Origin of the sequence: Acidovorax sp. LjRoot118, from assembly GCF_964253575.1 — a bacterium.
Lineage (GTDB): Bacteria > Pseudomonadota > Gammaproteobacteria > Burkholderiales > Burkholderiaceae_C > Acidovorax.
This window is the reverse complement of the sequence record NZ_CAXURB020000001.1, coordinates 4,596,502-4,651,834: the sequence shown is the minus strand read 5'-3', so window position 1 is coordinate 4,651,834 and position 55,333 is coordinate 4,596,502. Positions and strand designations below refer to the sequence as shown.

Annotated in this window: 49 protein-coding genes, 1 tRNA gene and 1 riboswitch (1 of these 51 cut by a window edge); of the genes, 23 read left to right on the top strand and 27 right to left on the bottom strand. The window is 66.1% G+C overall.

All coding sequences use genetic code 11. From position 1 onward, the window contains the following. Positions 1 to 1,165: 1,165 nt before the first annotated feature. Positions 1,166 to 1,537, bottom strand: coding sequence for a helix-turn-helix domain-containing protein (locus tag ACSQ9E_RS21895; RefSeq protein WP_082604086.1), 372 nt, complete (start codon positions 1,535 to 1,537; stop codon positions 1,166 to 1,168). On the opposite strand from ACSQ9E_RS21895, the gene ACSQ9E_RS21890 reads away from it, so the two are divergent. The 3 genes from ACSQ9E_RS21890 (at position 1,475) to ACSQ9E_RS21880 (ending at position 4,902) form a co-directional block, all read left to right on the top strand. Further along, the gene (locus tag ACSQ9E_RS21890; RefSeq protein ID WP_162261387.1) at positions 1,475 to 2,398 is read left to right on the top strand and encodes a hypothetical protein; all 924 of its coding nucleotides are present in this window, start codon (positions 1,475 to 1,477) and stop codon (positions 2,396 to 2,398) included. The genes ACSQ9E_RS21895 and ACSQ9E_RS21890 overlap by 63 nt on opposite strands. A gap of 196 nt (positions 2,399 to 2,594) precedes the next feature. Then, entirely contained in the window at positions 2,595 to 3,530 is a 936-nt protein-coding gene (locus ACSQ9E_RS21885; protein ID WP_436219185.1) for a class I SAM-dependent methyltransferase, read from the top strand. Between the two features lie 736 nt (positions 3,531 to 4,266). After that, on the top strand, positions 4,267 to 4,902 hold the full coding sequence (locus ACSQ9E_RS21880; RefSeq protein WP_157412421.1) for a hypothetical protein: 636 nt from the start codon (positions 4,267 to 4,269) through the stop codon (positions 4,900 to 4,902). A gap of 58 nt (positions 4,903 to 4,960) precedes the next feature. On the opposite strand, the gene ACSQ9E_RS21875 is transcribed toward ACSQ9E_RS21880, so the two are convergent. The 6 genes from ACSQ9E_RS21875 to ACSQ9E_RS21850 form a co-directional block, all read right to left on the bottom strand. After that, positions 4,961 to 5,278: a hypothetical protein gene (locus ACSQ9E_RS21875; protein WP_057201315.1), complete on the bottom strand. Its 318-nt coding sequence runs from the start codon at positions 5,276 to 5,278 to the stop codon at positions 4,961 to 4,963. 112 nt (positions 5,279 to 5,390) lie between these two features. Continuing rightward, positions 5,391 to 6,671, bottom strand: a complete 1,281-nt coding sequence (locus ACSQ9E_RS21870; protein ID WP_436219184.1) for a TRAP transporter large permease subunit — start codon at positions 6,669 to 6,671, stop codon at positions 5,391 to 5,393. Then, the gene (locus ACSQ9E_RS21865; RefSeq protein WP_057201313.1) at positions 6,668 to 7,252 is read right to left on the bottom strand and encodes a TRAP transporter small permease; all 585 of its coding nucleotides are present in this window, start codon (positions 7,250 to 7,252) and stop codon (positions 6,668 to 6,670) included. Before ACSQ9E_RS21865 ends, ACSQ9E_RS21870 begins: the two co-directional genes overlap by 4 nt. Positions 7,253 to 7,290: 38 nt before the next feature. After that, positions 7,291 to 8,505 carry a fumarylacetoacetate hydrolase family protein gene (locus ACSQ9E_RS21860; protein ID WP_436219183.1) on the bottom strand — a complete coding sequence of 405 codons (1,215 nt, stop codon included), beginning with the start codon at positions 8,503 to 8,505 and terminating at the stop codon, positions 7,291 to 7,293. 172 nt (positions 8,506 to 8,677) lie between these two features. Further along, positions 8,678 to 10,459 (bottom strand): IlvD/Edd family dehydratase, encoded by a 1,782-nt coding sequence (locus ACSQ9E_RS21855; protein WP_436219182.1) that lies wholly within the window; start codon positions 10,457 to 10,459, stop codon positions 8,678 to 8,680. 70 nt (positions 10,460 to 10,529) lie between these two features. Further along, on the bottom strand, positions 10,530 to 11,540 hold the full coding sequence (locus ACSQ9E_RS21850; RefSeq protein WP_057201310.1) for a TRAP transporter substrate-binding protein: 1,011 nt from the start codon (positions 11,538 to 11,540) through the stop codon (positions 10,530 to 10,532). A gap of 147 nt (positions 11,541 to 11,687) precedes the next feature. Between ACSQ9E_RS21850 and ACSQ9E_RS21845 the strand changes: the two genes are divergently transcribed. The 3 genes from ACSQ9E_RS21845 to ACSQ9E_RS21835 all read left to right on the top strand — a co-directional run bounded on the left by ACSQ9E_RS21845 (position 11,688) and on the right by ACSQ9E_RS21835 (position 14,282). Further along, positions 11,688 to 12,665: a LysR family transcriptional regulator gene (locus tag ACSQ9E_RS21845; protein ID WP_082604085.1), complete on the top strand. Its 978-nt coding sequence runs from the start codon at positions 11,688 to 11,690 to the stop codon at positions 12,663 to 12,665. A 153-nt stretch (positions 12,666 to 12,818) separates the two neighbouring features. Beyond that, the gene (locus ACSQ9E_RS21840) at positions 12,819 to 13,304 is read left to right on the top strand and encodes a hypothetical protein (protein ID WP_057201308.1); all 486 of its coding nucleotides are present in this window, start codon (positions 12,819 to 12,821) and stop codon (positions 13,302 to 13,304) included. Between the two features lie 84 nt (positions 13,305 to 13,388). Then, positions 13,389 to 13,587: riboswitch (FMN riboswitch) on the top strand. Positions 13,588 to 13,766: 179 nt separating this feature from the next. Continuing rightward, entirely contained in the window at positions 13,767 to 14,282 is a 516-nt protein-coding gene (locus ACSQ9E_RS21835; RefSeq protein ID WP_436219181.1) for a 6,7-dimethyl-8-ribityllumazine synthase, read from the top strand. Positions 14,283 to 14,329: 47 nt separating this feature from the next. Here ACSQ9E_RS21835 and ACSQ9E_RS21830 read toward each other — a convergent pair whose 3' ends face one another. The 3 genes from ACSQ9E_RS21830 to ACSQ9E_RS21820 all read right to left on the bottom strand — a co-directional run bounded on the left by ACSQ9E_RS21830 (position 14,330) and on the right by ACSQ9E_RS21820 (position 18,682). Further along, positions 14,330 to 15,931, bottom strand: a complete 1,602-nt coding sequence (locus tag ACSQ9E_RS21830) for a methyl-accepting chemotaxis protein (RefSeq protein ID WP_436219180.1) — start codon at positions 15,929 to 15,931, stop codon at positions 14,330 to 14,332. Positions 15,932 to 16,126: 195 nt separating this feature from the next. Continuing rightward, positions 16,127 to 17,380 (bottom strand): CaiB/BaiF CoA transferase family protein, encoded by a 1,254-nt coding sequence (locus ACSQ9E_RS21825; RefSeq protein ID WP_436219179.1) that lies wholly within the window; start codon positions 17,378 to 17,380, stop codon positions 16,127 to 16,129. A gap of 102 nt (positions 17,381 to 17,482) precedes the next feature. Further along, positions 17,483 to 18,682, bottom strand: coding sequence for an acyl-CoA dehydrogenase (locus ACSQ9E_RS21820; protein WP_436177028.1), 1,200 nt, complete (start codon positions 18,680 to 18,682; stop codon positions 17,483 to 17,485). 208 nt (positions 18,683 to 18,890) lie between these two features. On the opposite strand from ACSQ9E_RS21820, the gene ACSQ9E_RS21815 reads away from it, so the two are divergent. From ACSQ9E_RS21815 to ACSQ9E_RS21805, 3 genes are all read left to right on the top strand, one after another. Then, complete coding sequence (locus ACSQ9E_RS21815; protein ID WP_428002182.1) at positions 18,891 to 19,820, top strand: LysR family transcriptional regulator; 930 nt, start codon at positions 18,891 to 18,893, stop codon at positions 19,818 to 19,820. Positions 19,821 to 20,042: 222 nt separating this feature from the next. Continuing rightward, positions 20,043 to 20,276, top strand: coding sequence for a hypothetical protein (locus ACSQ9E_RS21810; RefSeq protein WP_179683890.1), 234 nt, complete (start codon positions 20,043 to 20,045; stop codon positions 20,274 to 20,276). Between the two features lie 104 nt (positions 20,277 to 20,380). Then, on the top strand, positions 20,381 to 20,587 hold the full coding sequence (locus tag ACSQ9E_RS21805) for a hypothetical protein (RefSeq protein WP_157412419.1): 207 nt from the start codon (positions 20,381 to 20,383) through the stop codon (positions 20,585 to 20,587). Between the two features lie 349 nt (positions 20,588 to 20,936). Here ACSQ9E_RS21805 and pcaC read toward each other — a convergent pair whose 3' ends face one another. Beyond that, positions 20,937 to 21,335, bottom strand: a complete 399-nt coding sequence (gene pcaC / locus ACSQ9E_RS21800) for a 4-carboxymuconolactone decarboxylase (protein WP_057201302.1) — start codon at positions 21,333 to 21,335, stop codon at positions 20,937 to 20,939. A 163-nt stretch (positions 21,336 to 21,498) separates the two neighbouring features. On the opposite strand from pcaC, the gene ACSQ9E_RS21795 reads away from it, so the two are divergent. Next, positions 21,499 to 22,170: a GntR family transcriptional regulator gene (locus ACSQ9E_RS21795; protein ID WP_428002181.1), complete on the top strand. Its 672-nt coding sequence runs from the start codon at positions 21,499 to 21,501 to the stop codon at positions 22,168 to 22,170. A gap of 16 nt (positions 22,171 to 22,186) precedes the next feature. Here the strand turns inward: ACSQ9E_RS21795 and ACSQ9E_RS21790 are convergent, their stop codons facing one another. From ACSQ9E_RS21790 to ACSQ9E_RS21775, 4 genes are all read right to left on the bottom strand, one after another. Next, on the bottom strand, positions 22,187 to 22,411 hold the full coding sequence (locus tag ACSQ9E_RS21790) for a hypothetical protein (protein WP_428002180.1): 225 nt from the start codon (positions 22,409 to 22,411) through the stop codon (positions 22,187 to 22,189). Positions 22,412 to 22,839: 428 nt separating this feature from the next. After that, the gene (locus ACSQ9E_RS21785) at positions 22,840 to 23,283 is read right to left on the bottom strand and encodes a hypothetical protein (RefSeq protein WP_428002179.1); all 444 of its coding nucleotides are present in this window, start codon (positions 23,281 to 23,283) and stop codon (positions 22,840 to 22,842) included. Beyond that, positions 23,280 to 23,714 carry a CC0125/CC1285 family lipoprotein gene (locus ACSQ9E_RS21780; RefSeq protein WP_428002178.1) on the bottom strand — a complete coding sequence of 145 codons (435 nt, stop codon included), beginning with the start codon at positions 23,712 to 23,714 and terminating at the stop codon, positions 23,280 to 23,282. Before ACSQ9E_RS21780 ends, ACSQ9E_RS21785 begins: the two co-directional genes overlap by 4 nt. 406 nt (positions 23,715 to 24,120) lie before the next feature. Then, positions 24,121 to 24,205: transfer RNA gene (locus ACSQ9E_RS21775), tRNA-Leu, on the bottom strand. 41 nt (positions 24,206 to 24,246) lie between these two features. On the opposite strand from ACSQ9E_RS21775, the gene cysM reads away from it, so the two are divergent. The 3 genes from cysM to ACSQ9E_RS21760 all read left to right on the top strand — a co-directional run bounded on the left by cysM (position 24,247) and on the right by ACSQ9E_RS21760 (position 26,085). Next, on the top strand, positions 24,247 to 25,149 hold the full coding sequence (gene cysM / locus ACSQ9E_RS21770; protein WP_436219178.1) for a cysteine synthase CysM: 903 nt from the start codon (positions 24,247 to 24,249) through the stop codon (positions 25,147 to 25,149). 124 nt (positions 25,150 to 25,273) lie between these two features. Further along, positions 25,274 to 25,840, top strand: coding sequence for an NUDIX hydrolase (locus ACSQ9E_RS21765; protein ID WP_057201294.1), 567 nt, complete (start codon positions 25,274 to 25,276; stop codon positions 25,838 to 25,840). 5 nt (positions 25,841 to 25,845) lie between these two features. After that, positions 25,846 to 26,085 (top strand): sulfurtransferase TusA family protein, encoded by a 240-nt coding sequence (locus tag ACSQ9E_RS21760; RefSeq protein ID WP_057201293.1) that lies wholly within the window; start codon positions 25,846 to 25,848, stop codon positions 26,083 to 26,085. A 123-nt stretch (positions 26,086 to 26,208) separates the two neighbouring features. Here the strand turns inward: ACSQ9E_RS21760 and galU are convergent, their stop codons facing one another. Together galU and ACSQ9E_RS21750 are read right to left on the bottom strand one after the other, a co-directional pair. After that, positions 26,209 to 27,096: a UTP--glucose-1-phosphate uridylyltransferase GalU gene (gene galU, locus ACSQ9E_RS21755; RefSeq protein ID WP_057264656.1), complete on the bottom strand. Its 888-nt coding sequence runs from the start codon at positions 27,094 to 27,096 to the stop codon at positions 26,209 to 26,211. 85 nt (positions 27,097 to 27,181) lie between these two features. After that, positions 27,182 to 30,079 carry a valine--tRNA ligase gene (locus ACSQ9E_RS21750; RefSeq protein WP_436220250.1) on the bottom strand — a complete coding sequence of 966 codons (2,898 nt, stop codon included), beginning with the start codon at positions 30,077 to 30,079 and terminating at the stop codon, positions 27,182 to 27,184. 280 nt (positions 30,080 to 30,359) lie between these two features. Here ACSQ9E_RS21750 and ACSQ9E_RS21745 point away from each other — a divergent pair, with 280 nt between their 5' ends. The 4 genes from ACSQ9E_RS21745 (at position 30,360) to ACSQ9E_RS21730 (ending at position 37,406) form a co-directional block, all read left to right on the top strand. Beyond that, complete coding sequence (locus ACSQ9E_RS21745) at positions 30,360 to 32,216, top strand: M48 family metalloprotease (protein WP_436219177.1); 1,857 nt, start codon at positions 30,360 to 30,362, stop codon at positions 32,214 to 32,216. A 292-nt stretch (positions 32,217 to 32,508) separates the two neighbouring features. Then, positions 32,509 to 34,431, top strand: coding sequence for a PrkA family serine protein kinase (locus ACSQ9E_RS21740; RefSeq protein WP_057201290.1), 1,923 nt, complete (start codon positions 32,509 to 32,511; stop codon positions 34,429 to 34,431). A gap of 75 nt (positions 34,432 to 34,506) precedes the next feature. After that, positions 34,507 to 35,778 (top strand): YeaH/YhbH family protein, encoded by a 1,272-nt coding sequence (locus ACSQ9E_RS21735; RefSeq protein ID WP_057201289.1) that lies wholly within the window; start codon positions 34,507 to 34,509, stop codon positions 35,776 to 35,778. A gap of 5 nt (positions 35,779 to 35,783) precedes the next feature. Continuing rightward, positions 35,784 to 37,406: a SpoVR family protein gene (locus ACSQ9E_RS21730; protein ID WP_369819446.1), complete on the top strand. Its 1,623-nt coding sequence runs from the start codon at positions 35,784 to 35,786 to the stop codon at positions 37,404 to 37,406. A gap of 6 nt (positions 37,407 to 37,412) precedes the next feature. Here the strand turns inward: ACSQ9E_RS21730 and ACSQ9E_RS21725 are convergent, their stop codons facing one another. From ACSQ9E_RS21725 to ACSQ9E_RS21715, 3 genes are all read right to left on the bottom strand, one after another. Beyond that, positions 37,413 to 38,849, bottom strand: a complete 1,437-nt coding sequence (locus ACSQ9E_RS21725; RefSeq protein ID WP_436219176.1) for an aldehyde dehydrogenase family protein — start codon at positions 38,847 to 38,849, stop codon at positions 37,413 to 37,415. Positions 38,850 to 38,859: 10 nt separating this feature from the next. Further along, entirely contained in the window at positions 38,860 to 40,185 is a 1,326-nt protein-coding gene (locus ACSQ9E_RS21720; protein WP_436219175.1) for an aspartate aminotransferase family protein, read from the bottom strand. A 239-nt stretch (positions 40,186 to 40,424) separates the two neighbouring features. Further along, the gene (locus ACSQ9E_RS21715) at positions 40,425 to 41,306 is read right to left on the bottom strand and encodes a GntR family transcriptional regulator (RefSeq protein WP_436219174.1); all 882 of its coding nucleotides are present in this window, start codon (positions 41,304 to 41,306) and stop codon (positions 40,425 to 40,427) included. An 81-nt stretch (positions 41,307 to 41,387) separates the two neighbouring features. Here ACSQ9E_RS21715 and ACSQ9E_RS21710 point away from each other — a divergent pair, with 81 nt between their 5' ends. The 5 genes from ACSQ9E_RS21710 to ACSQ9E_RS21690 are packed head-to-tail and all read left to right on the top strand — an operon-like array spanning position 41,388 to position 47,648. Then, positions 41,388 to 42,548: a C45 family autoproteolytic acyltransferase/hydolase gene (locus ACSQ9E_RS21710; protein ID WP_436219173.1), complete on the top strand. Its 1,161-nt coding sequence runs from the start codon at positions 41,388 to 41,390 to the stop codon at positions 42,546 to 42,548. Positions 42,549 to 42,584: 36 nt separating this feature from the next. Then, positions 42,585 to 44,162 (top strand): ABC transporter substrate-binding protein, encoded by a 1,578-nt coding sequence (locus tag ACSQ9E_RS21705; protein ID WP_436219172.1) that lies wholly within the window; start codon positions 42,585 to 42,587, stop codon positions 44,160 to 44,162. A gap of 32 nt (positions 44,163 to 44,194) precedes the next feature. Then, a complete protein-coding gene (locus ACSQ9E_RS21700; protein WP_436219171.1) occupies positions 44,195 to 45,151 on the top strand; it encodes an ABC transporter permease in 957 nt (318 codons plus the stop codon). 2 nt (positions 45,152 to 45,153) lie between these two features. Continuing rightward, on the top strand, positions 45,154 to 45,981 hold the full coding sequence (locus ACSQ9E_RS21695; protein WP_369819444.1) for an ABC transporter permease: 828 nt from the start codon (positions 45,154 to 45,156) through the stop codon (positions 45,979 to 45,981). Between the two features lie 38 nt (positions 45,982 to 46,019). Continuing rightward, positions 46,020 to 47,648, top strand: coding sequence for a dipeptide ABC transporter ATP-binding protein (locus tag ACSQ9E_RS21690; protein WP_436219170.1), 1,629 nt, complete (start codon positions 46,020 to 46,022; stop codon positions 47,646 to 47,648). 80 nt (positions 47,649 to 47,728) lie between these two features. On the opposite strand, the gene ACSQ9E_RS21685 is transcribed toward ACSQ9E_RS21690, so the two are convergent. Then, a complete protein-coding gene (locus ACSQ9E_RS21685; protein ID WP_057264636.1) occupies positions 47,729 to 48,349 on the bottom strand; it encodes a VOC family protein in 621 nt (206 codons plus the stop codon). A gap of 225 nt (positions 48,350 to 48,574) precedes the next feature. Here ACSQ9E_RS21685 and ACSQ9E_RS21680 point away from each other — a divergent pair, with 225 nt between their 5' ends. Then, the gene (locus ACSQ9E_RS21680) at positions 48,575 to 50,275 is read left to right on the top strand and encodes an ABC-F family ATP-binding cassette domain-containing protein (RefSeq protein WP_436219169.1); all 1,701 of its coding nucleotides are present in this window, start codon (positions 48,575 to 48,577) and stop codon (positions 50,273 to 50,275) included. Between the two features lie 60 nt (positions 50,276 to 50,335). On the opposite strand, the gene ACSQ9E_RS21675 is transcribed toward ACSQ9E_RS21680, so the two are convergent. From ACSQ9E_RS21675 to ACSQ9E_RS21650, 6 genes are all read right to left on the bottom strand, one after another. Then, positions 50,336 to 50,920, bottom strand: a complete 585-nt coding sequence (locus ACSQ9E_RS21675) for a YceI family protein (protein WP_057201279.1) — start codon at positions 50,918 to 50,920, stop codon at positions 50,336 to 50,338. Between the two features lie 74 nt (positions 50,921 to 50,994). Next, positions 50,995 to 51,567, bottom strand: a complete 573-nt coding sequence (locus ACSQ9E_RS21670) for a YceI family protein (RefSeq protein WP_057201278.1) — start codon at positions 51,565 to 51,567, stop codon at positions 50,995 to 50,997. Between the two features lie 62 nt (positions 51,568 to 51,629). After that, entirely contained in the window at positions 51,630 to 52,205 is a 576-nt protein-coding gene (locus ACSQ9E_RS21665; RefSeq protein ID WP_436177040.1) for a cytochrome b, read from the bottom strand. Between the two features lie 308 nt (positions 52,206 to 52,513). Then, complete coding sequence (locus tag ACSQ9E_RS21660; RefSeq protein WP_057201277.1) at positions 52,514 to 53,791, bottom strand: heme biosynthesis HemY N-terminal domain-containing protein; 1,278 nt, start codon at positions 53,789 to 53,791, stop codon at positions 52,514 to 52,516. 15 nt (positions 53,792 to 53,806) lie between these two features. Next, entirely contained in the window at positions 53,807 to 54,886 is a 1,080-nt protein-coding gene (locus ACSQ9E_RS21655) for a uroporphyrinogen-III C-methyltransferase (protein ID WP_057201276.1), read from the bottom strand. After that, on the bottom strand, positions 54,883 to 55,333 hold the 3' portion of the coding sequence (locus tag ACSQ9E_RS21650; RefSeq protein WP_057201275.1) for a uroporphyrinogen-III synthase. It continues 356 nt past the right edge of the window; only the last 451 of its 807 coding nucleotides appear in the window; the start codon falls outside the window, past its right edge; it ends in the stop codon at positions 54,883 to 54,885. The genes ACSQ9E_RS21655 and ACSQ9E_RS21650 overlap by 4 nt, the downstream gene beginning before the upstream one ends.

Sequence of the window (55,333 nt, the reverse complement as noted above, 5' to 3'; positions counted from 1 at the left end):
ATTGGGTGCCTGATGCCGAGTTTTTTTGCTAGTGCTTCGGTGCCTGGACATTCTGTATCTCTGGCCCGAACATCCCACCGGCAGAGCTCGAATTTCGCAGGTCTGATACTCAATGGAAACTGCTCGACTAGGTCGAGGAGATTCTTCAAGTGGCTAGCAAACGTCAGGCCTGACCATTCACCGTCGGAAAGCAGCTCGCGTTGGCGGCCTCGCCAATTGATCAAATGAGACCTCCCCATGCTGGCAGGATCGCTGCGGGAGACTCGGTGATGCGGGATGTATGACTGATATGTCCCAGTTCCTCGCCCCTCGCGAAGAAACCGATCTAGCACCTTGGGCGTGAAGCGTTTTTCGGTTCTCACTTCAACCTCCGGGCTGCTCTTTTTTGGGGTCGTGCACGCAGTCCAGTAAATGATGATTCTTCATAGACTCCGGCCACGGAACAAACCGTAGGAAACCCAGATCCTCCGAATACTTGAGCCAACTGAGTCAGAAGCAGTCGCTGTGGTGGCTGCCAACCTGGGGAGCTCCACTTTCTGCGGTTGCCTTCTGAACGACTTGTTCGTGGAGCAGCAGTGACGTTGCGCGACAGATAGGCGAATTCATGGAGCGCGGCGCGGCGCAAAGACTTGCGAAATTGGTGCGACGGCGCGTAAAGACGAGTGCCGTCTTTGCGGGTCGTGCTCGGCCACTGTAGTTCTGGCCATCCATAGATCGACATCTCCATCCACATTAGCCAAACTACCGCTGGCGAATGAAATTCTTCGAGCTTGCGGGGGGGGCAACCTTCGATTAAAGGCGCAGGAGACCAAGATGATGACCTGGCGAGATCGATCAAAATCCAACGCGATTGTTCGATCGTTATGTGGATGGCTTGCGTGCGGTGTTCGCTGGGTGAACCGCGATGCTTCGGGTGCCGGGTGAATCGCGCGTGATATGCGGCTTCGTTGCGAGTGCTTCCACGGAGACGTGATATAGCCTTCGCCCCCCACGGGGTGCGACGATTTGGTGTTTTCATAGATCTGACCCTGATGTGTGTTCGCCTGTGTGGCGCGAACGATCCACCACCGGCGCGTCAGATCTGATAGTCTCTGGGGTGCGAATCGCGAAGACTTAGGTCTGAGCTCCGGGCGGCGGGGCTTCCTATTGGGGGTCCTGCCGTTTCTTATTTCATAGATACCTCCTGGAGGTGCTGGCTTAGTGAGCGGGTCTGTGTCTGCGAAAGTTGATGACTAAGTGCTGCAATCTCCCTCAGCAGCTCGGCTACATGGCGGGGTGTAGCTCTTGCAACCTTCAGCCCAATTGCAGCCCGTTCGCGAAAGGCTGCTTCCAGCAGTTCTTCGGCATCGGCAGGCGTTGCCTCTAGTGCCTGCGCGATTGCGCGTACTGCCTCTTCACTTGGAGGCAGGCGCCTCGAATTCTCGAGGTCGCAAATAATTGAGTGAGGTTGGCGTACTCGAAGAGCCAGCCATCGTTGGCTTACATCGAGTCTCAGGCGCAATTCGTAGATAAGCGCTCCGAAGCTTTTTTGCGTCATATCGTTTGCCGCGATAAGTCGTACATGTCAAAGCAGGCGTTGTTGAAATGCTCAGAATGGCAGGGGTGCCAGGCCGTGATAGGCGCGCGGCGTGGTTGGGTGATATCTTTGCTATCGTTGCCCGGTTCAAAAAAAAACGCTAGCGTTCAAAATGCAAAAAAAGCTGCCGTATTTGCACTGTCTCCGAAGATGACCCGTTGGAGAGAAGCTATGGGAAGACGCCGCACACCGCTCTGCGAAAGACTTCAATGTGCTTTGGCCTTCCGGGCCCTGCAGCAGGACCTTGGCGTCTCCTATTACTCAATGAGCAGGAGATGGATCGAAAAAGACGATCCCGAAGCATCCCAAAATTTGACTCGCGTTCCGGAATATTTCAAAAGGTACGCGGAGGGGAAGGTCCCACTTGCAGGTGCAGGACTAGCTCGTCTGAACTGGGCAAGACGTTCTAAGCTTTTCTGCCAGACTTACGACTCACATACTTTCACCGTCCTAAGCGTTATGTGCGACTGGCGCTCACTCGACGGTCGCGCTTTCCTGTTTGCCTTTAACGCCGATGAGACGCGGGATTTCTTCCGTTCCGGCGCCTGGTGGGTTTCTGACGCGCTCCAGGATTTTGCTGCTTCTGCGCACATTGATGCCCTGGGGCAACTTGTGATCTGTCTCGGCGAGAGCGTAGGCAAAGAAGATGAACAAGTCTGGGTACACCTGTGCAGGGTCTGGCTGAGGTCTTGGGCAAGATCTGGTGTGGACCGGAAGCTTGAAACACTGATGGTGCAAACGCTCGCAGAGCACGTTCCCCACCTTTCTCCGCTCCTCCGCGTGCTTTACCCAGGCTCGATGTATTTGAACCGGGGCGTTTGAGATCTCAGGTTTACGACTCTAGTGTCTGCTGCAATGAAGGACGCTCGCGGCAAAGCGGCTTAAACGCTTGCCTATGGTTTACGACATTAATTTGCGGAAATACGAGGGACCGAATTGAAAAGCGCCCGGCATCGCCGGGCGCTTTGCGTGGCGCACAGTGCATACACTCCCTGCTCCGCATTCCCCCTTCCTTTTGATGCAAGCCCTGTTGAACGCCATCGCCACGATGGCCCCCATGCCCACCGACGCCCAGCGCGTGTTCCACGGCCGTGGCGGCCTGTATCCGGGCTCTGAGCACTGGGTGCTGGACGTGTTTCCGCCCGTGTGGGTGCTCACCAGCTTCCAGCCCGTGGCCGAAGAGGAACTGGACACCATCAGCGCCGCCCTGAGCGCGCGCTGGGAGCAATTGCACCCGGGCGAGCCGCTGAACTGGGTCTTCCAGACCCGGCACGAGGGCCGCAGCGAAACGCGGCTGATGGCCGGCAGCGTGCCCGACCCGCATGTCGTCACCGAGCAGGGCGCCCGCTACCGCGTGCACGTGGCCCGGGGCCAGAACCACGGCCTGTTCCTCGACATGGCAGAGGGCCGCCGCTGGGTGCGCGACTATGCCGCTGCGCGCAGCGCCGACCGCTACGGCCTCAAGGTGCTCAACCTGTTCGCCTACACCTGCGCCTTCTCGGTGGTGGCCCTGCAGGCCGGCGCGAAACAGGTAGTCAACGTGGACATGGCCCAGGGCGCCATCGCCATCGGCCAGCAGAACCACCAGCTCAACGGCCTCACCACCGGCGCGAGCTTCCTCGCGCACGACATCTTCTCGACCTGGGGCAAGATCACGCGCGGCGGGCCCTACGGCCTGGTGATCGTGGACCCGCCGAGCTTCCAGCGCGGCAGCTTCGTCGCCACCAAGGACTACGCGCGCCTGATGCGCCGCCTGCCCGACCTGCTGATCCCGGGCGGCCATGCGCTGCTGTGCCTGAATGCGCCTGAGTTGGACACGGCCTTTCTCAAGGACCAGATGCGCGAGATCGCGCCGGAGCTGGAGTTTGTGGAACGCGTGGCGAATCCGGCGGTGTTTGCCGATGTGTCGCAGGAACGCTCGCTCAAGGTGCTGGCGTACCGGCTCACAGACTGATCATCAGCCGGCCAGCGCGGGGGCTATGCTGCGTCGTCATCAATGCCCAGAATGGCACCGACCGAGAGTTCCAGCTCCGCTACCAGATCCGGATCCATGTACTGGTACTCATCGGGTATGTCGAGCACATGGATGGCTTGTGTTCAAGAATGCGGCCGAATTCCGCCAGCAGGCGGGACTTGTGCTTTTCTTCCATCACGAAGATGGTCTGGGCCCACTGCAAGTCCCGTTCGGACACCGGGTGCCGTGCGTTGGGGCTGGTGCCCGCAGGCCGCACGGACAGCAGGGGATGGTTGCGCCAGACTGTTTCGGCGGTGGGGCTGCGCCACTGGTTGCGGCTGCAGACGAACAGTACCTGAAGCCGCTCCTGGGGTGGCAGTGCAGGTCGGCCAGGGTGGTTTCTTGACGGCTGGCATGGCAGTGGTTCGCCAGCGGTGGCGAGCTAGAGGGGGCTTGAGGCACGTGCGCGTTTCAAGGCCTCGCGGTACCGAAGTTTCCAATTCTTGTCGCGCTGGAGGTCAGGGGGCATGCATCAAGTTTCGATGTGGAGTCATCGGCGGACTTTAGCGCCACGGCGTCTTGCTTCCAAGTTCTGTGTACGACGCTCGCAGCGGCGGCAAAGACCTGATGCTGAGATCGCAGCATTGTGTCGACCTGGAGATTCCGTGCAAGACTTCGGCTGCATCCTGCTGCAATAGCGATGGTTTAATACGCCGATTGCCTGAGGTATATACGCATGCGCTGGACCATCCAACTCACCACACGGGCTGATCCGAAGGTTTCCATCGAGGAGCGGCATTCCAATTTGATGGGCGCGATGGTCGCTATTCCAAAGCCTTTTGGTTTGGGTGGCACGCCCGTGCCTGCCGCGCCGGATCCAGGGTCGAGCCTGTCTGCAATATGCTCGCTTACACGTTTGATCGGCGCCCCTGCGATATTTGTCAACGCCATTTATGGGCTGCGAGCACCAAACTATGCGCCCAACGACATTTTCAACCTGGACTACAACGCCAAACGGGTGTCGGCCCAACAGCACGCTGCATTGGTGCAGGACTATCTACCTCAGTACATTGCCGCATTCGGCGCCTGCCGGTTGCATGCCGGATCGGAACAGCCATTCCTGGATCGGAGCGAACCAGGTTCGCAGCGCGGGCCCATCAGATTCATCCGCTCAGTCAACTTCTGGGATGCAGGGCTGATCTCGGAAGCTTTTGGCAAAACTTCCGAACAGGCCATGGATATTCTGGCGCCGCATGCAATGGTTATACGCCCCATGCTGGGTGGGGTCTACTCGGTGCTGACCGGGGGCGACGAAACACCCGATATGCAGTGGGCGGCGCACGAGAAATTGTGGGCCCTGCTCAAGGATTGAAAGCCATCTCTGGCGGGTCGGCTTCGATTCGGCCGCTGCAGCGCTGCGACCGCTTGGGTCATTGGCTGGCCCGCTGGCGCTCCTTGAGTTTGGCCACTTGCCTCACCTGTTCGCGGAAGGCCTGCACGGCCGCCTTCGACTCTTCATCCCAGGACTCGGTCTTCATGTGCTGCAGCACGGCCAGCAGCGCGTCGCTCAACTGTCCTATCTGGCGCCCGTAGCTGCCCACGTCCTCGATGATCTTCTGCTCGAGCGCGGGGTCCGAGGATTTGCCCATGTTGATGTTGATCAGGCCGACCTGGCCCATCGTCATCTTCGTCCAGTACTGGAAGGCCTGGTTCACGGGTCCGGACAAGGGCATGTAGAAATCGGGCATGGCGCGTATCTCCAGTTAGGTGGGCTCTGGCAGGAGAAGGGATTGCACGCCAAAAGCCGCTCCCGATCCAGGAAATTCTGGCAATCTCCTGTCGGGAGCACGTGCCTGCGGGTCAGCCCGTGAGCCAGCGCAGCGGCGCCAGCACCGTCTGCGGAAACAGCACCATGATGAACATCACTGCGAACTGGGCTGCCATGAAGGGCAGCACGCCCCGGGTCACCTCGTCCATCTTCATGCGCCCCACCCCGGCCACCACGTTCAGGATGGTGCCCACCGGCGGGGTGACCAGGCCGATCGAGTTGTTGATGATGAACAGCACGCCGAAGTAGACCGGGTCGATCCCGGCGGCCTTGACCACGGGCATCAGCACCGGGGTGAGGATCAAGATGGTGGGCGTCATGTCCATCGCGGTGCCCACCAGCATCACCAGCACCATGATCGCGATCAGCAGCGGCGTCTGGTTGCCCATCAGGGGCTTGAGCAACTCGACCATCTGGGTCGGCAGGTTGGCCACCGTGATCAGCCACGACGACACCATGGCCGCGGCCACGAGGAACATCACCACGGCGGTGGTCTTGGCGGCGGTGGTGAAGATCGGCAGCAGCGCGGACAGCGGTAGCTCGCGGTAGATGACGCTGGCCACGAAAAGCGAGTAGACGGCCGCCACCACGGCAGCCTCGGTCGGCGTGAATACGCCCATGCGCAGGCCCACCAGGATGAACACCGGCAGCGTCAGGGCCCAGACCGATTCGCGTGCCGCGCGCCAGATCTCGGCCGTGCTCTTTTTCTCGGGCAGGGCCAGCACCTCCTTGCGCCCCACCCACCACCAGGTGGCCGCCAGGCCCAGGCCGATCATGATGCCGGGAAAGATGCCGGCGATGAACAGCTTGCTGATGGAGACGTTGGCCGCCACGCCGAAGATCACGAAGCCGATGCTCGGCGGGATGATGGGCCCGATGACGCCCGAGGCCGCGATCAGCCCGCCCGACACCTCCTTCTTGTGGCCGGCCTTGATCATCATGGGCAGCAGCAGCGCCGTCAGTGCCGCAGCGTCGGCCACGGCCGAGCCCGACAGCGAGGACAGCAGGCATGCCGCCAGGATCACCACATAGCCCAGCCCCCCTTTGACATGCCCGACCAGCGCCAGCGCGAAGTTCACGATGCGCTGCGACAGGCCGCCCACGTTCATGATCTCGCCGGCCAGCATGAAGAAGGGCACGGCCAGCAGCGGAAAGCTGTCCGCGCCGTTGATGAAGTTCTGCGCCAGGATCTGGGAGTCGAACAGATCGAGGTGCCACATCAGGCCGACGCCTGAGGCCAGCAGCGCATAGGCGATGGGGATGCCCAGGGCCATGGCGCCGAGCAGGCCGCCGAGAAAAATCAGCACGGTCATGTTCTTGTCTCCGGTTTTGCGGGGGCGGCGTTTTCGCGTGCGAGTTCGGCCTGCAGGGCCTCCAGTTCGGCCTGCTCTTCGGACTCCTTGACCATCACCAGTTCGCCTTCGCTGAGCCTGCCGGTCAGCACGCGCAGAAACTGCAGCACCAGCAGGAAGCCTGCGCACACCGAGAACACCACGCCCGAGGCGTAGAAGAAGGCCATCGAGAACCCGGTGACCGGTGCCTCCACGTCCCAGTTGATCTTCATCTGCTTGTAGCTGCCTTCGAAGAACAGCCAGGTGATGTAGAGCATGAGCACCTGCCCAAGCACCATGCAGACCTTCTTGCCTTTCACGGGCAACCGGGACACCAGCATGTCCGTACCCAGATGGGCGTTCTCCTTGATGGCGGCCACCGCACCGAGGAAGGTGATCCAGATGAAAAGCCAGCGCGAAAGCTCTTCGCTGACCGTGATGCCGGAATTGAAGACGTAGCGCAGCACCACGTTGCCGAATACCAGCACCACCATGGCGGCCAGCGCCAGCGCGATGAGCAGGTTGATGGCGCGGACGTAGCGGTCGATGAAAGTGTCGAGCATGTATTTGTTGCCTCTTGAATGGCTGAACGACCGCTTCTTCAGAGCACCGTGCCTTGCAGCAGGCCGCGCGCGGCCAGGTTGGTGATGAAGGCCCTTAGGCCGAAGCGCCAGGGGGGTGCCGTCTCGCTGTGGGCCACGGTGTTGTGCAGGGCGCCGAGCCAGGCGCTTTGGATGGTGACCACGTCGCCCAGCTTGTGGGTGAAGCCGCCACCGGGCTGGTCGCGGTCCTCAATGGGTGCGAACAGGGTGCCCAGGAACAGCATGAAACCATCGGGGTACTGGTGCGCGGCCAGGGTCTGGGCCACCAGGTCGACCGGGTCGCGGCTGATGCTGGCCATGGTGTTGATGCCGCGCAGCTCATAGCCGTCCGCGCCCGCCACGCGCAGGTGCACGGTTTCGCTGCGCACCTGGTCCAGGCCGAAGCGGGCATCGAACAGGCGGATGAAGGGGCCGATGGCGCAGGAGGCATTGTTGTCCTTGGCCTTGCCCAGCAGCAGCGCGCTGCGGCCTTCGATGTCGCGCAGGTTGACGTCGTTGCCCAGGGTGGCGCCCACGATGTCGCCACGGCTGTTCACCGCCAGCACCACCTCGGGTTCGGGGTTGTTCCAGGCCGAGTCGGCGCGGATGCCGATGTCCTCGCCCGTGCCCACCGAGGCCAGCACGGGGGCCTTGGTGAACACCTCGGCATCGGGGCCGATGCCCACTTCGAGGTACTGGGACCACAGGCCCTTGTGCTGCAGCAGCGCCTTCAAGGCCATGGCCTGGTCCGAGCCCGGCCGGATGTCGGCCAGGCTGTCGCCGATGAGGCCAATCACCTGGCTGCGCAGGCCCTGGGCGCGGCTGGCGTCGCCCCGCGCCTGCTCTTCGATCACCCGCTCGATCAGGCTGGCCGCAAAGGTCACGCCGGCCGCCTTCACCACCTGCAGGTCGCAGGGCGCCAGCAGCCAGGGGCGCGCCGTATCGCGCAGGCCGGGCTGGCTGTTGGCCAGCAGTTCCAGCACGCTGCACAGGTACCGGCCCGAGGCCGCCTGCGCCGCCTCGGCGGGCCGGGGCGTGTCCAGCAGGGTGCTCATGGTGGGGTAGTGCTGGCTCAGGTCATAGACGCCATCGGCGCGCAGCGCCACCACGGCGGGCCCAGGCGGGCTGCCATCGACCCAGGCGCGGCCCACCAGGGTGCCGGCCAGGCCGTCGTCGGGCAGGATATGGGCGTGCGTCGCCGCACCGGCCACGGCGGCCGCTGTTGTTTCACTCATCGAGAATTCCTTGGAAGGTCGAAATCGGTGCTGCGCCACCCTGGGGCGGGCGCAGCTATGCAGGGCTCCTGCGGATTTGCATACAGCCGTATAACTAGGCGGGAAGCCGCAGACAGTGCTTTGGCACGGCAAGGCTTTCCAACGACGTTAGACGGTTGAAGGCAAATCCGTGTCAGTGGTTGTGGCGCGGTGTCGTTTCTGAGATGCGGCGGTAATCGAGGGCAAAGTCCAGCGTGGCGCCGTCGACCAGTTGCCCGGTCTTCTCGCGGTACAGCGCCTCCCAGGGCGACTGGCTTTTGGGCACCGGGGGCGCCGGCATTTCGCGGCGGCGGCGTGCGATCTCTTCGGGCGCCACCAGCGCATCGCAGCGGCCGGCCGTGAGGTCGATGCGGATGGTGTCGCCGCTGTGCAGCCAGCACAGGCCGCCGCCCACCGCGCTCTCGGGCGAGGCGTTGAGGATCGAGGGGCTGTCGGCCGTGCCGGACTGGCGGCCGTCCCCCAGGGTGGGCAAGGTGGTGATGCCGCGCCGGATCAGGGCGTCGGGCGGCTGCATGTTGACCACCTCGGCCGAGCCCGGCCAGCCGATGGGGCCGGCACCGCGCATGACCAGGATGCAGCCTTCGTCGATGCCCAGCGCCGGGTCGTTGATGCGCGCGTGGTAGTCGTCGGCCCCGTCGAACACGACGGCGCGGGCCTCGAAGATGCCCTCTTCGCCGGGCCGGCTCAGGTAACGCTGGCGAAAGGCTTCGGAAATCACCGAGGTCTTCATGATCCCGAAGTCGAACAGATTGCCCCTGAGCACCAGGAAGCCGGCCTTGTGCATCAAGGGCGCCGCGAAGGGGAAGATCACTTCGCGGTCGCGGGTCTCGCGGCCGTGCAGGTTGTCGGCCACGGGCTTGCCGGTCACGCTCAGGCAGTCGCCCCGCAGCCGCCCGGCCTGCTGCAGTTCCCACATCAGGGCAGGAACACCTCCCGCGCGGAAAAAGCGCTCGCCCAGGAACTTGCCGGCGGGCTGCATGTTGAGCAGCAGCGGCAGGTCGTAGGCGTGGGTGGTCCAGTCCTCCGGCCGCAGGTTGACGCCGGCATGCCGCGCCATGGCCATGATGTGCACCTGCGCATTGCTGGAGCCGCCTGCCACGCTGACCACCGACAGCGCATTGAGAAAGCTCTCACGGCTCAGGATGCGCGAGGGCCGCAGGTCCTCGAAGGCCATCTCGACGATGCGCCGCCCGGTCTCGTAGGCCATCTGGCCGCGTTCGCGGTACGGCGCCGGTATAGCGGCACACCCCGGCAGCGACAGGCCCAGGGCTTCGGCCACCGCGTTCATGGTGGAGGCCGTGCCCATGGTGTTGCAGTGGCCAGCCGAAGGGGCGCTGCTGCAGGCGCGCTGCAGAAATTCCTCTTCGTCGATCTCACCCGCCGCCAGCTGGCGGCGGCTGCGCCAGATCACGGTGCCCGAGCCCACCAGCTCGCCGTCGTGCCAGCCGTCCAGCATGGGGCCACCCGAGAGCACGATGGCCGGTATGTCGACGGTGGAAGCCGCCATGATGCCGGCCGGCGTGGTCTTGTCGCAGCCCGTGGTCAGCACCACGGCATCGATGGGGTAGCCGTACAGGATCTCCACCAGACCCAGGTAGGCCAGGTTGCGGTCCAGCGCGGCCGTGGGGCGGCGGCAGTTCTCGAAGATCGGGTGCACCGGGAACTCCATCGGAATGCCGCCGGCATCGCGGATGCCGTCACGCACGCGCCGCGCCAGCTCGACGTGGATGCGGTTGCAGGGCGACAGATCGCTGCCCGTCTGCGCAATGCCGATGATGGGCCGGCCCGAGCGCAGCTCGTCGGGTGTGAGCCCGTAGTTCATGAAGCGTTCGAGGTAGAGCGCGGTCATGTCCGAGCGCTCGGGGTCGGCGAACCACTCGCGCGAGCGAAACGGGCGGCGGGGTGTCTTGTCCATGGCGTGGCTTCTGAAAAGGGGGGAGAAGGGCTGTCGCGCTGGCGCGGGGCGGTGCCCGCGCCGGCCGCGATCACTTGGCGGTGCCGCGCACCTTGGCCAGTTCGGCGTTCAGCTCGCCCGTCGTCTCTTCCCCGAATTCCTTGCCGTACTTGGCCAGCACCGGCTGCAGCTTGGCGCGCATCCTGGCTTGCTCGGCCGGCGACAGTTCGGTCACCTGCATGCCCGCCTTCTTGAGCTCGCCCAGGGCCGTCTCGCTGAAGGCGCGGATGGTCTTGCGCTCGAACAGCGTGGCCTCGCGCGCCGCCTCCTGCACGATCTTCTGCTCCTGGGCCGAGAGGCCATCCCAGGCCTTCTTGGACATCAGCAGCACCCAGGCGCTGTACATGTGGCGCGACAGCACCAGGTGCTTTTGCACCTCATAGAACTTGCTCGACAGGATGGTGGCGGGCGGGTTCTCCTGACCATCTACGGCGGCCTGCTCCATCGCCGAATACAGCTCGGTGAAGGGCATGGGCGTGGCGTTGGCCCCGAGGGCGTTGAAGGTGTCCAGGAACAGGGGGCTCTGGATCACGCGCAGCTTCAGGCCGGCCAGGTCATCGGCCTTGGTGATCGGGCGGCGCGAATTGGTGACATGGCGAAACCCGTTCTCCCAGAAGCCCAGGCCCACCAGGCCTTTTTCAGGCAGCTTGGCCAGCAGCTTCTGGCCGAAGGGGCCATCGAGCACAGCATCGGCTTCCTGCTCGGTGTTGAAGGTCAGGGGCAGGTTCAGCACGCCGAAGGGCTTGATCAGCGACATCAGGGTCGAGCTGTCGGGAATCGTCATCTCCAGGGTGCCGCCGCGCAGCGCCGAGGTCATGGTCACGTCGTTGCCCAGCGACCCGCTCGCATACAGCTTGGCCACCAGCTTGCCGCCACTCTTGGCTGAGAGCTGCTCGGCAAAGTGCTTGACGGCCAGCGCCTGCGGATGGTCATCGTTGAGGCCGATGCCCACCTTGAACACGTGTTCCTTGATCTGTGCAGAAACCGGAGCGGCCACGGCGGCCAGGATCGTGGCCGCCAGGGCCAAGGCTTTGAACTTCATGAATGTCTCCAAATATGGAATGGCTGGACACGGTGGGCTGCCCCATCGGCGCCATCAGGTCTCTGACGGACCCTCCTGAACGCAAGGCAGAGATTAGGTTTTGGGCCTTGCCGGGTCCACTCACTTTTTTGCTAGCATCCATTCCAAATGCTTATGACTTCAGGCCCGTTTCCGGGCAAGCCCCTGTCCATGGCGCAGGCCTGCGCGAGGCTGCGTTTCCGGCACCTGCAGTTTCTGGACATCCTGGGCCAGACGCGCAACCTGCGCCTGACGGCCGAGCAGATGCACATCACCCAGCCGGCGGCCACCAAGATCCTGATGGACATCGAGGAGATCCTCGAATCGCGCCTGTTCGAGCGCCTCTCGCGCGGCATGCGGCCCAACGAACTGGGTCTGTTCACCTTGCGCTATGCCGCCTCCTCGCTGGCCGGGCACCGCAAATTCGTGGAAGAGTTCAATGCGCTCAAGCAAGGCGGGCATGGCCACCTCACCATAGGCGCCATCACAGGGTCGGCTGCGCATGTGCTGATCACCTCGGTGGCCGAGATACAGCGCCTGCGCCCGTTGCTGGTGCTCAAGGTGCTGGAGCAGAGCAGCGACCAGCTCATCGCCTGGCTGGGGGAGCGCAAGATCGACCTCATGATCGGGCGCTTCACCGACGACGCGCAGCGAACACAGTTCCAGTACGAGCGCCTGTCCAGCGAGCCGCTGCAGGTGGTGGCGGGCGTGCACCACCCGCTGCGCGGCGTTCGCGACCTGGGCATGGCGGAGCTGTCCCACTGGCCCTGGATCCTGTACCCTGCCTCGACCGCCTTGCGCAAGGTGTCCGACGACATCTTCGGGCGCAACGGGCTGGCGCTCGCTTCGGGCGTGGTCGAGACCCCTTCTTTCCTGTTCGCACTGGAGATGATGCAGGCGACCGACATGCTCTCATTGCAGCCCTCGGCCCTGGTGGAGCGCTACATCCACAAGGGGCTGTTGGCCCGCATTCCGGTGGAGCTGCCGGACCGCATGCCGGACTATGGCCTCATCACGCGGCTGGGCGAGTCGCCCACACCGGCCGCGCAGGCCTTCATCGACGTGCTGCGCGAGGCGGCGGCCCCGTCCATCGACGCCGCGCCGTGATCCGGCTGCAGCCGCCCCTCCTTCTTCGATAACAACGCTTATTGGAAAATGGAGGCAATTCCTTCGCCGATAGCCCCGCATGACGAGGGTGCCGGCCGCAGGCCGTTATGCTCTGCGCCCTTTCTTCTCTCTCTGAATCCCTGCGGGACCCCCATGCCAGATCACCAGGACATCCCCGAACCCATCAACGAACCCCGCCTGTGGAGCGACGAGCGCTGGATGGCGCGCGTCATCAAGAACGAGGATGACGATGGCTGGGCCGTGTCCATGACCCTGCACGGCGAGGCCGAGCCCGCGCTGGTGGGGCCCTGGACCATGGGGCGCGACAAGAAGAACCCCAAGCCGCTCGATGTCTCGGCCTTCAATACCCTGGTGAAGACCGCCAGCGAGGTGCTGCGCCGGCATGAACAGCAGCTGCACGCCCAGCTCAACAAGAACCTGGCCATCACCACCGCCCAGGGCCAGCGCCTGCGCGTGGCGCTGGCCATCGTGCCCGACGAGGAGGGCGCCACGGCCACGCTGAGTGCGCAGGACGAGCTGGGCGAAGAGCTGGCGCGCGTGCCCGTGTCGCCGGGCTTCAAGCTCACGGTGGCCAGCGCCACGGCTTGGATAGACGGCGGGTTCGAAAAGCCGCGTTGACGCCATGCTGGTCTTGCAGGCGACTGCAAGAACGCGGGTTTTTACCTAGAATGGCGGTGCCGGGCAGAAAAGCTTTCCGTCCGGCAGCGTTCTCAGGGCGGGGTGCAATTCCCCACCGGCGGTATCTGTGCAGTCTTGGGCCATCCAGGGCCGCGCAGCAGCCCGCGAGCGCCCGTTGCAACTGGCCGGTGCATCTTCGGATGCATGCCAGGCGCAGCGGGGTCCAGCAGATCTGGTGCGATGCCAGAGCCGACGGTCACAGTCCGGATGAAAGAGATCGCGAAGCCATGGGCCCCTGCCGCTGGTGTGGGCGCCCGCGTGGATCAGGTGCCGCTAGGCGCGGCCGGTTTTCGGGCCGGCACCGCCGTGCGGCCTGCCCGCGCGTGCGCCATGCCGTGTGCAGACGCCTTGTTCGCGCGCGCCCTGATTCTGGTAATCCTTTTCTTCGATCCGAGAAAATCCATGAATCAGCCTTTTCCTTCCCGAGCCGTCACTGCCATGGGCGACAACGGCGCAGCGCGCAGCGAGCGCGTGGCGCTGATCTGCGCCAGCTGGCACCGGGACATCGTCCACCAGGCCCGCGATGCGGCCGTGGCGGAATTCGCCCGCAGCGGCCTGCCCGCTGGCCAGGTCGAGCATTTCGACGTGCCGGGTGCGTTCGAGATCCCGCTTTTGGCCAAGAAGCTGGCGCAAAGCGGGCGCTACGACGCCATCGTAGCCTGCGCGCTCGTGGTCAACGGCGGCATCTACCGCCATGAATTCGTGACCACGGCCGTCATCGACGGCCTGATGCGCGTGCAGCTCGACACCGAGGTGCCCGTGATGAGCGCCGTGCTCACCCCGCGCGACTTCCACGAGCACGAAGAGCACCTGCGCTTCTTCCGCGAGCACTTCGTGAAGAAGGGCACGGAAGTGGCCCAGGCCTGCCTGGCCACCATGGCCCACCTGCGTGCGCTGGAGCCAGCCCACGGGGACTGAGGTTCCTGCAGGCCGCCCTGGCCGCTTGAGGCGCGGTCTGAAGAGAATCAGCCCGCCGCCAGCCGGGGCACCTGGTGCAGGGGCACCCCGGGTGGGTTGCCGCCCTGGGTTTTACCGGCACCCGGGCGCAGCCGGAACACGGCCACGGCCTGCACCAGTTGCTGGGCCTGCACCTTGAGGCTGTCGGCAGCGGCCGCGCTTTCCTCCACCAGGGCCGCGTTCTGCTGCGTGGCCTGGTCCATCTGCGTGATGGCCTCGCCCACCTGGGACACCCCCAGGCTCTGCTCGCTGCTGGCGGCGCTGATCTCGCCGACGATGTCGGTCACGCGGCGGATCGATGCCACCACCTCGGTCATGGTGGCGCCGGCCTTGTCGACCAGGGTCGTGCCCTGCTCGACGCGCTCCACGCTGGCGTGGATCAGGCTCTTGATCTCCTTGGCGGCCTCGGCACTGCGGCCGGCCAGGCTGCGCACCTCGCTGGCCACCACGGCAAAGCCCCGACCCTGTTCGCCTGCGCGGGCGGCTTCCACTGCCGCGTTGAGCGCCAGGATGTTGGTCTGGAAGGCGATGCCGTCGATCACGCTGATGATGTCGGCGATCTTCTTGCTGCTGTCGTTGATGCCCTTCATGGTCTTCACCACTTCGGAGACCACATCGCCGCCCTGCACGGCCACGGTAGACGCGTTCAATGCCAGCTGGTTGGCCTGGCGGGCGTTGTCGGCATTGGCCTGCACGGTGGAGTTGAGTTCCTCCATCGAGGCCGAGGTTTCCTCGAGTGCGCTGGCCTGCTGCTCGGTGCGGGCCGACAGGTCGTTGTTGCCCTGCGCGATCTCGGCGCTGGCCAGGGCCACGCTGTCGGCATTCGTGCGCACGTTGCTCACCACGTTCGACAGGCTGTCCTGCATGGCGTGCAGGGCGTTGAGCAGTTGTGCAATCTCGTCCTTGCCGCGCACCTCGGTGGCCACCGTCAGGTCGCCACTGGCCACGGCCTGCGACACCCGCACGGCATTGCCCAGCGGCTGCGTCACGGTGCGGCTGAAGGCAATGGCGCCGCCGATGCCCAGGGCGCACACCACCAGCATCACCGCCAGGCTGATGGTGGTGGCGCGCTGTGCCGTGACAGCGGCGCGGTCGGCCACTTCACTGCTGGCCTTGCCGATCAGCTCGCCTGCCTGGTCGAGCAACTGGGAGGGCTCGCGGTCCATGCCCTGCACGGCCTTGTCGCCGGCTTCCACGTCCTGGCCAGCCGCCTTGAAGGCCTCGAAGCCCTTGCGGTAGGCCGCGCCCATGCGTTCGTGCGCCAGTGCGAATTTCGCCACATGCTCGCGCCCCTCGCCTGGGGGCAGGGCGGCCAGCAGCTTCTGGGCCTGGTCGCTGACGGACTTTTCCTGCTTTTCGAACGCCGCCCAGTAGCGCGTGAGCTGGGCTGGGTCCTTGCCGCGGATCAGCACGTTCTTCCATTCCTGCACCTGCACCTTGAAGCCATTGAGCACGTCCGACGCCATGCGCTCGTGCAGAAAACTCTGCGCCACGGTGGTCTGGTAGGTGTCCAGCGCCTGATTCAGTCGGCTGATGCCGAACAGGGCTGCCGCAAACAGCAGCAACAGCGACGCGGTAAAGGCCAGGGGGAGCTTGAGGCTGAGCTTCATGACGGGACTCCTTGGATTCCACAGATCACTGCAGCCATGGCAGTCGGCGTGCCAAGGCATTCCACTGCATTATGGGCCGTTGTAAATGTTTGTGTCCGGCTTTTTTGTAGCCCGTTCGGAGGGGGCAAACCCCTCCAGGCAAAGAAAAAGGCCTGGCGTATACGGCCAGGCCTCGGGGAGGGTCGTGCCCCTGTGCTACAGAACGCCAGCGGCCCGCAGCTGCGCAATGCGCGCCGTATCCAGCCCCAGCTCGGCCAGCACCTCGTCGGTGTGCTGCCCCAGCGCCGGCGGCGCATTGCGCAGCGTGGGTGGGTTGGCCGATAGGCGCAGCGGGCTGGCCACGCCGGTGATGTGGGCCACACCGTCGCCGGCCTCGCCGTCCTTCCAGCGCGGCAGGGCCACAGCCAGGCCGCGCGCCTTCACCTGGGCGTCGTCAAAGGCCTGGGCGATGGTGTTGATCGGGCCGCAGGGCACGGCCTTGTCTTCGAGCAGGGTGATCCAGTCGGCCGTGGTGCGCGTGCGTGTGAGCGCCTCCATGGCCGGGATCAGCTCGGCGCGGTGCTTCACGCGCAGGGTGTTGGTGGCAAAGCGCTCGTCGCTGGCCCATTGGGGCTGGCCGGCGGCGGCGCAAAAGCGCGCAAACTGGCCGTCGTTGCCAATGGCCAGCAGCATCGCGCCGTCCTGCGTGGGGAAGTCCTGGTAGGGCGCCAGGCTCGGGTGGCTGTTGCCCTGGCGTGTGGGCGCATTGCCCGTGGCCAGAAAGCCCGCGGCCTGGTTGGCCAAAATGGCCATGCCCACGTCCAGCAGCGACATGTCGATGTGCTGGCCCTCGTCGGTGCGCTGGCGCACGTTGAGCGCGGCGACGATGGCTGTGCTGGCGTACACGCCGGTGAACAGGTCGGTCAGCGCCACGCCCACGCGCAGCGGGCCGCCGCCGGGCTCCGCGTCGCCCCGGCCGGTGATGCTCATCATGCCGGTCATGGCCTGGATCATGAGGTCGTAGCCCGCGCGCTCGGCATACGGCCCGTCCTGCCCGAAACCGGTGACCGAGCAGTAGATCAGGCGCGGGTTCAGCGCGCGCAGGCTGGCATGGTCCAGGCCGTACTGTCTAAGGCCCCCGACCTTGAAGTTCTCCACCACGATGTCGCTTTGCAGCGCCATGTCGCGGATCAGTTGCTGCCCTTCGGGCGTGGCCATGTCGATGGTGACCGAGCGCTTGTTGCGGTTGCAGGCCGTGAAGTAGCTGGCCTGCGTGGTGTCGTTGCCCTCGGCGTCCTTCAGGAACGGAGGGCCCCAGTGGCGCGTGTCGTCGCCCGCGCCGGGGCGCTCCACCTTGACCACGTCGGCACCCAGGTCCGCCAGGATCTGCGTGCACCACGGGCCCGCCAGCACGCGCGAGAGGTCCAGGACTTTGATGCCATCGAGGGCGCCGACAGAAGGTGTGGTCATAGGATCAGGAACTGCAAATCATGAAAGGACAGACGGCCGCCGCACCATGCAAGGGGCAGCGGCCGCAAAAGGGCAGGGCGCGCAGGCGCGCCCTTGTTGGGCTTAGTTGCTGAACGCAGCAATACCCGTTTGCGCGCGGCCCAGGATCAAGGCGTGCACATCGTGCGTGCCTTCATAGGTGTTCACCACCTCCAGGTTCACCAGGTGGCGGGCCACGCCGAACTCGTCGCTGATGCCGTTGCCGCCCATCATGTCGCGGGCCAGTCGGGCGATGTCCAGCGCCTTGCCGCAGCTGTTGCGCTTGATCAGGGAGGTGGCTTCCACCGCAGCGGTGCCTTCGTCCTTCATGCGGCCCAGGCGCAGGCAGGCCTGCAGGCCGATGGCGATCTCGGTCTGCATGTCGGCCAGCTTCTTCTGGATCAGCTGGTTGGCGGCCAGGGGGCGGCCAAACTGCTTGCGGTCCAGCGTGTACTGGCGCGAGGTGTGCCAGCAGAACTCGGCCGCGCCCAGCGCGCCCCAGGCAATACCGTAGCGCGCGCTGTTCAGGCAGGTGAAGGGGCCCTTCAAGCCCTGCACTTCGGGGAAGGCGTTTTCTTCAGGCACGAACACATCGTCCATCACGATCTCGCCCGTCACGCTGGCGCGCAGGCCCACCTTGCCGTGGATGGCCGGGGCCGTCAGGCCCTTCATGCCCTTTTCCAGCACAAAGCCGCGGATGGGGCCCACGGCGCCGCCTTCGGAAACTTCCTTGGCCCAGACCACGAACACGTCGGCCACGGGGCTGTTGGTGATCCACATCTTGCTGCCCTTGAGCTTGTAGCCGCCCTCCACCTTGTAGGCGCGCGTGGCCATGCTGCCGGGGTCCGAGCCGTGGTCGGGCTCGGTCAGGCCGAAGCAGCCGATCCACTCGCCGCTGGCCAGCTTGGGCAAATACTTCTGGCGCTGGGCTTCGGTGCCGAATTCATAGATCGGCACCATCACCAGCGAGCTCTGCACGCTGGCCATCGAGCGGTAGCCCGAATCCACGCGCTCCACCTCGCGGGCGATCAGGCCGTAGGCCACGTAGTTCAGGCCCGGGCCGCCGTATTGCTCGGGGATGGTGGGGCCCAAGAGGCCCACTTCGCCCATCTCGCGGAAGATGGTGGTGTCCATCTTCTCGTGGCGGAAGGCGTCGAGCACGCGCGGTGCCAGCTTGTCCTGGCAGTAGGCCGCAGCCGCGTCGCGCACCATGCGCTCGTCATCGCTCAGTTGCTGGTCGAGAAGAAAAGGGTCGTCCCAATGGAAGGCGGCGTTTTTGGCCATGGTGCGTGTCTCCGTGAAGAAGCAGATGAAAGAGGGGGGCACGGTACGAGGCCGTGCTGCGAATGGGTGCCATCGTAGGCCTGTCGCTGCCTGTCAGCAAGCGAGTTCTTTTCATCCAGAAATGCGTTTTTGGAATGTATGGAATACTGGTAGCTCAATTTGAGCTGCTAATTTGCAGGTTCAAAGTGTTTCCAAGTTCCTGTTCAGCATGCGCCGCAATATTCCCTCTACCCAGGCACTGGCCTGTTTTGAAGTCGCCGCCCGGCACGAGAGCTACACCCGCGCCGCGCAGGAGCTGTCGCTCACCCAAAGCGCCGTGTCGCGCCAGATCCAGGCGCTCGAAGAGTTTCTGGGCGTGGCGCTGTTCCGGCGCACGCGCCATGGCGTGGTGCTCACGCCCGCTGGGGCGCACTATGGCCGCCAGGTCGCGCGCTGGCTGCAGGGGCTCGAGCGCGACACGCTCGACGTGATGGCCCACCAGGGCCAGGGCGGCACCTTGTCGCTGGCGGCCGTGCCCACCTTTGCCACCCGCTGGCTGATACCGCGCCTGCCGCTGCTGGCGCAGCAGCACCCCGACATCGTGGTGCATATCGAGACGCAGACCCGGCCCTTTCTGTTTGCCGACGCCCCGTTCGACGCCGCCCTGTACGCCGGCACGGCCGAGCAGGTGGCCAACTGGCCTGGTATCACCGCGCAGTTGCTCATGACCGAGGACGTGGTGCCCGTGTGCAGCCCACGCCTGCTTGAAGCCGCCGCCCAGCGCGGCCTGGGCCGCGCCTACCAGCCCGTGGCCCCTGCCGTGCTGACCGAGCTGCCCCTGCTGCAGCAAAGCACGCGCCCCTACGGCTGGCGCCAATGGTTCGAGGCCATGGGCGTGGATGCACCCCATGCGCTCGACGGCCCGCGCTACGAGCTGTTCTCCATGCTGGCCGTGGCCGCCACCTGCGGCCTGGGCGTGGCGCTGATCCCGCCCCTGCTCATCGAAGCCGAGCTGGCGCGCGGCGAGCTGGTGGTGGCCTGCAACCAGCCGCTGCAGGGCGAGCGCGGCTACTACCTGGTGAGCCCCGCGCATGTGCAGTCGCCGGTTCTGGCAGCGTTTTCGCAATGGCTCCAGGAGGCCGCTCGGGGCAGTGCCTGATCAAGGAGCTCCCCCGCTTGCGCCCCGCAGCGGACAGGTCTACGCTGGTGGCGCGGGCAATGGTGGGGTGAGGGCCGCGTCCTCCTTGGTCCTACAGCCCGAGTGGAAAGATGGACGGAACGTATGCGGTGCGCGTGGGTCACACCGCGTGTATGGCCTTTGGGGCAACGCCCCGGGCCATGCAGGCACCTCATACCTTCACTATTTCATCAAGGAGCCGTCATGACATTGAACGCGAACTACAACCCCGTCTACCATGCCCCCCATTTCGAGCCCACGGTGGACGAAATCGCCACCCTCAAGCACCTGGAGATGGAGAACATCAGCGTCACTTCGGCGCTGAAGGAGCATATGTCCGGGCGTTTGTACGAGCACGGCTTCATCACCAAGAACGCATCGGGCCAACTGGCCATCACCGACACCGGCCGCCACCTGGTGCGCAGGCAGAACAACTGACCCACACGGCGCTCGCGGCCTGCCGGTTTGGGCAGGCCCTGCGCGCTGCGCCTACACACCGGGGCTGCAGGTCATCGCACAATGGCAGGTACAAGGAGGCCATGATGCAAGACCCGCAGGAAGAGAACGTTTTCGGTGAGTACGACGGATCGACCTACTCGGCCACGCTGCGCGAGCAGGCGGGCCGGTACTACTGCAGCAACCTGGTGGTGGACGGCCACAACACGCTGGTCACCAACGACGGCTGGGCCAGCCGCGAAGAGGCCATGCAGGCGCTGGACGAGATTGCGTCGGGGGCTCGCAAGCCTTAGGGCCTGTTCACACTAATTTCGGGGTCGCGAAGGCCCTTGCCGGCCTGACAGTCTAGGCGCGTGACGCAGCGTGTGCATTTGCACACGCAAGGAGCGCAACAACGAGTGGCGCGCCGGCAAGGGCCTTCCCTTCGGGTTGGCCGGCCTGGGGGCCGTCTGCGGCGTTGCCCGCGCTTGCAAGGTGCACACCTTGCTGCACGCGGGCGCTTTGCATCCAGCCCCCAGGCCGCGCAACGCGATCCCCGAAATTAGTGTGAACAGGCCCTAGCCCGTCCGCCCCTCAGGGTCGGTTGCAGGGCCCGTGGGCGCAAGGCGCCACACCCCGGTGTGGTGCCTTGGTTCGTCTCCGTTACTTGTCCATTTCTTTGAAGACCTCCGCCGCCACGCGGAAGGAGTCGATCGCTGCGGGCACGCCGCAGTAGATCGCGGTTTGCAGGAACACTTCCTTCACCTCGTCACGCGTCAGCCCGTTGTTGATCGCCCCACGCACATGCAGCTTGAGTTCGTGCGGGCGGTTCAACGCCGTGAGCATGGCCAGATTCAGGAACGAGCGCGTCTTGCGGTCCAGCCCGGGCCGGTTCCACACATCGCCCCAGCAGTACTGGGTCACCATCTCCTGCATGTCGATGTTGAAGTCCGTCGCATTCTGGATCGCGGCGTCGACGTAGGCGGCACCCAGTACCTCGCGGCGGGTGGACAAGCCCTGGTCGAACAGGGCGGGGTTCTTGGGGGCGAGGGCTCGGGTCATGAAAACTCCTGGAGGGCAAAGGAATGAAAAAACAGCGCAAACCTGCGCCGCAATTTAAAGACAATAAGATTGTCTGACAATCATATGATAAAGCTGTACCAGAAGGCAAGAATCGTATGTTGTCGGACAATCTGTTTGCAGGAAGATCCGCTAGGATGCCGCAATGACCGCCATGCTCCCTGTGCCCCGTGAAGAAACCTCGCTGCGCGAGCGCGCCACCAGCGCGCTGCGCCAGGCCATCCTCGACGGGGTCTTTTCGCCCGGCCAGAAGCTCTCGGAGCGGGAACTGTGCGAAAGCCTGGAGGTCAGCCGCTCCTGCGTGCGCGAATCACTGCAGCACCTGCAGGCCGAAGGGCTCATCACCATCGTCCCGCACCGCGGGCCCGAAGTGAGCACCATCTCACCCAGTGAGGTGCGCGACATCTACGAAGTGCGCGCCCACCTCGAAAGCCTGGCCGCCAGGGGATTCGCGCTCAAAGCCCCGCCCGAGCAGGTGCGCGCCCTGCGCGCCAAGCTCAACGAACTGGCCAAACCCGCCCTGGCGCAGGACCGGGCCCGGCTGCTCCAGGCCAAGAACCAGTTCTACGAAATCCTCGTCGACGGCTGCGGCAACCTCGTCGCCGGCCAGATGCTGCGCCAGCTCAACAACCGCGTGACGGTGCTGCGCCGCATCTCCATGGCCCAGCCCGAGCGATTGCCTCATACGCTGCAGGAGTTGAACGCCATCGTGTCCGCCATCGAGCGCGGCGATGGTGAGGCGGCGGCCAAGCTGTCGGCCGCGCACGTGCAAAAGGCGGGGGAGAACGTGCTCCGCAGCATGGAGCACAAGCCGTAGCGGGGCAGGGGTTGGCTTATTCCTTGATGAACCGCAGCAGCAGTGCACTGGTCGCAGGGGCGATCACCAGCTCGCCCTCGATGAAGCCGTACAGCCGCCCCTCTGGGCCTGCGGAATAAAGCTCATTGCCATCGATGCGGTAAAGCAGATGCTCGCCATCGCGCACGAACTCGTCGCCATCGACTACGCCCACGTGTTTCCCGGACGCGTCGGTCACATTCCATCGGCCTGTTTCGAACATTGAAGGACCTCCCGGTTGTCGGTCTCGCGGCCCCACCGCAGCAGTCAAGCCAAGAAGGTGGAGGTCTCAGGCACCCACCTAGCGTGGAAGGGCGCAAAACCTCCGCCAAAACCAGAGCAAAAAAATCCATGGCACTCGTGCACAAATCCAACCAGCACACTTTGCGGGGGGCGCTGGCAATCTGTTGCGTATTGTGGGCTGTTTCCCTTCGCCATGGAAGAGGGCCAATGCGGAGCAGGCCTCGGTGCCAAGCCAGGATGTGTGCGGACGTACTGCGGTAGTTCCATGGCGGCGTTTGGACACGCAGGCTTTCGGGTGTGGTGGCGTCTGGTTCCATCTCTCCACGGAACGGCGCTATCGCACGCCTAAACAGGAGGCCGTCTCCGGCACTCCCTCGGACCTGCCTTTCAGCTGCCTTGTTGCCGGGATTATTTCGCGGCAGAACAAACCGGTTGGGCCACGGAAGGCTCGACCGCCAGCCCGGTCTTGCTCGCACGATCTTCGCGCACCAGCTCCACGCCGCACCGGCCATCGCCGCTCAAGGCGCTGTTCATGAAGTACATTTGGCCGAGCTTGGGTTCAAAGCTGAGGAACGGCCGGCAGTAGTGAACGACCTGATAGCCGTCAGAGACCAGATGGGCGCCCACTGTGACACGGCTGGCAGCGGGGATGCTGACGGCGTTGTCTATGCCTTTGGCCGGGGGGGCGAAATAGTACTTGCCATCCTTGCACAGTTGGGGCCGGCCGAAGCCCACTGTGCGCACAGTGACCATTGGCTCGTCAGGCTGTGGAACATAGGTTGTGACACAGCCTTGCAAAATTGCGGCAACCGCTGCGATCACGGCGACCTTGCCCAAGGGCTTGCTGTTCATCGCTGCCCTCCCGCCGGATAGGCGCTCGGTTGAACCAGGGGGCCCAACTCAGCCAAGACGGCGCTCGCTTCACGTGCGCCAGCACTCGGCGCGTCTTGCAGCGCAATAAACGCAAACGCAATTGGTTTGCCGCCGAGGGTTCCCACCCGGGGCTTTTCGGACGGCAGATTCCGGGCTGCGGCTTGCAGGCTATCGTAAAGCGTGAAGTACGGTTTCCTGGCTTCGCGCGCCATCTCCGCGCAACGGTACAGCGCGAACGTCTGAACTCGGTCCGCAGTGATATAGCCGTTCCCAAAAAAATTGACTTTGACCAATCGGTCGTTGACCGGCTCCTGAGAAAAGCCGCCTGTCAATCCTGAGCTTGAGTACGGTGTCGCGCACCCGCCCAATCCGATACACGCGGCCAGCGTGGCAGCGCAAATCCTGTTCATACGAAATCCCTCCCTTTTTGTGGGACCGAGTATAGGTACGACAGATTGCAAGAAACTCCTTGCTGCCGCCCCTGACTCATTCAGGCAACACCAGAGGCTCACTGCGCTCTGGAAGCTGCCGAGAGCGAAGCTCCCCACTCCAAAAGAGAGGTGTGTGGGCTGTGTACCGCTGCCGACGGCGGCTAGCACGACCGATACCCAAGGACGGTGGAAGTGGACACCCAGCGCTGCAGCGTGGTGCGAATCGAGTACCACCTGAGGATCCACAAGCGTGGAAAAACGCGGCATCGCTACTGGAATGCAGTGCGTGCGGGCAGGGTGAGTGGGGAGTCTTTGGAAGGAGTTTGAAGCGCGGGATGCGCCGAAGCCTGCGCCTATTCCATCAAAAACCATAGCAAGAAAGCCATGGTGCCCGGGGCCGGAATCGAACCGGCACGCCTTGCGGCGGGGGATTTTGAGTCCCCTGCGTCTACCAATTTCACCACCCGGGCAGGGAATTCGTGAAGACTCAAATTATGGCACAGTAGGGCGCATGAAATATCCGACGATTGAAGACGCGATTGGCAAGACGCCGCTGGTGGCGCTGCAGCGCATTGGGGCGGCAGACAGCACCGCGCGGGGCAACGTGATCCTGGGTAAGCTCGAAGGCAACAACCCTGCGGGCTCGGTGAAAGACCGGCCGGCGCTGTCGATGATCCGCCGGGCCGAAGAGCGCGGCGACATCCGCCCGGGCGATACCCTCATCGAGGCGACCTCGGGCAACACCGGCATCGCGCTGGCCATGGCGGCGGCGATCAAGGGTTACCGCATGGTGCTGGTGATGCCCGAAGACCTGTCGGTCGAACGTGCCCAGACCATGAAGGCCTTTGGTGCGGACCTGGTGCTCACGCCCAAGAGCGGCGGCATGGAGCATGCGCGCGACCTGGCCGAGGCCATGCAAAAGCGCGGCGAGGGCAAGGTGCTGGACCAGTTCGCCAATGCCGACAACCCGCGCATCCACTATGAGACCACGGGCCCCGAGCTGTGGGAGCAGACCAATGGGCGCATCACCCACTTCGTGAGCGCCATGGGCACCACGGGCACCATCACGGGGGTGTCTCGCTTCTTGAAGGAAAAGAACCCCGGGATCCAGATCATCGGCGCCCAGCCGCAGGAGGGCTCGCGCATCCCCGGCATCCGCAAGTGGCCGCAGGAATACCTGCCCAAGATCTTCGACCCGCGCGCCGTGGACGAGACCGTGAACGTGAGCCAGGACGATGCCGAGGACATGGCCCGGCGCCTGGCGCGCGAGGAGGGCATCTTCGGCGGCATTTCGGCAGCAGGGGCCTGCTGGGCGGCGCTGCAGTTGTCGCAGCGCGTGAGCAATGCGACCATCGTCTTCGTGGTCTGCGACCGGGGCGACCGCTACCTTTCCACCGGGGTGTTCCCCGCGTGACGGCGCTGGCCGGCCACCGCTGCTACGCTGTGGTGGCGCGGCCCGCCGGCCCCGCACGATGAACCAATCCATGCAACAGCCCGCCCACATCCGGAGCGGTTGATGCTATAAAATCAAGAGCAACATGCAGTACGAACCCCGCCATTGCACCCATTGCGGCACACCGCTGGCCCTCATCACCGTGGCAGAGGATGGTGGCGACAAGCAGCGCCTTCGCTGCCCGGCCTGCGGCTGGACGCACTGGAACAACCCCACGCCGGTACTCGCCGCCATCGTGGAGGTCAACGGCCAGGTGCTGCTGGCGCGCAATGCGGCGTGGCCGGGCAAGATGTTCGCGCTGATCACCGGCTTCATGGAGGCGGGCGAATCGCCGCAGGAAGGCATCGCCCGCGAGGTCAAGGAAGAGACGAACCTCGACGTGACCGCCACCACCCTGGTGGGGGCGTACGAATTCATGCGCATGAACCAGGTCATCATTGCCTACCATGTGGTGGCCCATGGCGAGGTGAAGCTGTCGCCCGAGCTGGTGGACTACCGGATGTACGATCTGGCTGACCTCAAGTGCTGGCCCGCCGGCACCGGCTATGCGCTGGCCGACTGGCTGCGCACGCGCGGGCACGAGCCGGTGTTCTTCACCGCCGAAGAAAATGCAGAGCGACGCCGCGGCCTGGACCTGCCGCCAAAGGACTGACGACCATGGACATCCACAAAGAAATCGACACGCGCGGACTGAACTGCCCGCTGCCCATCCTCAAGGCCAAGAAGGCGCTGGCCGACTTGGCCAGCGGCCAGTTGCTCAAGGTCGTGTCCACCGACGTGGGCTCGGTGCGCGACTTTCAGGCGTTTGCCAAGCAGACGGGCAATGAGCTGGTGGAGCAGACGACCGAAGGGGCGGACGAGGCGAAAGAGTTCATCCACGTCCTGCGCCGCAGGTAAAGGCGATGGTCTGGATGGAGCGAGCAAAGTCCTCGCTCCACAACACAAAGTCCTCCAGCTGCGCTTGCAGCAGGAGGACTTTTTTGTGGGCGTGCCGCAACCGGTGCGGCATGAAGGCGTAACTTACAGGCTCAACCCCTTGAGGTATTCACGGAAGTGGGCGCCCACCTGGGGGTGCTCCAGGGCGAGTTCCACCGTGGCTTCGAGGAAGCCCTCCTTGCTGCCGCAGTCGTAGCGCTTGCCTTCGTACTGGAAGGCGTAGACGGCCTCGTGCTGCATCAGGCGGGCGATGCCGTCGGTCAACTGGATCTCGCCGCCCACGCCGCGCGGCTGGTTGCGGATCTCGTCGAACACGCCGGGCGTGAGGATGTAGCGCCCGGCCACGCCCATGCGCGAGGGGGCCACGTCGGCCTTGGGCTTTTCGACGATGCGGTCGATGCGGATCAGCGGGCCCCCGGCGGATTCACCGGCCACGATGCCGTACTTGTGCACTTGGTCCTCGGGCACCTCCTGCACGGCAATGACCGAGCGGCCCTGCTGGCGGAAGGCCGCTGCCATCTGGGCCAGCACCGGCTGGCCGCCCTTGGGGCCGACCATCAGGTCATCGGCCAGCAGCACGGCGAACGGCTCCTTGCCCACCAGGGGCTCGGCGCACAGCACGGCGTGGCCCAGGCCCAGCGAGCGGGGCTGGCGCACGAAGGCGCAGTCCATGTCGTCAGGCTGCACCGAGCGTACCAGGGCCAGCAGCTCCTGCTTGCCGGCGGCCTCCAGCTCACTTTCGAGCTCGTAGGCGGTGTCGAAATGGTCCTCGATGGCACGCTTGCTACGGCCCGTCACGAAGATCATGTGGCGGATGCCGGCTGCGTAGGCCTCTTCCACGGCGTACTGGATCAGCGGCTTGTCCACCACGGGCAGCATTTCCTTGGGCGATGCCTTGGTGGCAGGCAGAAAGCGTGTCCCCAGGCCGGCAACGGGGAAAACGGCTTTGCGGATGGCGGATGCAGCGGTCATGGGGCTCCTTGCAGGAATGGGGAATCAAAAGAGGGCAGGGCCCGGCACGGAGCCGGGCGTATCTGCCTTCAGTATCGCGGGGTTTTTACCCCAGGCGTGTCAGCTGATCGCGCAATCTGCCCAGCGTGGCAGTGAAGTCGGCAATGCGCTTCTTGGCCTCGTCGATCACCGCAGGCGGGGCCTTGGCCACGAAGGCTTCGTTACCGAGCTTGGCGTTGGCCTTGGCCAATTCGCCCTCCAGGCGTGCGATTTCCTTGGAGATACGGGCCTTCTCGGCCTCGACGTCGATCTCCATGTGCAGGCACATGCGCGCCTCGCCCACCACGGCCACGGGTGCGGCCTGTGCGGCGGCGGCCCACGCGGCCTCGTCGTCGAACACCTTCACTTCGCTGAGCTTGGCCAGCGATTGCAGCACCGGTGCCACGCCGCGCATGAACTCGGTGTCGCCCACGGTGTACAGCGGCAGGCGCGTCGATGGCGAGACGTTCATTTCGCCGCGCAGGGTGCGGCAGGCGTCCACCAGGCCCTTGACGCGCTGCATGTGCGCAATGGCGGCCTCGTCGATCTTGCTCGGCTGCGCCTCGGGGTAGCGGGCGATGCTGACCGAGTCGCCTTGCAGGCCGGCCACCGGCGCCACCGTCTGCCACAGGGCTTCGGTGATGAACGGGATGATCGGGTGCGCCAGGCGCAGGATGGCTTCGAGTGTGCGGATCAGCGTGCGGCGCGTGGCGCGCTGCTCGGCCTCGGTGCCGGTCTGGATCTGCACCTTGGCGATTTCCAGGTACCAGTCGCAGAACTCGTTCCAGACAAAGTCATAGATCGTGTTGGCCACGTTGTCCAGGCGGAACTCGGCAAAGCCCTTGGCCACCTCGGCCTCGGTCTTCTGCAGCAGCGACGCAATCCAGCGGTCGGCCTGGCTGAAGTGCATGTAGCCGTGGGCGGGGCCGCCGGGCTGGCACTCTTCCTTGGTGTGCTCTTTCAGGCCGCAGTCCTGGCCCTCGCAGTTCATCAGCACGAAGCGGCTGGCGTTCCACAGCTTGTTGCAGAAGTTGCGGTAGCCCTCGCAGCGCTTGCTGTCGAAGTTGATGCTGCGGCCCAGGCTGGCCAGCGCCGCAAAGGTGAAGCGCAGCGCATCGGCACCGTAGGCGGGGATGCCCTCGGGGAATTCCTTTTGCGTGTTCTTGCGCACCGTGGGCGCGGTCTCGGGCTTGCGCAGGCCGGTGGTGCGCTTGTCGAGCAGTGGGTCCAGGGCGATGCCGTCGATCAGGTCCACCGGGTCGAGCACGTTGCCCTCGGACTTGCTCATCTTCTTGCCCTGCGCGTCGCGCACCAGGCCGTGGATGTACACGTGCTTGAACGGCACGCGGCCCGTGAAGTGCGTGGTCATCATGATCATCCGGGCGACCCAGAAGAAGATGATGTCGTAGCCCGTCACCAGCACCGAAGAGGGCAGATACAGGTTGTAGTCGTCGGTCGGGCCGTCGCCCTGCTCGGGCCAGCCCATGGTGGAGAAGGGCACCAGGGCGGAGGAATACCAGGTATCGAGCACGTCCTCGTCGCGGCGCAGCGTCTTGCCCGGGGCCTTGGCCTGGGCTTCGGCTTCGTTGCGGGCCACGATCACGTTGCCGTCTTCGTCGTACCAGGCCGGGATCTGGTGGCCCCACCACAGCTGGCGGCTGATGCACCAGTCCTGGATGTTGTTCATCCACTGGTTGTAGGTGTTCACCCAGTTCTCGGGCACGAAGGTCACCTCACCGGTCGCCACGGCGTCGATGGCCTTCTGGGCGATGCTCTTGCCGGTGGGGTCCTGCTCACTCACCTTGCTCATGGCCACGAACCACTGGTCCGTGAGCATGGGCTCGACCACCTGGCCGGTGCGGGTGCAGATGGGCACCATGAGCTTGTGCTTCTTGGTCTCCACCAGCGCGCCCGAGGCTTCCAGGTCGGCCACGATGGCCTTGCGCGCCACGAAGCGGTCCAGGCCGCGGTATTTTTCAGGGGCGTTGTCGTTGATGGTGGCCTGCAGCGTCAGCACCACGATCATCGGCAGTTGGTGGCGCTGGCCCACGGCATAGTCGTTCGGGTCGTGCGCAGGCGTGACCTTGACCACGCCGGTGCCGAACTCCTTGTCCACATAGTCGTCGGCAATGATGGGGATCTCGCGGCCCACCAGGGGCAGCACCACGTTCTTGCCGATCAGGTGCGTGTAGCGCGCGTCCTCGGGGTGCACCATCAGCGCCACGTCGCCCAGCATGGTCTCGGGGCGGGTGGTGGCCACGGTGAGGCTGCCAGAACCGTCGGCCAACGGGTAGGCGATGTGCCACAGCGAGCCGTCCTTCTCTTCGCTCTCGACTTCGAGGTCGGACACGGCGGACTGCAGCTTGGGGTCCCAGTTCACCAGGCGCTTGCCGCGGTAGATCAGGCCCTGCTCATAGAGCTTCACGAAGGTGTCGGTCACCACCTTGGAGAGCTTGTCGTCCATGGTGAAGTATTCGCGGCTCCAGTCCACGCTGTCGCCCATGCGGCGCATCTGCGTGGTGATGGTGTTGCCGCTCTGTTCCTTCCACTCCCAGACCTTGGCGACGAAGTTCTTGCGTGCTTCGGGCGGGGTGGGGCCCATGTCGTGGCGGCTGATGCCCTGCTCCTGCAGCTGGCGCTCCACCACGATCTGCGTGGCGATGCCGGCGTGGTCGGTGCCGGGCACCCAGGCCGTGTTGAAGCCGCGCATGCGGTGGTAGCGCGTCAGGCTGTCCATGATCGTCTGGTTGAACGCATGGCCCATGTGCAGCGTGCCGGTCACATTGGGTGGCGGCAGCTGTATGGAAAACGCCGGCTCGCCCGCCTGCGCTACGCCGGTGCCCCGAAAGCCCGCTACACCGTAGCCACGGCGTTCCCATTCGGGGCCCCAATGGGCCTCCAGGGCGGCGGGTTCAAAGGACTTGGAAAGGCTGTCGAGGCCGGTTTGTTGCAGGGGCGAGCTCATGGGGTAGGGCTGGTGGTGGGGCCGCCCGGGGGCTGCCTCCACGTTCGAGAGGGTGGAACCGGCCATTTTAAGTCAGCCAGCAAGGGCCCCACCGTCCCGACCGGGTGGTGTGCATCGCCCAGGGCACTTCGCGGCGCGCTATCGAATTGTTACCTTGTGCGACTGGCGGAAAGCAGATGTTTGCCGATAATCCGCCGCGATGGAGTGAGGAAAGGGGTGTTGCGTGCCAACGCCCAGGCTCCATGGCCGGAAAAACCATACCAAACAATCCGCTTCCCGTATGAACATTGCACCTGCCCTGCGCGTGGGCCTGGCCAAGGTCTTTGCCTATTCGCTGCTCTCGCTGTTCCTGATCCCGCTGGCGGCCTACCTGTTCACCGGCTATGCGCAGCGCGATGAGGACGCTCAGTTCATCACCCGCATCAGCCAGCGCATCGACGCCGAAAAGGGCATGCCCGCGGCCGAGAAGCAGGCGCAAAAAGACTTCTACCGGGCCAACCCGCCGTCCACGATCTGCACCAACAAGAGCCCTCAGGTGGCGGATTACCGCGAGGCGATGTGCGAGACCTATGGCGAGCTGTGGCAGTTCAACCTGGTGCGCAAGGTCTCGCTTTGGAGCATGGTGGCCGGCGCAGTGCTGCTGGTGGCGGTGCTGGGCCTGGGCGCCTTGGCCTTTGTGGACCGCAAGATGCAGTACACCAGCTTCGTCACCGGCTGGCATCTGACCACCTGGGCCAGCGCCGCCTCGCTGGTGGTGCAGGGTGCGCTGGCGGTGTGGCTGTCGTTCTGGGTGACGGCCTTCTTTTTCCACAAGTATTCGCCCAAGCTCATCATCCTGGTGGGGATTCTGGTCGCCGGCGGCGTGTTCTTGGCCGTCAAGGGCATCTTCAAGCGCGTGCAGTTGCGCAACGGTGTGGACGGAGAACTCGTGACCGAGGCCGATGCGCCGCTGCTGTGGAAGCGCATCCGCCACATGGCGGGCCGCCTCAAGACCGAGCCGCCCAGGCACATCGTGGCCGGCATCGACGCCAACTTCTTCGTCACCGAGGCGCCGCTCACCGTCGGTGGGCAGCAGCTCACGGGGCGCACCCTGTTCGTGAGCATCCCCTTGCTGCGCCTCTTGGACCAGTCGGAAGCCGATGCTGTCTTCGGCCACGAGCTGGCCCACCTGCGCGGTGGCGACACCAAGAGCAGCGCGCTGCTGGGCCCCAAGATCAGCCAGTACGACCACTACCGCCATGCGATGCGCACCGGCGGGCTCACGGCGGTGGTCGCACCGCTGCTCGACCTGTACCGCATGATCTTCGAGGTGGCCCTGGCGCGCGAAAGCCGTGAGCGCGAGTTCAAGGCCGACCGCATCGCCGCCAAGCTCATCTCGCCCGATGCGATCGCGCAGTCGCTGATCAAGATTGCGGCCTACGCGCAGTACCGCTCCAAGATCGAGAGCGAGCTCTTCGGCCAGAACCGCAAGCACGATTCCGCCGCGCTGGGCATTGCCAGCTATGTGGCCCAGGGGCTGCCGCCTTATGCCGCATCGGCCGACTTTCTGCAGGAGATGAAGTCCGCCAACGTGCCCCACCCGTTCGACTCGCACCCTGCCATGACCGAGCGCATGCGTGCCGTGGGGGTGAGGCTGCCCGAGAGCGACTATGGCGCCATCGTCACGCGGGCGCCTGTTGCCACCTGGGCGCAGCAGATTCTCACGGCCGATGCCATCGAGCAGCGCTTGTGGGGCGAATACGAGCAGGCCTTTGCCGCCGACCACGAACGCAGCCTGGCCTACCGCTACGAGCCCGCCACCGACGAGGAGCGCGCGCTGGTGCTGCAGTATTTTCCGCCGGTGCAGTTCGCCTTGAAGGGCAGCGAGACGGTGACGGTCAGCATCGACGGCATCAGCACCTCGGCCGACGGCACCACCGTGTTCTGGGATGCGGTCAAGGCCTTGGAATTCAAGGAAAGCAGCTTTGGCAATGCGCTCGTCGTCACCCACCCCGAGAAAAATGCCCTGGGCCTTGGCGCCAAGACCAGCAAGATCAAGCTCGGTGGCCTGAAGAAAGAGAAAGACGATTTCAACGCCACCGTGGGCCACTACTGGCAGCGCCACCAGATCATGCGCGCGCACCAGCAGGAAGGGTAGGTCCCTGCCCAAAGCTTGCGGGCGGCGGCCAGGGCCGACCCGCCAATACCAGCCCTGCGCCTGGTGACAGGTGCTGATCTGCAGGGTCCTCTTGCAGTGGTGATGGACGGCTGAACTTTCTGCAGTGTGCCATGCTCTACCCAAGCGTGCATGGCCCTGGAAAAAAGCACGGCATGCCTGCGCTATTACCCTGTTCAATGGCAGGCCGTGGTGCTACAAAGGACCGGAGCCGTTAGCGATTCCCACTGCAAACCGTGGCACCCATGCGCAGGGTGCCACCACAGGAGGTCGTATGGATGCCATCAGCAATTTCGCCTCGCGTTACGCCCGTAGCCGTGAAGAGGAAATGTCGATCGACGAGTACCTCGCCGAGTGCAAGCGTGATCCCATGACGTATGCCACGGCGGCCCAGCGCATGCTGGCCGCCATTGGGGATCCCGAGACGGTCGACACGCGCAACGATCCGCGCATGTCGCGCCTCTTCGCCAACAAGGTGATCAAGCGCTACCCCGCGTTCGCCGAGTTCTACGGCATGGAGGATTCCATCGAGCAGGTGGTCAGCTTCTTTCGCCACGCTGCGCAGGGGCTGGAGGAGCGCAAGCAGATCCTCTACCTGCTGGGCCCGGTGGGCGGTGGCAAGAGCTCCATTGCCGAGCGGCTCAAGTACCTGATGCAGAAGGTGCCGTTCTATGCGATCAAGGGCTCGCCGGTGAACGAGTCGCCGCTGGGCCTGTTCGACGCGGTGGAGGACGGCCCGGTGCTCGAGGAGCAGTTCGGCATTCCCCGGCGCTACCTGCAGCGCGTGCTCTCGCCCTGGGCGGTCAAGCGGCTCGAGGAGTTCGGTGGCGACATCCGCCAGTTCAAGGTGGTCAAGCGCTACCCCAGCATCCTGAAGCAGGTGGGCATTGCCAAGACCGAGCCGGGCGACGAGAACAACCAGGACATATCGAGCCTGGTGGGCAAGGTGGACATCCGCAAGCTCGAAACCTTCGCCCAGGACGACACCGACGCCTACAGCTACAGCGGCGGCCTGTGCCTGGCCAACCAGGGCCTGCTGGAATTCGTGGAGATGTTCAAGGCGCCCATCAAGGTGCTGCACCCGCTGCTCACCGCCACCCAGGAGAGCAACTACAAGGGCACGGAAGGCTTTGGTGCCATCCCGTTCGATGGCGTGGTGCTGGCCCACAGCAACGAGAGCGAGTGGAAGGCGTTTCGCAACAACAAGAACAACGAGGCCTTCCTGGACCGCATCTACATCGTCAAGGTGCCGTACTGCCTGCGCGTGAGCGAGGAGATCCGAATCTACGAAAAGCTGATCCGCGAATCGTCGCTGGGCAACGCCGTGTGCGCGCCGGGCACGCTGAAGATGATGTCGCAGTTCGCCATCCTCACGCGCCTGAAGGAGCCCGAGAATTCCAGCATTTTCAGCAAGATGCAGGTGTACGACGGCGAGAGCCTGAAGGACACCGACCCGCGCGCCAAGAGCTACCAGGAGTACCGCGATTACGCGGGCGTGGACGAGGGCATGACCGGCATCTCCACGCGCTTTGCGTTCAAGATCATGTCCAAGGTGTTCAACTTCGACAGTGCCGAGGTGGCGGCCAACCCGGTGCACCTGATGTACGTGCTGGAGCAGCAGATCGAGCGCGAGCAGTTCCCTGCCGAGCTGGAAACCAAGTACACCAGCTATATCAAGGAGTCCCTCTCGCCGCGCTATGCCGAGTTCATCGGCAAGGAGATCCAGACGGCCTACCTGGAGAGCTACAGCGAGTACGGGCAGAACATCTTTGACCGCTACGTCACCTACGCCGACTACTGGATCCAGGACAACGAGTACCGCGACACCGATACCGGCGAGGTCTTCGACCGCGGCGCGCTCAACGCCGAGCTCGAAAAGATCGAGAAGCCGGCGGGCATCGCCAACCCCAAGGATTTCCGCAACGAGATCGTCAACTTCGTGCTGCGCGCGCGCGCCAACAACCAGGGCAACAACCCGAGCTGGACCAGCTACGAGAAGCTGCGCTTGGTGATCGAGAAGAAGATGTTCTCCAACACAGAGGAGCTTCTGCCCGTGATCAGCTTCAACGCCAAGGGCAGCGCCGAGGAGGCGCGCAAGCACGAGGACTTCGTCACCCGCATGGTGGAGAAGGGCTATACGCCCAAGCAGGTGCGGCTGCTGTGCGAGTGGTACCTGCGCGTGCGCAAGAGCAGCTAGCGCAGCGGCCAACAGGCTCTTGAAGGTTTTGCCAGTGCATCCCACCGGTGCGCTGGCCCATGATGGGGGCAAGGGATGGCATTGCAAATCATCGACCGCAGGCTCGCCGGCAAGAACAAATCGGTGGGTAACCGCGAACGCTTTGTGCGACGCTTCAAGGAGCAGATCGCCGAGAGCGTGCGCCGTGCGGTTTCGCAGCGTGGCATCCGTGACATCGAGCAGGCCGAGAGCATCAGCATTCCCAAAAAGGACATCGGCGAGCCGGTGTTCCACCATGGCCAGGGCGGCATCCGCGACATGGTGCACCCGGGCAACGCGGAGCATGTGCGCGGCGACCGCATCCAGCGGCCCCAGGGCGGGGCAGGGGGCAGTGGTGGCTCGCAGGCCAGCGACAGCGGGGAGGGGGAGGACGACTTCACCTTCACCTTGACCAAGGAAGAGTTCATGCAGCTCTTCTTCGAGGACCTGGCGCTGCCCAATCTGCTGCGCACGCACATCGGCGAGACCCCGAAGTACAAGCCGCGCCGCGCCGGCTACAGCCAGAACGGCATTCCCAACAACCTGGCGGTGCTGCGCACCATGCGCGGTGCGCTGGGGCGGCGCATCGCGCTGGGCCAGTCGGCGCACCGCGAACGGGCGGCTCTGCAGGTGCAGCTCGATGCCCTGGTGCAAGAAGGCAACGGCACCACCGACGAAGCGGTTGCGCTGCGGCTGCGCATCGAGGAGCTCAAGGAGCGCACCGGTCGCATCCCTTACCTGGACCCCATCGACCTGCGCTTTCGCTCCCGCGTGCAGGTGCCGGTGCCCAACAGTCAGGCCGTGATGTTCTGCCTGATGGACGTCTCGGGCTCCATGGACCAGGCGCGCAAGGACCTGGCCAAGCGCTTCTTCATCCTGCTATACCTGTTCCTCACGCGGCACTACGAGAAGATCGACATCGTCTTCATCCGCCACCACACGCAGGCCGCCGAGGTCAGCGAGGAGCAGTTCTTTCACTCCACCGAGAGCGGCGGCACGGTGGTCAGCAGCGCGCTGGTGCTGCTCGACCAGATCATCCGCGCGCGCTACCCTGCGGGGGACTGGAACATCTATGCCGCCCAGGCCAGCGATGGCGACAACTTCACCAACGACAGCGGCAATTGCCGCAGCCTGCTGGTGGACCGGATACTGCCGCTGGTGCGCTACTTTGCCTATGTGCAGGTGGCCCAGGAAGAGCAGAACCTGTGGGAGGAGTACAGCCAGCTGCAGTCGCAGTTTTCGCACTTCGCCATGCGCAAGGTCTCCGAGCCGGGCGACATCTATCCCGTGTTCCGCGACCTCTTCAAGAAAGAGGGGGTGCAGTTATGAACCACATGGCCCAGTACCCGGTGCTGGAGCGGCGCCTGCGCGACAACCCCTGGAAGACCGCCGTCGTCGGTGAGCGCCGCCACCGCACCGTGCCCGAGCAGCCCCTGCCCGCGGGGGCGCGGCCCGCGCAGCCGCTGCCCGATCCGAGTGACTGGACCTTCGAGCTGATCGAGCGCTACCACGCTGCGATCGCCGCCACCGCCGAGCGTTTCGGCCTCGACACCTACCCCAACCAGCTCGAAGTCATCACCGCCGAGCAGATGATGGATGCCTATTCCAGCGTGGGCATGCCGGTGAACTACCGCCACTGGAGCTACGGCAAGGAATTTTTGGCCACCGAGCGGCGCTACCGGCGCGGCCACATGGGCCTGGCCTACGAGATCGTCATCAACTCCAACCCCTGCATCAGCTACCTGATGGAGGAGAACACCACGGCCATGCAGGCCCTGGTGATCGCCCATGCCGCCTACGGGCACAACAGCTTCTTCAAGGGCAACTACCTGTTTCGCATGTGGACGGACGCCTCCTCCATCATCGACTACCTGGTCTACGCCAAGGACTACGTGGCCCAGTGCGAGGAGCGCTACGGCTTCGACGAGGTGGAACGGCTCATGGACTCGTGCCATGCGCTGGCCAACTTCGGCGTGGACCGCTATCGCCGCCCCTCCAAGAAGAACCTGGCGCGCGAGCGCCTGGAGCGCGCGCAGCGCGAGGCCTATGCCCAGCAGCAGGTCAACGATCTGTGGCGCACCCTGCCCACGCGCCCCGGCAAGGACGGCGCAGCGCTGGAGCACAACCGCTTTCCGCAGGAGCCGCAGGAAAACATCCTGTACTTCATCGAGAAGCACGCGCCGTTGCTGGAGCCCTGGCAGCGCGAGATCGTGCGCATCGTGCGCAAGATCGCGCAGTATTTCTACCCCCAGCGCCAGAGCCAGGTCATGAACGAAGGCTGGGCCACCTTCTGGCACTACACCCTGCTCAATTCGCTGTACGACGAGGGCTACCTCAGCGACGGGGTGATGATGGAGTGGCTGGGCTCGCACACCAACGTCATCTTCCAGCCCCCCGTGGGGCACCGCGCCTACAGCGGTATCAACCCCTACGCACTGGGTTTTGGCATGTACCGCGACATCCAGCGCATCTGCCAGAACCCGACGGCCGAAGACCGGCAATGGTTCCCCGACATCGCGGGCACCCCCTGGCTGCCCGCGCTCGACCATGCCATGCGCAACTTCAAGGACGAGAGCTTCATCGGCCAGTACCTGAGCCCGCACCTGATGCGCGAGATGCGCCTGTTCGCCCTGCACGACGACACGCGCCAGAGCGAGTTGCTGGTCAGCGAGATCCACGACGAAAACGGCTACCGCAACCTGCGCCAGTTGCTGTCGCAGCAGTACGACCTGGGCACGCGCGAGCCCAACATCCAGGTGTGGAACGTGAACCTGCGCGGTGACCGCAGCCTGACCCTGCGCCACACCCAGTACCAGGGCCGCCCGCTGGCCGACGGTACGCAGGAGGTGCTGCGGCATGTGGCGCGCCTGTGGGGCTTTGGCGTGCAGATCGAGGGCGTGGACGCCTACGGCAACCACCCGGTGATGCTGCACTCGGTGCCCGCTCCGACTGAATGACAGGCCCTAAGCGGCCAACTCCTCGTACCCGAACATCGACTTGGCCTCCAGGTACTCCTCGAAGCCCATGCGCCCCCACTCGCGCCCATTGCCCGACTGCCGGTAGCCCCCGAACGGAGCTGCGTGGTCGGCGCGTGCGCCGTTGAGGTGCACCATGCCGGCGCGCAGGCTGCGGGCGATGCGGCGGGCGTGGGCCAGGTCGGGCGCGCTTACATAGGCCGACAGGCCGTAGGACGTGTCGTTGGCGATCGCAATGGCCTCTTCCTCGGTGCCGTACGGCAGGATGCAGAGCACCGGGCCGAAGACCTCCTCGCGCGCAATGGCCATGGTGTTGCGCACATTGGCAAACACCGTGGGCAGCACGAAATAGCCCTGCTCCAGGCCCGCAGGCTGGGCAAGGCCGCCGGTGGCGAGTCGGGCCCCTTCGTGCAGGCCGTTGGCAATGCACTCGCGCACCTTGGCGTACTGCACCGCGTTGGCCACGGGCCCGAGCGTGGTGGCCGCGTCGCGCGGGTCGCCCATGCGCAGCGACTGCGCCACGTCCACCGCGATGGCCGTGGCCGCGTCGTGCAGGTGCCCCGGCACCAGCAGGCGCGTGGGCGCATTGCACGACTGCCCGCTGTTGCGAAAGCACTGCAGCGCCGCCTGGCGGATGGTGGCCGGCAGGTCCACGCCGTCCACCACAATGCAGGGCGACTTGCCGCCCAGTTCCTGCGCCACGCGTTTGACCGTGTCGGCCGCCGCCTTGGCCACGGCCACGCCGGCGCGCGTGGAGCCGGTGAAGGAAACCATGTCGATGTCCGCATGCGCCGCCATGGCTGCGCCCACGCCCGGCCCGTCGCCGTTGACCAGGTTGAACACGCCGCGTGGCACGCCCGCTTCGTGCAGCACCTGCGCGAACAGCAGGGCCGACAGCGGCGCCGTCTCGCTGGGCTTGAGCACCACGGTGCAGCCCGCGGCCAGCGCGGGCGCCACCTTGCAGGCGATCTGGTTCATGGGCCAGTTCCACGGCGTGATCAGGCCGCACACGCCGATGGGTTCGCGCGCCACGCGGGTGCGGTTCACCACCTCGTCGAAGGCATAGCCCACCAGCACTTCTGCGGTCTGGCGCAGGTGCGACAGGCCGGCCACTGCATGGGCCTGGCGGGCCAGTGTGATAGGTGCGCCCATCTCGAGTGAGATGGCCATGGCAATCTCGTCCATGCGGCGCTCGTAGGCGGCAATCACCGCGTGCAGCACGGCCAGCCGCTGCTCGCGGCTGTGCGCTGCCCATGCGGGGAAGGCGCGGCGCGCGGCGGCCACGGCGCGGTCCAGGTCGCGCGCATCGCCCAGCGCGATGCGCGCCACGGGCTGCTCGGTAAAGGGGTCCACGACGTCCTGCGTGCGGGTGCCCAGCGCGGGCGTCCAGGCGCCATCGATGTAGAAATTCAGGTGCTGCTGCATGGCGCTCGCTTCAGGCGGTGGCCCGCAGGGCGGTGCGGATGCTGTCCACCACCTCGCCGATCTGTGCCTCGCTGATCACCAGCGGGGGCGAGAGCACCAGCGTATCGCCCGAGTTGCGCACCAGCACGCCCGCCTCGAAACAGGCCACATGCACGGCATTGCCGCGCGCGCCGGCAGCGGCTGGGCGCGATGCCAGGTCCACCGCACCGAGCAGGCCGATGTTGCGCACATCGGCCACGTGCGGCGCGTCGCGCAGGCCGTGCAGGGCGGCTTCCCACACCGGGGCGATGGCCTGCACGCGCGCGGCCAGGCCGAGCTCCTCGTGCACGTCCAGCGTGGCCAGGCCAGCCGCGCAGGCCAGCGGGTGGGCCGAATAGGTGTAGCCGTGGAACAGCTCGATCACGCTTGAAGAGCCCCGCATGAAGGCGTCGTAGACCGTGTTGCCCACGACCACGCCGCCCATGGGCACGGCGCCGTTGGTCATGCCCTTGGCACAGCAGATCAGGTCGGGCGTGACGCCGAAGGCCTGGGCCCCGAAGGCGGCGCCCACGCGCGCAAAGCCGGTGATCACCTCGTCGAAGATCAGCAAGATCCCATGCTGCGTGCACAGCTCGCGCAGGCGCTGCAGGTAGCCCACGGGTGGCGGGTACACACCGCCCGAGCCGGTGACGGGCTCGACGATCACGGCCGCGATGGTGGCCGGGTCGTGCACCACGAACAGCTGTTCCAGCGCATTCGCGTAGTGCGCGCCCGTGGCGGGCTGGCCGCGCGAGAAGCGCGCATCGGCGTCGTACGGCAGGGGCAGGTGGGCCGTGTCGGGCAGCAGCGGTCCGAAGTCGCGCTTGTGGCGCCCGAGCCCGGCCACCGAGAGGCCGCCAAAGCCCATGCCGTGGTAGCCCTTGGCACGGCCCACCAGCAGCGTACGGCGCGCATCGCCACGCGCCTGGTGGTAGGCACGGGCGATCTTGAGAGCGGTGTCCACGGCCTCGGAACCCGAGTTGGTGAAGAACACATGGTCCATGCCGCCCGGCGCCAGGTCGGCGATGCGCCGGGCCAGCGTGAAGGCGGCCGGGTGGCTCATCTTGAACGACGAGACGAAGTCCATGCGGCCTGCGGCCTCGCGGATGGCCTCGGTGATGCGCGGCTGGCCGTGGCCCGCGTTGCAGCACCACAGGCCGGCCATGGCGTCCAGCACCTGGCGTCCGTCGTCGGTGGTGTAGTGCATGCCCTGGGCAGCGGTGAACAGCATGGGCTGCTGCTGGAACTGGCGCTGGGCGGTGAAGGGCAGCCAGAAGGCGTCGTCGTTGTGGGCGCTGGAGGGGGTGGCGGAAGTCATGGGGGCTTTCGGTAGGTGCTGCACAGGGAAGGGCAGGGCGCCGCGTTGCCGCCATGGCGGGCACCAGCCCCTGCATGCCCTCTATTATGTTTTTTGGTTTAACAAAAATCAATATAGCCGAGCGTTTGGCAGAGGCCGCGCGCTTCAAACTGGCACGGCCCAAACCAGCGCCCCCGCGCAAGCTTGGACGGCAACGAAGAGCGGCCGCCTCTGGCGGACGCACGGAGGCGCGAAGCGACTCAGGGGGTGGATTTAACCGGCGGGCGCAGGCGGCTGGCCACGTCGAGGTGGCGCTGCATCAGCAAGGCGGCCAGCTCCGTGTCACCGGCCTGCAGGCGGTCGAGCATCTCCAGGTGCTCGCGGCAGTTCACCTGCATGCGCTCGGGGCCGTACTTCCAGTCGTAGTTGGACAGGCGGCGCAGGCGGTTCTGGCGCTGGATGTCCATGTGGAAGAAGCGGTTGCCCGATGCGGCGGCCACGCCCTCATGGAAGGCGGCGTTCATCTCGAAGAAGGCGATGCTCGACGAGTCTTCCGACAGCGTGCGCAGGAACTCCTCGTGCTGGCGCCGCATCTCCAACGCCCAGGCGGGCGGCAGCGCAAAGCCTGGCTCGCGGATCGCGGCCGGCTCGATCACCATGCGGTAGCGGTAGCTCTCGTGGCGCACGCTGGCATCCCATGCGCCCGTGGCAAAGCGCCAGCCATAGCCGAGCTTGGGCTCGATGGCGCCCAGGTCGGCCAGGCGCTCCAGCGCATTGCGGATGGCCGGGCGGCCCAGCTCGTAGGCTTCCATCAGCTCCTTTTCGGAGACGTATTCCCCCAGGTTGCCATGCTGGCGGTCGTAGGCAATGCGCCGCAGCAGCTCGTCACTGCCATCGGCCGCATCGCGGGCGGGGGAGGGCAGGGGCGGCACACGCAGCAGCTCCACCCCGCGGTGCGGCTTGCGCTCGGCAAAGCCCTGCTGCGCGAGGTGGTCGAGCGCAGCACGCACCGGCGTGCGCGAGACGCCCAGGCGCTCGGCGAGCTGGTTTTCGTTGAGGCGCGCACCGGCCGCCAGGCCGTCCTCGTGGATGAGGCGGCTGATGCGGTCTGCCAGTTCCAGATGCAGGGGGGTAGAAACCATAGTCAGAAACAGTTGATGTTTTTTATTCTACAAAATACAATTCAGCCCATCGATCAATGATCGCTCACTCCACCCATCGCCATGGACCAGACTTTCCCTTGGGGCGCCGACCAGCCCATCCCTTCCTGCCCGTTGATCGAGGTCCGCGGTGCACCGCGCGAGCGCGGCCGCCAGTATGGCGAACAGGCCAAGGCGCGCATCCTGCGCGGCATCGAACATTACTCCACCCAGCTGGAGGGCAGCCAACTCGGCTGGCCCGAGATCGGCACGCTGGTGAAGACTTTCGAGCCCACCATCGAAGCCTTCGATGCCGCCTACCTCGACGAGATGCGTGGCATTGCCGAGGGGGCCGGTGTGTCGTATGAGGCCATCGTGATGCTCAATGCGCGCACCGAGATCCTCAAGCTCGCCGACCGGCGCCGCAAGGGCCAGCCCGCGCAGATCGACCCCGATGGCTGCACCGGCGTGGTCGCGATGCCTGAAGCCACCGCCTCGGGCCGCGTGATCCATGCGCAGAACTGGGACTGGAAGGCGGAGTGCGCCGAGACCGCCGTGGTGCTGCGCGTGCTGCGCGACGACGGCCCGGACATCCTGACATTCACCGAGGCGGGCGGCATGGCGCGCTCGGGCATGAATTCTGCAGGCATCTCCATCACGGCCAACTACCTGGAGTCCGACCGTGACTACCGCCAGCTCGGCGTGCCCCTGGCCCTGTTGCGCCGCAAGGCGCTGGAGCAGGTGCAACTGGCCCTGGCCATGCGCATCGTGTACTGCACGCCCAAGTCGGCATCCAACAATGTGATGGTCTCGCATGCCACGGGCGTGGCCATCGACTTCGAATGCGCACCGGACGAGACCTTCCAGATCCACCCCGAGCGCGGTGTCATCGTGCATGCCAACCACTTCCAGAGCCCAATTGCGCTGACCAAGATCAAGGACATGGGCATCGTCAACACGCCCGATTCGCTGTACCGCGACCTGCGCGTGCGCGCCCTGGTGGAGCCGCACATCGGCGCGCTCACCCGCGAGCACATCAAGAACGCGCTGTTCGACGACTTCCAGTCGCCCTGGTCGGTGTGCCGCCCGCCGCGCCCCAACTCCAGCAGCAACCTCTCGGCCACGGTGGCCATGGTGGTGATGGAGCCGGCCCTCGGTGAGATGGAAGTCGCCATGCTGCCCGCGCTCAGCCGCCGCTTTGAGGCGTACCGCCTGGACCTGGAACGCCACCTGGCGCTGGCCTGAGCGCGTTCGCTTGCCCCACGAAGAAAGGACCCCGAGATGACTACTGCTCCCTCGCGCTGGCTGTCCCAAGGCCTGGCCCTGCTCGCCGGCTTCTGCGCGGTTGGCCTGGCCCAGGCCCAGCCGCAGGCCGATACCCTGCGCATCCGCCTGAATGCCGACATCCGCTCCACCGACCCCGGCGTCAACCGCGACAACAACACCGACGCGGTGATGATGCACGTGCTGGAGGGCCTGGTGGCCTACCGCGAGGACGCTTCCGTGGCGCCGCTGCTGGCCCAGTCGGTCGCGACCTCGGCGGACGGCAAGACCTACACCTTCAAGCTGCGCCAGGGCGTCAAGTTCCACAACGGGGCTCCGCTCACGGCCGATGACGTGGTGTTTGCCTGGAACCGCTACATGACCCCCGCCAACAACTGGCGCTGCCTGGCCGAGTTCGACGGGCGCGGCCTGGCCAAGGTGGTCAAGGTGGATGCGCCCGATGCGGCCACCGTGGTCTACACGCTGGACAAGCCCTCGGCCCTGTTCCTGGCGACGCTGGCGCGCGTGGACTGCGGCGGCACGGGCATCTACCACCGCAGCTCGCTCGAAGTCGACGGCAAGTGGCGCGAGCCCGTGGCCACCGGCCCCTACAAGCTGGGCGAGTGGAAGCGCGGCCAGTACATCGAGCTGTTGCGCAATGACGGCTATGCGGCGCTGCCCGGCCCGCGCGATGGCAACACTGGCGCCAAGATCGCCGAGACGCCTAAGGTGCGCTTCGTCATCATCCCCGATGCCTCGGCGGCCAAGGCGGCGCTGTTCTCGGGCGGCATCGACCTGAACTACGACATCAACGACGAGGACATGGCCGAGTACAAGGGCCGCAAGGATGTGCTGATGGAGACCCAGGCCACCATGAACGTGCAGGGCCTGCTGTTCCAGACGCGCGACCCGCCGCTCAAGGATGCGCGCATCCGCCGCGCCATCGCGCTCGCGCTGGACATGCCCGAGCTGGTGGCCGCCGTCACCTCGGGCAATGCCCCGCCCAGCCGCTCGGTCGTGCCCACGCCCAGCGCCTTCTACAAGAAGCCGCAGGCTGCGGTGCCGCCGCGCAACCTGGCGCTGGCCAAAAAGCTGCTGGCCGAGGCCGGCTACAAGGGCGAGCCCATCAAGATCCTGGCCACCAAGCGCTACAACAGCGTGTTCAACATCGCCGTGCTGACCCAGGCCATGGTGCAGGAGGCCGGCATCAAGGCCGAAGTGGAAGTGCTCGACTGGGCCACGCTGCTCGATCGCTACACCAAGGGCAACTACCAGGCCATGGCCTTCACCTTCTCGGCCCGGCTGGATCCGGCGCTCTCGTACGAGATGGTGACCGGCCCCAAGGACAAGCAGCCGCGCAAGGTGTGGGACGAACCCCTGGCCCACGAACTGCTGGCCAAGAGCATGGAGACCAGCGACGCAGCCCAGCGCCAGGCCCTGTTCGACAAGCTCGAAGCCCGCATGCGCGAGGACGTACCCGCGATCTTCATGTACTCGGCTGTGAACACCAGCGCCGCCCGCTCGTACGCCAGGGGTTACAAGGGCTGGGCGCTGGGCACACCGCGTGCCTGGGGCGTGGCGCTGCGCGCTCCGTGAAGCCGATGGCCTGCTGACCTGGTACGCACACCATGGGTTCCTCCTTTCCCCTCTACGTCGGCCGGCGCCTGCTGTGGACGCTGCCGACCCTCTTTCTCGTGAGCCTGATGGTCTTCGTGCTCATGCGGCTGGTGCCCGGCGATCCGGCGTTGCTCATCCTGGGTGACAGTGCCACACCCGAGCAACTGGCCGACCTGCATGCCCAGTTCGGGCTCGACCGGCCCATCCCCGTGCAGTTCACGCTGTGGCTGGGCAAGATGCTGCAGGGCGACCTGGGCCACTCCATCACCAGTGGCGAGGCCGTGCTGCCGCTGCTGCTCGAACGCTTCCAGGTAAGCGCCGCCATCGTGCTCGTGGCGGTAGCCCTGGCCGCGCTGCTGGCCGTGCCCGCAGGCCTCCTGGCCGCGTGGAAGCAGAACAGCGTGCTCGACACCATGGTGGTGGCCGCCGCCACGTTCTTCCTGTCCATCCCGAGCTTCTGGCTGGGCCTGCTGCTGCTGCTCTTCGTCGGGCTCAAGCTCGGGCTGGTGCCGGTGGTGGGCTACGTGCCCTTCAGCGAGGACTGGCGCTCGGCGCTGACCTTCCTCATCCTGCCGACCATCACGCTGGCGCTGATCGAGCTGGGTATCCTGACCCGCATGGCGCGCGCCAGCGCGGTGGAGGTGCTGCGCCTGGAGTACGTGACGCATGCGCGGGCCAAAGGCCTGTCGGAGCGGCGGGTGCTGCTGCGCCACGTGCTGCCCAATGCGTTTGCGCCCACCTGGACCATGATCGGCCTGGTACTCGGTAACCTCTTGGGCGGCATCGCGGTGCTGGAGACGGTGTTCACGTTGCCGGGCCTGGGCCGCCTGCTGGTGGATGCGATCTTTGCGCGCGACTACCCCGTGGTGCAGGGCTGCCTGCTGTTCACGGCCGCCATCTACGTGCTCGTCAACCTCGTGGTGGACCTGTGCTATCCCCTGTTCGATCCCCGGGTGTCCGCGTCATGATGATGAAGCGCTTTCTCCAACGTTTGCGCACGAATGCCCTGGTCGGCAGCGTGCTGGTGTCCCTGGTGGGCGCCATGGCCTTGCTGTCGGTGTTCTGGACGCCCTACAACCCCATGGGTGTGGCGCTGCGCCAGCGGCTGCAGCCGCCCTCGGGCGCCTACCTGCTGGGCACCGATGAGTTTGGCCGCGACATCCTTTCGCGCCTGATGGCCGGGGCCGGCACCAGCCTGCTGGTGGCCGGGCTGACCGTGGCGCTGGCTCTGGGGCTGGGCGTGGTGATCGGCCTCGTGGCTGGCTACTTCCGCGGCTGGCTGGACCGGGTGCTGATGGTCTTCAACGACGCCATGCTGGCCTTCCCCGGCATCCTGCTGGCCCTCGGGGTGATGGTCATCGTGGGCGCCAACCAGTGGGGCATCATCGTCGCGCTGGGCCTGGCCTATGCGCCCACCGCAGTGCGCGTGGTGCGCGGCTCGGTGCTCTCGCTGCGCGAGAAGGAGTACATCGAGGCCTCCGAGGTCATCGGCAACTCCGGCCTGCGCACGGTGTTCGCGCACATCCTGCCCAACTGCGTGGCGCCCCTGGTGGTGCTGGCCACCTCCATGTTCGGCTGGGTCATCCTGGCCGAGAGCGCGCTCAGCTTTCTGGGCCTGGGCGTGCCGCCACCGGCACCCACCTGGGGCAACATGCTGGCCTCGGGCCGACCCTACATCGAGACCGCCGCCTGGCTGGGCATTGCGCCCGGTGCCTGCATCGCGCTCACCCTGCTCGGCGTGAACCTGCTGGGCGACGCGCTGCGCGACTGGCTCGACCCGCGCATGGAGCACCGCTGATGCGGCCATCGTCCTACCCCTTGGCGGAAAGAACCGACATGACGACCGAGAAGAACCCGCTGCCGCTGCTGTCCGTGCGTGAGCTCACGGTGCATGGCCCCCACGTCCGTCCGCTGCTGGACGCCGTTTCGTTTGACGTGCCCGCCGGCGGCGTGGTGGCCCTGGTGGGCGAATCGGGCAGCGGCAAGACCATGGCCGGGCGCGCCGTGCTCGGCCTGCTGCCGCCCCAGGTGCGCCAGAGCGGCGGCAGCGTGCTGCTGCAGGGGCGTGATGTGGGGACCATGTCGGCGAACGCCTTGCGCGCGCTGCGCGGCTGCGACGTGGGCATGGTGTTCCAGGAGCCCATGGTCTCGCTCAACCCGGCGATGACCATTGCCGAGCAGCTCTTCGAAGGCTTGCGCCTGCACGAGCGGCTGAGCGTAGCCCAGGCACGCGAGCGCGCCATCGCCATGCTGCGCCGCGTGCAGATCGCCGACCCCGAGCGCTGCCTGGCTGCCTACCCGCACCAGTTCTCGGGCGGCATGCGCCAGCGCATCATGCTGGCCTCGGTCATGCTGCTCAAACCGCGCCTGTTGATCGCCGACGAACCCACCACGGCGCTCGATTCGCTGAGCCAGCGCGAGGTGATGGAGATCATGGCCGAGCTCACGCGCACCGAGGGCACGGCGGTGCTGCTGATCACGCACGACCTGGGACTGGTGGCGCGCTACGCGCAATCGGTGGTGGTGCTCGAAAAAGGCCGGCTCGTCGAGGCCGGCCCCGTGCGCAGCGTGCTGACCGCGCCGCGCCAGGCCTACACCAAGAGCCTCATCGCTGCGCTGCCCCAGCGCAGCGCCCAGCGCCCGGCGCGACCCGTGCAGGCACCGCTGATCGAGGCCAAGGACGTGCATGTGAGCTTTCCCGGTGCGCGCCAGGGCTGGCTGTCCAAGGCGACGCCCAAGCTGGCGGTGCGCGGTGTGTCGCTGGCCATCCAGCCCGGCGAGGTGGTGGCCGTGGTCGGGGGGTCGGGCTCAGGCAAGACCACGCTGGGCCGCGCCATGATCGGCCTGTTGCCCGTGGCGGGTGGCGATGTGTGCTTTCGCGGCACGCCGCTGGGCCAGGCCGATGCGGCAGGGCGGCGCGACTTCCGCCTGGCCTGCCAACTGGTGTTTCAGGACCCGTACTCCTCGCTCGACCCGCGCCAGCGCGTGCGCGATATCGTGGCCGAGCCGCTGCGCCACGGCCCGCCGCTCACGCGCGAGGCGCTGCAGGCCTCGGTGGACGCCATGCTGGCCGAGGTGGGGCTTGCCGGCTTTGGCGAGCGCTACCCGCACGCCCTGTCGGGCGGCCAGCGCCAGCGCGTGGCGATTGCGCGCGCGCTGGTGCGCAAGCCCGCCTTCGTGGTGGCCGACGAGCCCGTCTCGGCGCTGGACATGACCATCCAGAAGCAGGTGCTGGCGCTGCTGCGGCGCCTGCAGGCCGAGCGCGGCTTCGGCTGCCTGTTCATCTCGCACAACCTGGCGGTAGTGTCCGAGATCGCCGATCGCATCATCGTGATGGAGAACGGCCGCATCGTCGAAGAGGGCAGCGTGGCCGACATCTTCGACCGGCCGCAGCAGCCCTACACCCGGGCGCTGCTGGAGGCCGCCACGACCAGCGACCTGCTGGCCGAGCTGGATGCGGTGTAGCCACTGGCCGGCACAAGAAAATGCAAAAGGCGCCGCCCGCAAGGGCGGCGCCTTTTTTACTGGGGCAGCGGTTCAGCCTCTTAGCCCTTGGCGAATTCAGGCCGGTCGTTGGCCTGGGGCTTGAGCGGCTCGGCCGCCTTGCCTTCGGCGCGCTCCTTGCGCCACTGCTCCTTGCGCGCCGTCCACTCCTTCAGGCGCGCATGCGCCACGGTGCTGTCCTTGGCCATGGCGTTGGCGTCGGCCAGCTGGGCAGTGAGCTCCAGGCGGATGCCGTTGGGGTCGAAGAAATAGATGCTCTTGAAGATGTGGTGGTCGGTCACGCCGAGCACCTCGATGCCGAAGGCCTCCAGGCGCTCCTTGGTGTTCTGCAGTTCCTGCACCGTGTCCACGCGGAACGAAATGTGGTTGACCCACAGCGGCGTGTTGGGCGAGGGCTCGGCCTTCACGTCGTCGCCCAGGTCGAAGAAGGCGATGAACGAGCCGTCCTTCAGGCGGAAGAAGAAGTGCGTGTAGGGGCAGTACTCGCCCGTGCTGGGCACGTGGTCGCTCTGGATGATGTGGTACAGCGGCAGGCCCAGGATGTCCTCGTAGAACTGGCGTGTTTCCTCCGCGTCGCGCGCCTTGTAGGCGTAGTGGTGCAGCTGCTGGAAGGCGGCAGGTGCGGGCAGGCTGGCGAGATCGGGCTTCAGAACGGCATTCATGCGGTTGTCTCCTTGGGTCCATGCGGGTGTCGATGTAGAAATTCTACTATTCGTAATCAATTTACGTAAAGGGAATTTTGAAGGCGCGGTTATTTGCGGTACATTGCGCCTCTCGCCAACCTCCCGGGGTGTTTTCACCGATGCGCCTGTAAGCCACTTTCACGCTGTTCCGCTCCTGCCTTTTTGCGCAGGTGCGGCTTGATGGTGACCGTGGAGTTCTCAGGCATGGCGACGACCAACCATCCGGGCCATCGCGCCCGGGGCGACAGCAGGGCTGCTGTCGCTTCTGCTTCCTTTTTCTCTTCTTCTTTTTCGCTCCAGTTCCAGCGCGTTGTCTGGGCGCTGCCCGATGGGCAGCCCTTGTGGCGCCAGCCCCTCGACATGGCCGTGGGCGCCGGCACCACCGGCATCGTGGGTGCCAATGGCGTGGGCAAGAGCGTGTTTCTGCAACTGCTGCTGGGCCGGCTGCAGCCGACTGCGGGCACGGTGTTGCGCGACGCGCGCCTGCAGGCCGTGGCGCAGGAGGTGCGGGGAGCCCCCGGCAGCACGGTGGCCGACCTTGCGGGCCTGGCACCCGTGCTGCGTGCGCTGGAGCGCCTGGAGGCGGGCCAGGGAACGCCCGAGGACCTGCTGCGGGCCGATGGCCAGTGGGACCTGCCTGCGCGCTGGCAGCGCGCCCTGCAGGCGCTGGACCTGGGGCATCTGCCAAGCGATGGCGATGCGACCCGGCTGAGCGGCGGCGAGCGCATGCGCGTGGCGCTGGCGGGGGCCTTCGTCTGCGACGCTGAGGTGCTGGTGCTCGACGAGCCCACCAACCACCTGGACCGTGGTGCCCGCTGCTGGCTGCTGGACCAGGTGGCCACGCGCCAGGGCGCTGTGGTCGTGGCCAGCCATGACCGTGAACTGCTCGGCATGGTCGACACCATCGTGGAGCTGTCGCCCGCCGGGCTGCGCCGCTACGGAGGCAACTGGGCGCTGTACGCCGCGCAGCGTGCGCAGGAGCGGGCGGCCGCGCAGGCGACGCTCGACCATGCACGCACCGAGCGCGACCGGGGCAAGAAGGCGTTGCAGCGCGAGCACGAGGCGCAGCAGCGCCGCACCGCGCAGGGGCGCCGGGTGGGGCGCACAGCCAACCTGGCTCCCATCCTGCTGGGCCGCATGAAGAACAGCGCCGAAGCCCATGCCGGAAACGAGCACGAACGCCAGCGGCAGGCGCGCGATAAGCTGGATGCAGCCGTGCGCGATGCCGCCCGCCAGGCGCCACAGCAGGCACCCGTGGCACTCGCCCTGCCCGAAAGCAGCGTGCCCTGCGGCAAGCAGGTGCTGGCGCTGGAACAGGTGCGCGCACCGTTTGCTCCCCAGGGGCTGCCTGCCCTCGACGGGGTCTGGAGCGGCCCCGCGCGCATTGCCATCACCGGGCCCAACGGCTGTGGCAAGAGTACCCTGCTGCGCCTGGTGGCCGGGCAGGTGGCGCCCGCTTCGGGCCGCGTGGTGCGCGGCGTGCGCGCGGCCTGGCTGGACCAGCACAACGCGCAGCTGCTACCGCCGTCCGCAAGCGTGCTGCAGCGCCTGGCCGAACTCGGCTCACCCCTGCCCGAGGCCACGCTGCGCACGCGCCTGGCGCAACTGGGCCTGGATGCAGACCGCGTGCAGCGGCCCGCCGGGGTGCTCAGCGGTGGCGAGCGCATCAAGGCCGCGCTGGCCTGCGCGCTGTGGTGCGGCGAGCCAGCGCAGATGCTGCTGCTGGACGAGCCGACCAACCACCTGGACCTGGCCTCGGCGGAGGCCTTGCAGGTGGCGCTGCAGGGCTTCACCGGTGCGCTGCTGGTGGTGTCGCACGACCTGCATTTCCTGGCGGCGCTGGCGCCCACGCATGTCTGGGCATGGCATGCCGAAGGCTGGCGGCTCGATGCACGCCTGGCATGAAAAAAGCCACCCGTGGCCGTGCCGCGGGTGGCTTGTGCGGACCAGAAGGCCCGTTGTGGATTACTGCTTGATGGCTTCGATCTGCACCACCAGGCGCACGTTCTTGGGGAAACCCCATTCCACGCCGTAGTTCAGGCCCCACTGGGTGCGGTCGATGGTGGCTTCGAAGTCGCCACCGCAGACTTCACGCTTGAGCATGGGGCTCTGGTAGCAGTTGAACTGCGTGGCCTTCAGGGTCACGGGCAGGGTCTTGTCCAGCAGCGTCAGCTGGCCGGCCACTTCGCTGACCTTGTCGCCGTTGAAGGTGAACTTGTCGGACACGAACTTGATGGTCGGGTACTTGGCGGCGTTGAACAGGTCAGCGCTTTGCAGGTGCTTGTCGAACGGGGGCGTGCCCGAGTTGATCGAGGTGGTGTCCACGGTGATCTCCACCTTGCCGGTCTTGCCGGCGCGGTCGAACTGCACAGTGCCTTCCTTCTTGTCGAAGCGGCCGCGGTTGGTCGTTGCGCCGAAGTGGCTGATCTCGAACGTCACGAAGGTGTGCGTCGGATCGATGGCGTAGGCGGCGCTCTGGGCCTGGGCTGCGCCCGTGGACAGAACGGCGGCTGCGGCCAGTGCGAGCAGGGCGAACGAAGACTTGCGCATGTAAACAACTCCTGAAAAAGGAAGGATCAAGGGAACAGGGAAAGGGAACGCGGAAAAGGGAGGGTGCAGGGCGATCAGAGCTTGCCCACGCCCGTGAGCGCCAGCTTGAACTTGACGGTCACGTCATCGGCCACCATGGAGGTGTCGGCCCATTCGTTCTCGCCGATCTTGAAGGCCAGGCGCTTGATGGGCAGGGTGCCGGTGGCCGTGGTGGTGGCACCGCTCTGGGCCAGCGCCACGGGCACGACCACGTTCTGCGCATTGCCCTTGATGGTGAGCTTGCCGGCCACTTCGAACTTGCCGCCGCCCAGCGCCTTGATGGTGGTGGATTCGAACACTGCCTGGGGGAACTTGGGCACGTTGAACCAGGTGGGCTTGGGCAATTCGGCATCGGTCTCGCGCGAGCCCAGCGTGGCGCTGCCGGTGTCCACGGTGAAGCTGATCTTGCTGGTGTCGGGCTTGGCCGGGTCGAACGCCACCTTGGCATCGAACTTCTTGAAATGGCCTTCGAGCGGCACGCCCATCTGGCGCGCGGTGAACTGCACCTCGCTCTGTGCGGGGACCAGTTGCTGCTGCGCGAAGGCGGACGGTGCAGCCAGCACGGCGGCGCCCAGCACAAGGCTCGAGACGAAGGAAGATGCTTGCATGAAGGCTCCTGAAAAATCGGTGCGGAAGAACAAGGAAGAGGGCGGAGGGCTGGGGCGGGGGCTCAGCGCGGGCCGGGCAGCATGCGGCCGATGAGGCCGTCCCGGTCGATGAACTGGTGCTTGAGGGCGGCGGCCACGTGCAGCACCACCAGCCCGGCCATGGCAAAGGCGGTGTACTGGTGCCAGGGCTTGATGGCCTCGGCCAGCTCCTTGCTCACGGGCACAAAATCAGGCAATTGCCACAGGCCCAGGAACACGATGGGGAAGCCCGCCGCCGAGCTGTAGGCCCAGCCGATCAGCGGCACGGCCAGGAACAGCGCGTACAGCAGGCCGTGCGTGGCGTGGTGCGCCAGCGCCTGCCAGCGCGGCATGGACTGCACCATGGCGGCGGGCAGGGCCGGGGGGCGGTGCGTCAGGCGCCAGATGATGCGCAGCACCGACAGCGTGAGGATGGTGACCCCGGCCCACTTGTGCCAGTTGTAGAGCTTCAGCCGTGCTGGTGAGAACGGCAGGCTGGTCATGTACAGGCCGACGCAGAAGGCACCGATCAGGGCCAGGCCCAGCACCCAGTGCATCAGCATGGCGGTGTGGGTGTAGCGGGCCGGTCGGCTGGTGGGAGTCGGCGTGGAGGATGGCATCTTGGGGAAATCGGCGATGGGGTGGCAGGGCAGGGGTGGGCAGCAGGTGCTGGGAGCAGGTTTTTCGGGCTGGCGCATCCGTCGCTGCCTCGCATGCCGCGCCCCGTGCTGCATGCACAAGGCCCCGCAGTGAGCGCAGTGTAGGAAGCTGCCAGCGCGTTCGGCTTCAGCAGGATTGATGCTTCAATTCAAAAAAACTGAATTGACAGGGGGTGTGCGCTCAAAGTTCCCTCTTGTTTTGCAAAAGGTGGGCGCAGATGGATGGCCGGTAGATGGCCAGGGGATGGGCGGGCCCCCCGCCTGCTTGGTCAGCGGGCGAGTGCGGCTTTTTTCCAGGCCTCGGCGGCGGCGGCTTCGTCGCCGCGCTGTTCGGCCAGCTCTGCCAGGTGGCGCCAGGCGCTGGCGCGCAGGCCGGCATCGGCGAGCTGGTGGGCGGCCTGGGTCAGCAACTGCTGGGCCTTGCCCCACAGCTGGCGCTTGAGGCAGGCCATGCCGGCCATGTACTGCAGGCGCGCATCGCGCGGGTTGGCCTGCTGGGCGGCTTCGATGCGCGCCAGCCAGGGGGCGTCAAGGGCATCGAGGCCCGATTCCAGTGCGCGCACCAGCTTCAGGGCATGGTGTTCGGCCAGCGCATCGGGCAGGTCCACCATGCGCTCCCACACCGGCAGCAGCCAGGCGCGCACCTGCGTGGCGTCACCACCCAGGGTGGCCATGCGCTGCGCGGCCTGGATGGCCAGCTCGGGCATGTTGCGCTCGGAGGTTTCCAGGTCGTCCCACACGCGGCGCAGCTGTGCCGTGTCGTGCGCGCTCTGGATGAGTTCGGTGGCCAGGCCGCGCACGATGCTCTGTGCGGCGGTGGGCGAGAAGGCGCGGTGCTTGGCCAGCAGGCGGGCCGTGTCCAGCGCCTCCTGCGTGCGGCGGGCCAGCCGCGTGGCCTTGAGCTTGATGCGCAGCGCCAGGGTGCGGCGCGCGGCGCCCTGGGGCAGGGCGGCGAGCCATTCGAGGGCGGCATCGGCGTCGCGGTCGTCCAGCGTCCAGCGCGCGGCGCGCATCTGGGCGCCTTCGCGCAGTTCCAGCTCCAGGGCCGTGCCGCGGGCGGGTGCATCGTCGAGCGCGCGCTGCAGATGGCTGTCGCGCGTGGCGGTGTCCTGCAGGGCGTGCGAGCCCTCGGCCGCCACCAGGTGGGCCAGCGAGCGCAACTGGTTGCCATGCGGCACCGACTCGCCGGCGGCAGCCAGGGCGTTCTCCTGCGCCAGCGCGGCCACGGCGGCCTTGCGCGAACGGATGAAGCGCCCGCCCAGCAGGTGCGTCATGGCGTCGAGCAGCGCGCTGTGCATGGCGCGTTCCTTTTGCTGCACGCGCCAGCGGCGCGCCTGGTGCGGCAGTTCCAGCAGGGCCGCCAGGGCCCGCAGGGCGGCATGCACGGTGACGAAGCCGCCCACAAGCAGCAGCACGACCATGTTCAGCGACAGGTCGACGCGGTAGGGGGGCCAGTAAAGGGTGATGGTGCCCTGGTTGTTGCCCGCAAACAGCGCGGCCGCAACGGCCACGCCAAACAACGCCAGAAGCCAGAGTGCTGCGCGCATGCGTGCTGCCCTCTCTCAGCGCCCCGCGGCGGCCGTGGCCAGCGCGGAGAGGGTATCGTCCAGGCGCGGCAGCTCGGCAGCCTTCATCCCGGTCTGGGCCTGTTGCAGCACCGTGGCTGCCGCCTGCGTGCGGCGCGAGGCCGGGTCAAAATACTTGTTGAGCGCCGTGGTGGCTGCGGCCAGGTCGGCGCGCGCCGAGTCGAACTGGCGCGCCAGCACGCCCAGGCGCGCATTGAGCAGCTTGAGTTTCAGGTTCTCGCGCAGGAAGAAGGTCTGCTCGGGCGCGAGCAGGATGGCCTCGGGTTGGTCCACCCGGCTCACGCGCACCAGGCTGCGGGCCTCGTCCCGCACCACCTCCCAGCTGCGCTGCAGGGTGGCTTGCCACCAGGGCAACTCGGCCCCGGCTGCGGTGCCACCGGCAGAGCCCGGCGCAGCGGGAGACAGGCCCAGGCGCTTCGTGGACGCGGCCTGGGCCACGGCATTGAGCACGGGCAGTTCGTCCACCTGGCGCACCAGATCATCCAGGCGGGCCAGCAGGCCGGCCGTGTCGGTCACCACGGCGCGGGTCAGGCGATCGAGGTCGCGGTTGATGGCGCGCTGCACGGGGGTCAGGCGTGGCTGTGCGGCGCGCTCGATGCGCTGGTCGGCGCTTTTGAGGGCGGCCACCAGAGGGTCCAGGCTGCCGGTGAGCTGGGACTGTTGCTGCGCCAGGCGCACGGCCGATTCGATGTCCACCACCAGGTTTTCGTCGCGCGAGCGCGACAGGCTCTGCATCAATTCTTCGAGCTGGCTGCGCTGCAGCGCCACTTCACTCACACGGGCCTCGGCCACCGAGAGGCGGGCGGCGGTCTCGCGCACCAGTTCCTCGGCCTGGCGGGCCATGGTGCGTGCCTCGATGGCCAGCGCTCCGGAATCGGCCGACTGGCGCGCCAACTGCTCCTGGATCACGCTCAGTTTCTGCCACAGCAGGCCACTGCTGGCCACGGCGGCCACGGCCAGCACGCCCACCAGCAGGGTGGGCAGGCTGCTCCCACGAGGGGCGACGGGGGTAGCGGGGGCTGCGGCGGGCAGGTCGTTGGGGGGCGCGGAACTCATGGGGCCGATTCTATCGAGGCCACCACGTCTTCCAGCGCCGGCCGACACTCCCTTACATGGCCAAAGCCCATGGCGCGGGCGGTCTGGGCGATGCGCGGGTGCGTGGCCAGGGCCCGTGCAGCCGTCCAGGACCGGCCGGGCAGGGCCTCGGCCAGGTTTGCCACCGCCTCGGAGCTGCTCAGCAGCCACAGCGAGCCGTCCTGGGTGGTAGCCTCTGCCAGCGCGGTCTGCTCGGGGGTGAAGCTGGGCGCGCCGCGTTCGTAGGCCACAGCCCAGTCCACCTGGCCGCCTGCGGCCTGCACCTGGCGCGCCAGCCAGTCGCGGCCCGAACCCTCGGAGGATTCATGCACCCCGGCCGAGCGACCGCGCACGATGAGCACGCGGTCCCCGGCCCGGATCTGGGGCGCCACCTGCTGCCACAGCGATTCGGAGTCGAACTGCGCGGCA

Excerpts from the sequence above, each read along its gene's own strand:
- cysM (WP_436219178.1), top strand. The coding sequence starts at position 24,247 with ATGAAATATCCGACGATTGAAGACGCGATTGGCAAGACGCCGCTGGTG.
- galU (WP_057264656.1), bottom strand. The coding sequence starts at position 27,096 with ATGACCGCTGCATCCGCCATCCGCAAAGCCGTTTTCCCCGTTGCCGGC.
- ACSQ9E_RS21840 (WP_057201308.1), top strand. The coding sequence starts at position 12,819 with ATGCCAGATCACCAGGACATCCCCGAACCCATCAACGAACCCCGCCTG.
- ACSQ9E_RS21865 (WP_057201313.1), bottom strand. The coding sequence starts at position 7,252 with ATGCTCGACACTTTCATCGACCGCTACGTCCGCGCCATCAACCTGCTC.
- ACSQ9E_RS21870 (WP_436219184.1), bottom strand. The coding sequence starts at position 6,671 with ATGACCGTGCTGATTTTTCTCGGCGGCCTGCTCGGCGCCATGGCCCTG.
- ACSQ9E_RS21880 (WP_157412421.1), top strand. The coding sequence starts at position 4,267 with ATGCGCTGGACCATCCAACTCACCACACGGGCTGATCCGAAGGTTTCC.
- ACSQ9E_RS21820 (WP_436177028.1), bottom strand. The coding sequence starts at position 18,682 with ATGGCCAAAAACGCCGCCTTCCATTGGGACGACCCTTTTCTTCTCGAC.
- ACSQ9E_RS21740 (WP_057201290.1), top strand. The coding sequence starts at position 32,509 with ATGGATGCCATCAGCAATTTCGCCTCGCGTTACGCCCGTAGCCGTGAA.
- ACSQ9E_RS21810 (WP_179683890.1), top strand. The coding sequence starts at position 20,043 with ATGACATTGAACGCGAACTACAACCCCGTCTACCATGCCCCCCATTTC.
- ACSQ9E_RS21710 (WP_436219173.1), top strand. The coding sequence starts at position 41,388 with ATGGACCAGACTTTCCCTTGGGGCGCCGACCAGCCCATCCCTTCCTGC.
- ACSQ9E_RS21705 (WP_436219172.1), top strand. The coding sequence starts at position 42,585 with ATGACTACTGCTCCCTCGCGCTGGCTGTCCCAAGGCCTGGCCCTGCTC.
- ACSQ9E_RS21850 (WP_057201310.1), bottom strand. The coding sequence starts at position 11,540 with ATGAAGTTCAAAGCCTTGGCCCTGGCGGCCACGATCCTGGCCGCCGTG.
- ACSQ9E_RS21695 (WP_369819444.1), top strand. The coding sequence starts at position 45,154 with ATGAAGCGCTTTCTCCAACGTTTGCGCACGAATGCCCTGGTCGGCAGC.
- ACSQ9E_RS21860 (WP_436219183.1), bottom strand. The coding sequence starts at position 8,505 with ATGAGTGAAACAACAGCGGCCGCCGTGGCCGGTGCGGCGACGCACGCC.
- ACSQ9E_RS21670 (WP_057201278.1), bottom strand. The coding sequence starts at position 51,567 with ATGCAAGCATCTTCCTTCGTCTCGAGCCTTGTGCTGGGCGCCGCCGTG.
- ACSQ9E_RS21795 (WP_428002181.1), top strand. The coding sequence starts at position 21,499 with ATGACCGCCATGCTCCCTGTGCCCCGTGAAGAAACCTCGCTGCGCGAG.
- ACSQ9E_RS21765 (WP_057201294.1), top strand. The coding sequence starts at position 25,274 with ATGCAGTACGAACCCCGCCATTGCACCCATTGCGGCACACCGCTGGCC.
- ACSQ9E_RS21735 (WP_057201289.1), top strand. The coding sequence starts at position 34,507 with ATGGCATTGCAAATCATCGACCGCAGGCTCGCCGGCAAGAACAAATCG.
- ACSQ9E_RS21835 (WP_436219181.1), top strand. The coding sequence starts at position 13,767 with ATGAATCAGCCTTTTCCTTCCCGAGCCGTCACTGCCATGGGCGACAAC.
- ACSQ9E_RS21655 (WP_057201276.1), bottom strand. The coding sequence starts at position 54,886 with ATGAGTTCCGCGCCCCCCAACGACCTGCCCGCCGCAGCCCCCGCTACC.
- ACSQ9E_RS21730 (WP_369819446.1), top strand. The coding sequence starts at position 35,784 with ATGGCCCAGTACCCGGTGCTGGAGCGGCGCCTGCGCGACAACCCCTGG.
- ACSQ9E_RS21845 (WP_082604085.1), top strand. The coding sequence starts at position 11,688 with ATGCTTATGACTTCAGGCCCGTTTCCGGGCAAGCCCCTGTCCATGGCG.
- ACSQ9E_RS21790 (WP_428002180.1), bottom strand. The coding sequence starts at position 22,411 with ATGTTCGAAACAGGCCGATGGAATGTGACCGACGCGTCCGGGAAACAC.
- ACSQ9E_RS21675 (WP_057201279.1), bottom strand. The coding sequence starts at position 50,920 with ATGCGCAAGTCTTCGTTCGCCCTGCTCGCACTGGCCGCAGCCGCCGTT.
- ACSQ9E_RS21825 (WP_436219179.1), bottom strand. The coding sequence starts at position 17,380 with ATGACCACACCTTCTGTCGGCGCCCTCGATGGCATCAAAGTCCTGGAC.
- ACSQ9E_RS21660 (WP_057201277.1), bottom strand. The coding sequence starts at position 53,791 with ATGCGCGCAGCACTCTGGCTTCTGGCGTTGTTTGGCGTGGCCGTTGCG.
- ACSQ9E_RS21785 (WP_428002179.1), bottom strand. The coding sequence starts at position 23,283 with ATGAACAGCAAGCCCTTGGGCAAGGTCGCCGTGATCGCAGCGGTTGCC.
- ACSQ9E_RS21815 (WP_428002182.1), top strand. The coding sequence starts at position 18,891 with ATGCGCCGCAATATTCCCTCTACCCAGGCACTGGCCTGTTTTGAAGTC.
- ACSQ9E_RS21830 (WP_436219180.1), bottom strand. The coding sequence starts at position 15,931 with ATGAAGCTCAGCCTCAAGCTCCCCCTGGCCTTTACCGCGTCGCTGTTG.
- ACSQ9E_RS21720 (WP_436219175.1), bottom strand. The coding sequence starts at position 40,185 with ATGACTTCCGCCACCCCCTCCAGCGCCCACAACGACGACGCCTTCTGG.
- ACSQ9E_RS21760 (WP_057201293.1), top strand. The coding sequence starts at position 25,846 with ATGGACATCCACAAAGAAATCGACACGCGCGGACTGAACTGCCCGCTG.
- ACSQ9E_RS21680 (WP_436219169.1), top strand. The coding sequence starts at position 48,575 with ATGGCGACGACCAACCATCCGGGCCATCGCGCCCGGGGCGACAGCAGG.
- ACSQ9E_RS21885 (WP_436219185.1), top strand. The coding sequence starts at position 2,595 with ATGCAAGCCCTGTTGAACGCCATCGCCACGATGGCCCCCATGCCCACC.
- ACSQ9E_RS21875 (WP_057201315.1), bottom strand. The coding sequence starts at position 5,278 with ATGCCCGATTTCTACATGCCCTTGTCCGGACCCGTGAACCAGGCCTTC.
- ACSQ9E_RS21725 (WP_436219176.1), bottom strand. The coding sequence starts at position 38,849 with ATGCAGCAGCACCTGAATTTCTACATCGATGGCGCCTGGACGCCCGCG.
- ACSQ9E_RS21690 (WP_436219170.1), top strand. The coding sequence starts at position 46,020 with ATGACGACCGAGAAGAACCCGCTGCCGCTGCTGTCCGTGCGTGAGCTC.
- ACSQ9E_RS21715 (WP_436219174.1), bottom strand. The coding sequence starts at position 41,306 with ATGGTTTCTACCCCCCTGCATCTGGAACTGGCAGACCGCATCAGCCGC.
- ACSQ9E_RS21855 (WP_436219182.1), bottom strand. The coding sequence starts at position 10,459 with ATGGACAAGACACCCCGCCGCCCGTTTCGCTCGCGCGAGTGGTTCGCC.
- ACSQ9E_RS21805 (WP_157412419.1), top strand. The coding sequence starts at position 20,381 with ATGCAAGACCCGCAGGAAGAGAACGTTTTCGGTGAGTACGACGGATCG.
- ACSQ9E_RS21685 (WP_057264636.1), bottom strand. The coding sequence starts at position 48,349 with ATGAATGCCGTTCTGAAGCCCGATCTCGCCAGCCTGCCCGCACCTGCC.
- ACSQ9E_RS21780 (WP_428002178.1), bottom strand. The coding sequence starts at position 23,714 with ATGAACAGGATTTGCGCTGCCACGCTGGCCGCGTGTATCGGATTGGGC.
- ACSQ9E_RS21700 (WP_436219171.1), top strand. The coding sequence starts at position 44,195 with ATGGGTTCCTCCTTTCCCCTCTACGTCGGCCGGCGCCTGCTGTGGACG.
- ACSQ9E_RS21745 (WP_436219177.1), top strand. The coding sequence starts at position 30,360 with ATGAACATTGCACCTGCCCTGCGCGTGGGCCTGGCCAAGGTCTTTGCC.
- pcaC (WP_057201302.1), bottom strand. The coding sequence starts at position 21,335 with ATGACCCGAGCCCTCGCCCCCAAGAACCCCGCCCTGTTCGACCAGGGC.
- ACSQ9E_RS21665 (WP_436177040.1), bottom strand. The coding sequence starts at position 52,205 with ATGCCATCCTCCACGCCGACTCCCACCAGCCGACCGGCCCGCTACACC.
- ACSQ9E_RS21750 (WP_436220250.1), bottom strand. The coding sequence starts at position 30,079 with ATGAGCTCGCCCCTGCAACAAACCGGCCTCGACAGCCTTTCCAAGTCC.
- ACSQ9E_RS21895 (WP_082604086.1), bottom strand. The coding sequence starts at position 1,537 with ATGACGCAAAAAAGCTTCGGAGCGCTTATCTACGAATTGCGCCTGAGA.